This is a genomic window from Azospirillum halopraeferens DSM 3675 (assembly GCF_000429625.1).
GTDB lineage: Bacteria > Pseudomonadota > Alphaproteobacteria > Azospirillales > Azospirillaceae > Azospirillum > Azospirillum halopraeferens.
Genome location: NZ_AUCF01000037.1, coordinates 1 through 50327, shown reverse-complemented (window position 1 = coordinate 50327; position 50327 = coordinate 1). Strand labels below are relative to the sequence as shown.

Genomic DNA, 50327 nt, shown 5'->3' with positions numbered 1-50327 from the left:
TCCACCGCGATCTCGTCGAAGGGGTTCATGGACATCTTGACGCCGGCGGTCTCAACGCCCGTGCCGTCCGCCTTCACCCGGACCTTCACGTTGTAGTCGACCACCCGCTTCACGGACACGAGGATCTTCACGATCACAGCTCCTTCACGACCTGGCGCAGGACGTACTTCTGGATCTTGCCGGTGGAGGTCTTGGGCAGGGCCCGGAAGACCACCGTGCGCGGCGCCTTGAAGTGGGCGAGGTGCAGGCGGCAGAAGGCGATGATGTCCGCCTCGGTGGTGGTGGCGCCCTCCTTCAGGGTGACGAAGGCGCAGGGCGTCTCGCCCCACTTCTCGTCGGGCCGCGCCACCACGGCCGCTTCCAGCACGTCGGGATGGCGGTAGAGCACGTCCTCCACCTCGATGGTGGAGATGTTCTCGCCGCCGGAGATGACGATGTCCTTCGAGCGGTCCTTGATCTCCAGGTAGCCGTCGGGATGCCACACCGCCAGGTCGCCGGTGTGGAACCAGCCGCCGGCGAACGCCGCCTCGGTGGCCGCCGGGTTCTTCAGGTAGCCCTTCATGACGTTGTTGCCGCGCATGAACACCTCGCCCATGGTCCGGCCGTCGCGGGGCACCGGCTCCAGGGTCGCGGGGTCGGCGACCATCACCGCCTCCAGCATGGGGCCGCGCACGCCCTGGCGCGCCTTCAGCGCCGCCTTGTCGTCCAGCGGCAGGCCGTTCCAGCGGTCGTGCCAGACGCACAGGGTCACCGGCCCGTACACCTCGGTCAGGCCGTAGACGTGGGTGACCTCCCAGCCCATGCGCTCCATGCCCGCGATCACCGCGGCGGGCGGGGCGGCGCCGGCGGTCATCACCTTGACCGGGTGGTCGATGCCCGCCCGCAGTTCGGCCGGCGCGTTGTTGATCATGTTCAGCACGATCGGCGCGCCGCAGAAATGGGTGACCCTCTCGTCGCGGATGGCGGCCAGCACGGATTCGGCGCGCACGGCGCGCAGGCACACCGAGGTGCCGGCGACCACCGCCAGCGTCCACGGGAAGCACCAGCCGTTGCAGTGGAACATGGGCAGCGTCCACAGGTACACCGGCCCGTCGCCCATGCTCCACGACAGGGCGTTGGACACCGCGTTCAGGTAGGCGCCGCGGTGGTGGTAGACGACGCCCTTGGGGTTGCCCGTGGTGCCCGAGGTGTAGTTGAGGGTGATGGCCTCCCACTCGTCGGCCGGCATGGTCCACGGGAAGTCGGGATCGCCGGAGGCCACCAGCGCCTCGTAATCGCACTCCCCGAACCGCTCGCCGGGGCCGGTGAACTGCGGGTCGTCGATGTCGATAACCGGGATCGGGCTGGCCATGGCGGCCACCGCCGGCTTGCCGATGCGGGCGAACTCGCGGTCGCAGATCAGGAGCTTCGCCTCGCTGTGCTCCAGAATGAAGGTGATGGCGGCAGCGTCCAGGCGGGTGTTCATGGCGTTCAGCACGGCACCGGCCAGTGGCACGCCGAAATGCGCCTCGAACAGTTCGGGCGTGTTGGCGGCCAGCACGGCCACCGTGTCACCCCTGGCGATGCCGCGCGCCGCCAGGGCGGAGGCCAGCTTGCGCACGCGCACGAAGGTTTCGCCCCAGGTGCGGCGGGTGGAGCCGTGCACCACGGCGACCCGGTCCGGCCAGACGGCGGCGGCGCGTTCCAGGAAGGTCAGCGGCGTGAGCGCCACATGGTTGGCGGCGTTCTTGTCGAGATGCAGGCTGTATGGGTTGGCACCCATGGCTTCGTTCCCCCGGGGCTCGATCGTCGGCGCGTTGATCGCGGCGTTGCGGCGGAACCTAGCGGGGCGCCTTTTCTCAACTGTCTCCGAAATGTTGCGAATTGTGATCGGCGCGCTCCGGCGGCGCCTCGGTCCATGCGACGTCGCATGCCAGCAGATAGCCGGCGCCGTAGACGGTGCGGATCAATTGCGGCGCGCGCGGGTCGGGCTCGATCTTCTTGCGGATGCGCGAGATGCGCACGTCCACCGCCCGTTCGAAGGGCAGGTCGCCGCGCTCGGTGTCGGCGCTCTGCAACTGTTCGCGCGACAGCACCCGGCGCGGCGCCTTCAGCAGCATGCCCAGCAGCGCCGCCTCCGCCGCCGTCAGCGTCTCCTGCCGGCCGTCTTCGGCGGTCAGCGTCAGGTCGCCGAAGTCGATGGTCCAGCCGGCGAATCGCGCCCTGGCCCCCTCCGACCGGCGCCCGGCCGCCATCAACTGCCGCCGCCGGCGGATCACCGTGTTGACCCGCGCCACCAGCTCGCGCGGCTCGAAGGGTTTGACGATGTAGTCGTCGGCCCCCAGCTCCAGCCCCAGCACCCGGTCGGACACGTCGCCGCGCCCGGTCAGCACGATGACGCCGAAGCGCACGTCCTCCCACAGCTCGCGCACCAGGGTCAGGCCGTCCATGTCGGGCAGGCCGAGATCGACGATGGCGACATCCGGCGGGTCGCGGCGGATCGCCGCCTTCACCGCTTTGCCCGATCCGAAGACGCTGACGGCATAGCCGAAGCCCCCCAGCACCGTGCGCAGCAGATCGCGGACATCGGGGTCGTCGTCGACGACGTATACGAGCTTCCTGGCACCCATGCGATTGTTCGTCTTCTTCGAGGCGTTTCCCCGTCAGCCGGTCGTGCAGGAATGAATGGCGCCGGCCAACTCGCTTTTCTCCCACGGTTTGCGGAGAATGACCAGCCCCTCCCCTTCGTCCGGCACCTCGGTGGCGAAGCCGCTGACCAGGACCACCTTCACCTCCGGCCGGGTGGCGCGCAGGTGGCGGGCCAGGGCCGGGCCGGTCACGCCGGGCATGACCACGTCCGACACCACGAGGCTGAGGTCGTCCAGGTGCTCCACCAGCTCCATGGCCTCGTCGCCGCTCTGCGCCTCGATCACCGACAGGCCCAGGTCGATCAGTTGCCGCCGCATGACCAGGCGGACGTCGGCGTCGTCCTCCACCACCAGCGCCAGCTTGCCCCGCCAGCCGCCGGCAAGCGCGTCGCCGGGCGCCGGTTCGGCCGGGGCGGCGGCGGCGGGAGCCACCGCCTCGTCCGCCGGGCCGGCTTCGGGCAGCAGCAGGGTGACCGTGGTGCCGGCGCCGGGGGCGCTGTCGATGGCGATGAAGCCGCCCGACTGCTTGACGAAGCCGTAGACCATGGACAGGCCGAGGCCGGAGCCCAGCGCCTTGGTGGTGTAGAACGGCTCGAACGCCCGCTCCGCCGCGCCGGCGGCGAAGCCGCAGCCGGTGTCGCGGACACGGATGGCGATCCGGCGGCCGGGGGCCGGCGGCTCGTCGAACCCTTCCGCCGCCGTCCCGTCCAGGGGGCCCGCGGTGATGGTCAGGGTGCCGCCCTCGGGCATGGCGTCGCGGGCGTTGAGCGCCAGGTTGACCAGCGCGTTCTCAAGCTGCGTGGGGTCGGCCATCGCCCGGGCCGTCTCCTGCGGTCCCGGCGTGACGATGGCGATGCCGGCGGGCAGGGAGCGGCTGAGCAGCACCGCCAGCTCCCGCACCAGGCCGCACACCTCCACCGGCTGGGGCTTCAGCGGCTGGCGGCGGGAGAAGGCGAGGAGGCGCGCGGTGATGTCGGCGCCGCGCCGGCTGGCCCGCTGCGCCGGCTCCAGATGGGCGTCGAGGTCGCCGTGGCCGGCGAAGCGTTCCCGGGCGACCGCCAGGTTGCCCAGGATGATGGTCAGCAGGTTGTTGAAGTCGTGGGCCAGCCCGCCGGCGAGCTGCCCCACCGCCTTCAGCCGCTCCGCCTCGTCCAGGTGGCGCCGGCGTTCCACCTCCGCGGTCACGTCGGGGGCCAGCACGAAGAAGCCGACCGTGGCGCCCCGCGCGTCCAGGTGGGGGATCAGGGTGAAGCGGGTGATCACCGCCCGCCCGTGGCCGTCGGTGGCGGCGTAGTCGGCCCCGGCGCTCTCGCCCGCACGGGCCCGGTCCAGCAGGGGGGCGAGGTGGCGGTAGGCGTCGGCGTCCACCGCGTCGCGCAGGCGGCGGCCCAGCACCCGCCCGGCGCGGGCGTGCGGCTGGTCGGCCCAGCGGCGGTTGACGAAGCGCAGGCGTTCGTTGCCGTCGAGATAGGCGATGGCCGCGGGGATGGCGTCGAGGATCAGGCGCTGGCGCGCCTCCGCCTCCTCCAGGGCGGCGGTGCGCTCCCTGACGCGGCTGTCCAGGGTGGCGATGTCGTCCTTCACCCGCTGCACCATGCCGTCGAAGGTGGCGGCGAGGTCGCCGATCTCGTCGTTGCGCCGGATGCCGCTGCGGGCGTCCAGGTTGCCGGCGCGGACCTGTGCGGCGGTGTCGGCCAGCCGGCGCAGCGGCCGCGTCAGCCGGTGGGCGCCCAGATAGCCCATCCCGCCCCCCAGCACCATCACGCCCAGCGACACCGCGAACAGCCGGTTGCCCAGCGCCACGGAGGAGCTGCGCAGCTCCTCCTCGTAGACGCTGGACGCGATGTACCAGTCCAGCCCCTCCACATGGCGGACCCAGCTTATCTTCTCGTAGACGTAATTGCCGGGGTCGCTGGGCTTGTCCCACAGGTAGCGCAGGGTGCGGCCGTCGTGGGCCGCCCCCTTCAGCGCCTCGCCGATCAGCGCGCCGGTGGCGGGATCGCGCAGGTTGCCGAAGGCCGTGCGGTCGATGTTGGTGTTGGGGTGGATGATCATGCGGCTGGAGGAGTCGAAGATGTAGACGTAGCCGGTGCGCGCGATGCGGATGCCGAGCACCGCCTGGCGCAGTTCCTCCACCGCCGCGTTCAGGCGGTTTTCCACCACCGTGTCGATGTCATCCATGTAGGCGCCGGCGCCGATCACCAGCCCGTGCCGGGGCAGGTGGCGGAAGTAGGACATCTTGCGCACCGGCGGGTCGCCGCCGGGCCGGCGCCAGGGATAGACGTGGTAGCCCTCGCCCTCGTTGCGGGCGCGGGCGATCATGTCCGGCACGATCAGCCCGCCCCGCGGGTCCTGCACCTCGGCGGCGCTGCGGCCGGTCCAGTCTGGGTCGGGGTGGGAGAGCAGGACGGCGTCGTAGTTGGTCAGCCAGATGTAGTCGTCCTTGCCGTAGCGGAACGCCTTCAGCCCGTCGTAGATCAGCCGCTCCGCCTCGTCGCGGGAGATCTCGCCGCGGTCGGCGCGGTCGAAGACGTAGTCGATGTAGCCGGCGGCCAGCGCCACCTTGGTGCGCATCTCCGCCCGGAAGGTGTCGATCACGTAGGCGCGCTGTTCGTCCAGGCCGGCGCGCAGCCTGGCGACCATCTCGTGCACGTTGTCCAGGATGGTGCGGCTGGCGTCCAGCTCGATCCGGTAGACCGACTCCTTCACCAGCGGCACCGACAGCAGATAGTAGGAGCCGGAGAACAGGACGACCCCCAGCAGGACGCCGGAGAACAGCCGCAGGAAGAGACGGGAGCGGACCATCGCAACTCGCACGCGGAAGGCGGGATCGGCCCCGACCATGGCGCCAACCGCCCCGCCGGGGCAAGCCCCTCCGGCGTCCGCGGTCCGGACACATTTCGTCACAATTTCGGGAAAATCGGGAAACAATCGGGTGATAGGACAGCGCCCCACGATAACCAAGTTGTCCGGGGGAAACATGTCCGATCCTGTCTACCGGCGGGTCCGCGAAAACCCGAAGTTCAGGGAACTGGTCAGAAGGCGCGGGCGGCTGGCGCTGACGCTGTCGCTGATCGTGCTGGTATCCTATTACGCGCTGATGATGGCGGTGGCCTTCGCGCCCGACGCGCTGCGGACGCCCATCGCGCAGGGGTCGGCGATCTCCATCGGCTTTCCGCTGAGCGCCGTCGTCATCATCGTGTCGTGGCTGCTGACCGGGGTCTATTCCTACTTCGCCAACGGCGCGTTCGAGGACCTCAACAACGAGATCGTCGCGGAGAGCGGGCAATGAGGACGGCGTTCGCCGCGGCCCCCGCCGCCCTTCTCGCCACCCTTCTCGCCACCCTTCTCGCCGCCGGCCCGGCGCTGGCGGCCGGCGACATGGGCGCCGCCGACAAGCAGGCGGTCAACCCCATCGCCATCGCCATGTTCCTGGCCTTCGTCGGCGCCACGCTGGGCATCACCTACTGGGCGGCCAGGCGCACCCGCTCCGCGTCGGACTTCTACACGGCGGGCGGCGGCATCTCCGGCTTCCAGAACGGGCTGGCCATCGCCGGCGACTACATGTCGGCGGCCACGCTGCTGGGCCTGTCCAGCCTGGTCTACCTCACCGGCTTCGACGGCATGGCCTACACGGTCAGCTTCTTCGTGGGCTGGCCGATCATCCTGTTCCTGATGGCGGAGCGGCTGCGCAACCTGGGCCGCTTCACCTTCGCCGATATCGCCTCCTACCGCCTGGACCAGTCCAAGGTGCGCACCTTCGCGGCGATGGGATCGCTGACGGTGGTGTGCTGCTATCTGGTGGTGCAGATGGTGGGCGCCGGCCAGTTGATCAAACTGCTGTTCGGGCTGGATTATGCGGTGGCCGTGGTGCTGGTCGGCGTGCTGATGGTGATCTACGTCACCTTCGGCGGCATGATCGCCACCACCTGGGTGCAGATCATCAAGGCGTGCCTGATGCTGGGCGGCGGCCTGCTGCTGCTGTTCCTGGTGATGCTGCACTTTGGCTTCAGCCTGGAGGCGGTGGCCGCCGGCGCGCTGGAGTCCCATAAGAACGGCGCCGGCATCCTCGGCCCGGGGTCGCTGCTGGCCGATCCGGTGTCGACCGTGTCCCTGTCGCTGGGCCTGGTGTTCGGCACCGCCGCCCTGCCCCACATCATGATGCGCTTCTTCACCGTCCCCAACGCCCGGGAAGCGCGCAAGAGCGTGTTCGTCGCCTCGGGCCTGATCGGGATGTTCTTCCTGGTGGTGTGCATCCTGGGCATGGCGGCGATCTCCATCGTCGGCACCGATCCCCGCTTCTTCGAGGGCGGCGTGGTCGGCGGCAAGCTGGTGGGCGGCAACAACATGCCGCTGATGCACCTGGCGCAGGCCATGGGCGGCGACCTGCTGCTGGGCTTCATGTCGGCGGTGGCCTTCGCCACCATCCTGGCGGTGGTGGCCGGCCTGGCGCTGGCCGGCGCCTCGGCCATCGCCCACGACCTGTACGCCCGCGTCATCCGCAAGGGCAAGGCGACCGAGGCGGAGGAGATGCGCGTCTCCCGCCTGTCGTCCCTGGCGCTGGGCGTGGTCGGCGTGGTGCTGGGCATCCTGTTCGAGAAGCAGAACGTCGCCTTCCTGGTCGGCCTGACCTTCGGCATCGCCGCCTCGGCCAACTTCCCGGTGCTGATCCTGTCCATGTACTGGAAGGGCCTGACCACCCGGGGCGCCCTGTGGGGCGGGCTGGCCGGCCTGGTCTCGGCGGTGACGCTGGTGGTGCTGTCGAAGACGGTGTGGGTGGCGGTGATCGGCTATGACGCGCCGATCTTCCCGTACGAGCACCCGGCCCTGTTCTCCATGACGCTGGCCTTCCTGGTGACCATCGTCGTCTCCCGCCTGGACACCAGCGCCCGGGCGAAGGCGGAAATCGCCGCCTACGACGACCAGTACGTCCGCTCGCAGACCGGCATCGGCGCCGCGGCCGCCTCGGCCCACTGATACCGGCGGCATCTGAAGGATGCCGCCGGTATCACCCTCTCGATCAATGCTAACGCATTGATCTGCCGGGCTTTACGGTCGGCCATTGATGGAAGTGATCAATTGCCGACCGTATGACACGGCCGCTTCCCCACCCGGTCCGTGCGCCGGCCCGGATCGGGTGGGGGTGGCGCCATGACCTGCGGGGTTATGGCGTCTCCGCCCGCCCCCTGTCAGGGTGGGTCCATCGCGCCGGCAGCGCCGGCGCCGGGATGGACGGAGAAGCATCATGCCCACGCTCGCCATGGCGCTCCTGAAGGGCGCCGCATCGGGTCCGGAGGTCGTCGAGTACCTGACGCGCATCGACGCGACGCTGGCGCCGTTCGGCGGTCGCTATCTGGTGCACGGCGGCCCGATCGAACGGGTCGAGGGGGACTGGTCGGGGGACCCGGTGATCATCGCCTTCCCCGACCGCGCCAGCGCGCGCGGCTGGTACGATTCCCCCGCCTACCGGGCGATCCGGCCCCTGCGCACCGGCACCATCACCGGCGACGTGATCTTCGTCGACACGGTGCCGGAGGATCACCGCGCCACCGACATCCTCGCCGCGGCGGGGCACCCGCCCGGCGGCGGCGCCTGAGCTTTCGAAGGCCCCGCCGGTCCCGTCAGCCGGCGCCCGCTCCGGGCGTGCCGTGCCACCGCTCCAACCGGTCCACCGCGAAGCGGACCAGGTCCGGTGCCTCGAACAGGCGGCAGGGCGCGTCGCCCACCCTGCCCGACCGGTGCGGGCGTTCGGCGACGTAGGCGCGCATGACGGTTTCCACCGCATCCGGCTGCCCCGGTACCGCGTATTGATCGAGGATGCCGTTGGAGTCGTAGTCCTCGGCGCGGACCCAGACCTTGCGGCCGTCGGCGTCGAGGACCGGCATCGCGTACGTGACCCGCCGCTTGCCGGGAACTGCGGCAACGGCCTCTGCGTAATGCAGCACGGTGACCGCATCCAGCGGCGCGCCCAGCAGCAGCACCCGGCCGCCGACGGCGACGAACCGGTCCAAGGGTGAGCCGGGGCCGAACGCATTGCCCGGCGCATGGCCGGCCACGAGACCTTCTGCCAGCGGGCCGATGGCGGCCATGGAGGCATCGGGATGGTCACTGCGGCGCGCATCCGGATGGCGCACGATGAAGGCATTGAGTGCGCCGAAGCCCGGATAGGTCCCCGCGGTCGCCGGATCGAACGCGGGCCAGGCGTCGCGTTCCTGCACGGTCAGGGTGCGGCTGTTGAGCGTTTCCTCATAAGGAGACCGGTCCCACGAGACGTAGGCGAGAAGCGTGCCCTGTGGCGCTATGGCGTCGAGAAGCGCCCCCACCACCGCATCCGGCCCGCCCTCCACCGAGCCGACCGCCCGAAGCGATGCGTGCACCATGACCACGTCGCCCGGACGCAGCCCCAGGCCCCACAGATCACGCATCAGCCCGGCACGCGTTCGGGCACCGGCCTCTCCCGTCATGGGCGCCCCGGTGGCGGCGCCCCCGGATGCCCCCCTTCGGCGGCAGTGAGGGCGGCCGTGGCCATGGCGTCGACGTAGGCTTCGGGCAGATCCACCGCGCTGTCGTCGTCGACGCGGCCGGCCGCGGCCAGCACCTCGTCGGCGCGGCCGGGGCTGAAGCCGGCGGCGACCATCGCCTGTTTCAGCACCTCGGTCGCCGCCCGGGCACCGGCCGGCCCGACGACGGGCGCCGGGGGCAAAGGCGACCCGCCGGCGGACAGACCGTAGGCGTAGCCGAACCAGGCGTTGCGCACGAAACGCTCCAGCACGCCGGCGTCGTCCACTCCGACCAGCACGCCGGCCAGATAGCCGGCGGCACCCTCGGGCACGTCGCCGCGCACGCCGCAGGCGTACATGAGGTGGGAGGTGGTGACGTACCCCGCCGCGGCCAGGGCCATCAGGGCGGTTTCGGGCAGCGTCAGCAGCAGGTCCTCGTATTCGGCCGGGTCCAGGTCGCCGATGGCGAGGTGGAACGCCTGCGCCATCTCCGCGTCGCTGCGGCCGTCCCCGGGGGTCTCGTCACCGAACAGGCCGCGGGCGACGTCCGCCACCACCCTGTCCATCGCCTGCCGCGCGTCCATGCCCGCCTCCGTCCGTGACCGGCCGCCCGCAACGGGGGCCTGCCGGTCGAAATGGGGGCGGCGGAGCGGCGGGCCAAGGCCGCAGCGGGACCTACCCCGCGGTGATCGGGCACACGGTGGCGCGGGTGGCGCGGGCGAGGTCGCCGGGGGCGAGCGCGATCTGCAGGCCGCGGCGGCCGCCGTTGACGACGATCTCCGGCAGGGCAGCGGCGGCGTCGTCGAGGAAGGTGGGCAGGGGCCGGCGCTGGCCCAGCGGGCTGATGCCGCCGACCAGGAAGCCGCTGCTGCGCTCCGCCGCGGCGGGGTCGGCGAGGTCGGCCCGCTTGCCGCCGGCGCGCGCCGCCAGCGCCTTCAGGTCGAGGCGGGCCGCCGCGGGGATCACGGCGCAGACCAGCCGCTTGCCGTCGATCTCCGCGATCAGCGTCTTGTAGACCACGGCCGGGTCCAGCCCCAGCGCCGCCGCCGCGTGCAGGCCGATGGCGTCGGCCGACGGATCGTAATCATATTCGAGCAGACGGAAGGACAGCCCCGCCGCCTTCGCCGCGTTCACCGCCGGTGTCACCTTCGCCGCCATGCCCCGTCCACCCCGTCGCGCCGGCGCCCGCTTACGACACCCGCTCGCCGGCCCCGTCGAGGAACTCGGCCAGGCGGAGATCGTCGCGCCGCCGGTGCTCGTACACCAGATGGATCAGGAACGGAACCTCCCGGCGGGCCAGATCCCCGTCGCAGCGCAGCGCGCTGTCGGTCAGCTTGTGCAGGACACGGCGGATCAGCGCGTGGTCGGCCGCGTGGCGGGTGGCGTCGGGATAGCCGCGGTCGGCCATCAATCGGTTCTCCCGGTCGAAATGGCAGTCCAGCGCCTCGCTCAGCCGCTGCAACCCGTCGGCCAGGGCCGCGTCGGACGGGTGGTCGAGGCTGTCCTGGTACACCTGCCCCAAATGGTCGAGAATCACCCCGTAGCCGGCGTGCAGGCCGTGGTGATCGAGGCTGCCCATGACACGGTCTCCCGTCCCGCAACACCCGGCCCGTTCCGCCGGGGTCGCCCTTGAGCCCTCAATGGTGCAGAAGAATCGACGGCACTTCAATCGGCCGTGTACATGGTATCGCTGAGACCGGTTGTCGCAGATGCAACGAATACGATTTGCGCTGTATTCGGCGCGTGTTTTGCCAATATTGCGCGGGTTACCGGCGGGCGAAGAACATGCGCGTCAGCATGCCGGTCATGGTCACCGGGCGCCGCGGCATGAGATCGAAATCATAGCCGCCGCCGCCCACGGAATCCGCGGCCTTGTCGTGGGTGTCGCGGTCGCGCAGCGGGAAGGCCAGCACCTCGGCGCAGGCGAGCGGGATGGCGTCGACCGTGGCGACGGTGTCGCCGTCCTCGGGAACGTCCTCGTCCTCGGCGCTCACCGCCGGCGGCAGAGTCACCACGGTGGCGGCGGGGCGTGCGGCATCGCTGCGGGCATTGGCGGGCGCGGACGCCGGGGCGGGCGCAGCCGGTGCCGCCGGGCGGGGCGCCATCATGCCCGCGGCGAACCGGGCGAACAGCACCGCGGGGTGGCGGGTGCGCTCCCCGGCGGGGCCGGTGCCGGAGTCGAACGCGGCATGCGGCCCGTGCGTGCCGGTGCGGGCCAGAGCCTCGTTGATGCGGGCGAAAGCCTCGATGTCCTTGATGTGCAGCATATGCCCGTGTCCCTCGCAAGCGGGTGCCCGGCGGCCTGACGATCCGCCATTGTGCACCGCAGCATAGGTCGTGTCCAGACATATGTGACCTGAGGTGCGCGGCCCCCTGTCTAGCGCGCCTGTGTTACGGTTTGACGGTCGGTTCGCGCACCGTCAGCATCAAAATGAAACCCAGCGCGAAGAAGACGAGGATGGAGGCCATGCCGGCCCGCTGGCTGGCGAATGCTTCGGTGGCCAGCCCGAGGGCGAGCGGACCGAAGATTCCGACGACCCGGCCCGACAGGTTGTACAGACCGAACATTTCCGCCTGCATGGTCGGCGGGGAAAGGCGCGCCATCAGCGACCGGCCGGCCGCCTGGGCCGGCCCGAAGAAGAAACCCAGACCCAGCGCCAGCACCCAGAACGACGCGGTCTCGGTGACCAGCAGCAGCGGCACCCCCGTCACCATCAGCCCGGCGACGCTGATCAGGATCGTCCGCTTCGAACCGATCCAATCGTCGATCCAGGCGAAGCCGATGGCGCCTGCACCGGCCACCACGTTCAGGGCGATGGCGAAGATCACGATCTCCTGGAAGCTCATGCCGAAGGTGCCGGCGGCGTAGAGGCCGCCGAAGGCGGTGATGGTGTTGATGCCGTCGCGGTAGAAGGCGCTGGCGATGAGGAACCGCAGGATCTGGCCGTACCGGCGCACCTCCGCCACGGTGCGGCGCAGGGTCGCCAGTCCCTCGCGCACCGACGCGCCGAGGCCGAGGCCGGACGCCGGCGTGTCGGGAACGCGCAGGAACAGCGGCAGGGCGAACAGCCCGTACCACACCGCCACCAGCAGGGCGGTGGCCCGCACGTTGGCCTGGTCGTCGGCGGGGATCAGGCCGAACAGTGGCGCCTCCGCCTGCACCAGGCCGAACAGCGACACCACCAGACAGGCCAGCCCGCCGAAATAGCCGACCCCCCAGCCCCAGCCGGAGACGCGGCCGATCATGGCGGGCGGTGCTATGGCCGGCAGCATGGCGTTGTAGAAGACGTTGGCCAGTTCGAACGCGATGGTGGCCACGGCGACCAGCACCAGCGCCATGAGGGCGTAGGAAGGGTCGGGGCGCACCCACCACAGGGCCACGGTGCAGGCGATGCACATCAGCGTCAGCACCCCCAGCCACGGCTTGCGCCGGCCGGCGCGGTCGGCGATGGCGCCCAGCACGGGGCTGAGCACGGCGATGGTGATGCCGGCGGCCGCCATGGCGCGGCTCCACTGGGCGGTGCCGGCAACCTCGTCGGCCGCCACCGCGCGCATGAAATAGACGCTGAAGACGAAGGTGGAGATCACCGTGTTGAACGCCGACATGGCCCAGTCGTACAGGCACCAGGCGGCGATGGCGGAGCGGCTGCGGGCATCCATGGCCGGCCCCCCGCTCACCGCCGGAACCCCAGGCCGGCCAGCAGCGCCCCCACCTCCGGGTCCTCCAGCGCGGCCAGGAAGCGGTGCACGGCCGGGCGGCCCATGCGCTCGCGCGGGATGACGAAGTCGTAGTGTTCCTCAAGAAGGGGCAGGAAGCCCAGGCCGTACAGGCGGGCGACGCTGTCGATGGCGACGCCCCAGTCGGCCCGCCCCTGCGCCACCGCCGCGGCGACGGCGTTGTGGGACTTGGCCTGCGTCCAATAGCCGGCGGGGCGGGCCGCCCCCAGCAGCCGGTCGGTGAGGATGCGCGTGCCGCTGCCGACGTTGCGGTTGATCATCAGGCGGTCCGGGTCGGCCGCGGCGGCGGCTGCCGCCGCGGCGCCATCGGACCCGGCGAAGCGGGCGTCGCCGGGGCGGAACACCAGGCCCTGCATGCGGCGATAGCCCTGCACCAGCTCCAGCCCCGGCTTCAGGAACGGCGTGTTGTACGCCCCGGTTTCGGCGTCCATCAGGTGGACGGGGGCGACGTCGCACTCGCCGCGCCGCGCCGCACCCAGCCCGCCCATGGAGCCGACGTTGAGCGCCTTGACGCTGAGCCCGTCGCGCACCAGCCGGCCCAGCACGCCGTCCAGGCCGGGGCAGTGGCTGCCGATGACGATGAGGTCGGCGGGCTCGGCGTTGCGGCCGATGAGTTGGACATCCACCGGGCTGCCCGCGTCCACCGCCTCGGCGTCGGCCGGCACGGCGATGAAGCCGTCGGCGTGGCTGAAGGCGGTGACGGAGCCCGACCCCTTGCTGAGGGGATAGGCGGCCAGCCCCCCTTCGTTGGTCCGCACCAGCGCGACCATGACATACTCCGTGCGCCCGCGCTCCGACCCGATGCGTACGGGCAGGGTCGCCGGCACCGTCTCGCGCTCTGCCGGCGGCCGGCCGGCGAAGGCGCGCAGCACGGGGGCCACGAACTCGTGGAAGGTGAAGGTGGCGGAGGTGGGAAAGCCCGGCAGGATCACCACCGGCTTGCCGCCGGTCACCGCCAGGCACAGGGGCTTGCCCGGCTTCAGCGCCACCCCGTGGGCGACCACGCCGGGGTCGGTCAGGCGGCTGACGATGCGGAAGGACAGGTCGCCCGCCCCCTTCGACGTGCCCCCCGACAGGATCAGCGCGTCGTGGCGCAGCCCCTCCTCCACCAGGCGGGTCAGCGCCGCCTCGTCGTCGGGCGCCACGCCCAGGCGTACGGGCTCGCCCCCCAGCTCGCGCACGGCGGCGGCGAGGATGGCGCCGTTGCTGTCGTACACCGCCGCCGGCCGGATCGCCTCGCCGGGCGGCACGATCTCGTTGCCGGTGGACAGGATGGCGACGCGCGGGCGGCGCCACACCGCCACCGCCGCCACGCCGATGGCGGCCAGCACGCCGATCTCCCGCGAACTCAGCGCCTGGCCGGCGCGCAGCACCGTCTCGCCGCGGCCGATGTCGGACCCGGTGGCGGCGATGAACCGGCCGGGCACCGCGGGCTTGCGGATCTCCACCCGCACGGCACCGTCGCCGGCGTCCTCGCGCAGTTCGGTCTGTTCCACCATGACCACGGCGTCGGCCCCGCGCGGGACCATGCCGCCGGTGGCGATGACCGTGGCGGTGCCCGTGCCCACCGCCAGCGCCGGCACCGTGCCGGCGGCCAGCACCTCGCCGTTCAGGTCGAGCACGCGGGGGCGGTCCTCGGTGGCCCCCTCCGTGTCGGCGGCGCGCACGGCGAAGCCGTCGACCGAGGAGCGGTCGAAGCCCGGCACATCCACCGCCGCCACCACGTCGCGCGCCAGGATGCGGCCGAGCGCGTCGTCCAGCGGCACCGTCTCCTCCCCCAGCGGGGCCAGGCGCAGGTGGGCGGCGAACCGCCGCCACGCCTCGTCGCGGCCCGGCACGGTGAGGAACTGCTCCTGCCGGGCGGCCTGGTTCACGAACCGCCGGACCTCGTCGTTGGACACTCTGATTCTCCGTTGACCGTGTGGCGCCGCCGCCGTCGAACGCGGGTCACCATAACCCGGCGGCGGACCCGTCATAAAGCCGGACGGTCGTCTCATCCCCGGGGGCCACCCCCTCGCTTTGCGCGGGGATGAGCACGAAGCCGTCGGCGCGGGCCAGCGCCGCCGCACCCGGCACGGCGGCCGAGGCCAGCGGCTCCACCCCGTCGTCGCCGGCCAGCCGCACCCGGTAGAACTCGGCCACCCCGATCTCCGACACCAGCTTGCGGCGGGCGCGCCGGCGCACCGCGGGGTGCGGCAGACCGGCCGGCCGGCCAGCCAGCCGGCGCACGGCGCGCCCGCCCAGCGCCTCGTACACCGCCCAGCACGCGGCGGGGTCGCCCGGCAGCAGCACCACGGGCACACCCCCGGCGTGACCGAGCCCGCCGGACCCGCCGGGCCGCAGGGCCAGCCCGTGCAGGGCCAGCCCGCCGGCGTCGGCCAGCGCCAGCGGCGCCACATCGTCGGGGCCGACGCCGCTGCGCCCGGCCAGCAGGATCAGGTCGGCGCCCGGCCGGCGCAGTTCGGCGGCCAGGGCGGCACGGTCGGCCGGCAGCGGCCCGGCACACTCCGCCACCCCGCCGTCGCGGGCCACCAGGGCGGCCAGCAGCGGCGTGTCGGCGTCCGCCGCCCCGCCGCGCGGGCCGCCGGCGATGAGGATGCGCACGCGCGGCGCCGGCACCGCCGCCACCCGCGCCACCCCCAGCGCAGCCAGCAGCGCCACGTCCTGCGGCCGCAGGATGCGGCCGGCGGGCAGCAGCTCCGCCCCCGCCGCCGCCATCTCGCCGCGGCCGAGCACGCCGTGGCCGGGGGCCACCGCCTCCGCCACCTCGATCCCCGGGGGCGACGCCACCGCCGACTCGACGGGCACCACCGCGTCCGTGCCGGGCGGCAGGGACTCCCCCGCGGCCACCGCGACGGCGGCGCCGGGAAACAGCGACAGGGGGTTGTAGGTGTCGGCCCCCAGGGTGTCCGCGGCGCGTACGGCGTAGCCGTCCCACAGGGCCACCGGCCCGGGCGGGTGATCGGCCGCCGCGACCACCGCCTGCGCCAGCACCCCGCCGGCGGCCGGGGCGGCGGGGCGCGCCGGCAGCGCCGCGGTGGCGGCGTCGACCCGCGCCAGCGCCTCGGCCAGCGTGGCGCGGCGGCGGAAGCCCCGGCCGCGCACGTCGTCCGGGGGGTGGGTGTCGGCCATGGCGTGCGTGCTCCTCAGATGCGGCCCTCGGCGGCGGCCCGCTCGAAGGCGGCCAGAGCCCGTTCCAGGCGCCACTGTACCCGCGCCTTGTCGCTGGCGTCGAGCAGCGCGGCGCAGGCCGCCGGCAGGGCGCCGGAAGCGGGGTCGACGGCGGGGTCGGCGGCGGGGTCGGCGGCGGCGCAGGCGGGGGTGCGGGTGGCGGCGCGCGGATCGGCCCACAGGCTGGCGCCGGGCAGGAAGCTGTACTCCAGCCCGTTGCGGGCGTTCTCCACCAGGGCGGCGTAGTCCAGCCCGTGGGTCTGCACCGCCCGCTGCAGCTCGTGGGTGAGGTCGGAGCGCGCCACCCCCTCGTCGTCGGTGGTGATGACCGTGGGAACCCCGGCGGCGCGGTACAGCGGGAACGGGTGGTCCTTGCCGCGGATGCCCAGGATGACGTCGTTGCTGGTCAGGTTGATCTCCACCGCCACCTTGCCCTCGGCCATGGTGCGCAGCAGGCCGTAGGGGTCGTCCTCGTACATGACGGAGACGCCGTGGCCGATGCGCCGGGCGTGGCCGGTGGTCACCGCCTCGCGGATGTGGAAGCGCAGCTCCTCCGGCGGCACCAGGCCCAGCGTCAGTTCGCCGGCGTGCAGGGCGACGTTCATGGACGGCTGCCCGCCCCGGAGGTGATCGATCATCGCCATGTGCAGGCGGTAGTCGGCCAGGGCGGTGGGGTGGTCCTCCGGCGCCACCAGGTTCATGCCGACCACCCGCGGGTCGGCGGCGGACAGGGCGAACGCGTACACCATCTGCGCATACACCTGCGACGGGGCCGCCGTACGCGACACCTGCTGGAGATAGCGCACGGACACCCCGCAGCCCGGTGCAGCCTGCGGCGTGCCGCAGCGCTGAAGCCCCGTGCGCCGCGCCTCCAGGGCGTCGATGTCGCGCCGGCCGGCCTCCACCTCGGCGGGCAGGCCGTTGGCCATCAGCCACGCGCGCATGGCCGCGAAGTCGCCGGTCCACGGCAGGGCGCGGCCCAGCGCGCGCACCCGGTCGCCGCGTGCGGTCGACATCAGCTCGATGTGATGGACGCCCTGGCGCCCGGCGCGGTCCACCACCTCGGCGGCGAGCGCCGCGGCATCGTCGTTCGCGGCGGAGAAGCGGCCGAAGGTGGCGAAGAACTGGTCGTGGCCGCTGGTCCCGTCGGTGGCCACGAAGGACCGCATGGACAGGGCGTTGACGATGCGCGTGTGCAGGCCGTAATCGGTCAGTGCGGCGGCGGCCGGCGGACGCCCCCTGGCGGCATCACAGGGCGGCGTCGGCGCGGTGAGGGTGAGGGTGCCCCGGTCGAAACAGAGGCCGGCGGCCGCGGCGGCACGCACGTAGGTTTCGGCGTAGACCGCTCCCGACAGGTGGGTGTGCAGGTCGGCCCCCTTGGGCATGGCCTGCAGGAAGGCGCGCAGGGCCGGCGGCTCCTCGCGCACGGCGGCGAAGCGGCGGGCGGCGGCCCCGTCCATGGCATCGGGGACGGCACCGGGGGTGCCGGCGCCGGGCAGGCCGGCGCAGCCGACGGCCAGGAACAGGGTGAGGGCGACGGGCATCAGGCCCGAACGGTTGCGCGGCATGGGTTTCGGTTCCCCCTTTTCGGTTCGTTCGGCGCTACAGTGGGACAGGCAATTGAGGCGGGGCAACGCCCCCGCGCGGGGGTTGCGGAGGCGGCAGCATGGAAACGGGAGCGCGCGCGCTGTTCGATGCGGCGGAGGTGCGGGCGGAGCGCACGGTGGCCGGCCTGCGCATCGCCGTGGCGGTGCTGCTGTTCCTCGCCTTCGCGGCGGCGGTGCTGTCGAACGCTCCGCACGACCGCACGGAGCTGACGCGCCAGATCGCCGTCGCGCTCGGGTCGCTGGCGGCCTATTTCACCTTCGGCGTGATGACGCTGCGGCTGGCGGGGTCCGCCGCCTACCGGCCCTGGATGGGATGGGCCTTCGCTACGCTCGACCTTGTGTTCGTCGCGGTCAACGTGATGATCTCAGTCGATAACACCGGGGTGCCGTCCAACTACGCCGCGGCGTTCCCGGCGGTGTGGCTGATGCCCCTGGTGCTGGCCTTCGGGGCGCTGCGCTACAACCCGTATCTCCAGGCCTATCTGGTGGTGCTGACGGGGCTGGGCGTCGCCGCGACGATCGGTTTCGGGGCGCTGCCGGGGGGCGCCGACCGGCCGCCGCCGGCCGCACTCTCCCTGTTCTTCGGCGCGCCGCCCAACGTGATGCGCGGCGTCATGGTGGTGCTGGCCGGGGCGGTGCTGGTGCTGGCGGCGCACCGCGCCCGCACGCTGCTGCGCCGGGCCATCGCCGAAACGCGGCGGCGCGCCAACCTGACGCGGTTCCTGCCGCCGCAGATCGCCGACCGCCTGGCCGACGGCAGCGAGGCGGAGCTGCGGCGGGGCCGGCGGCAGACCGCGGCGGTGCTGTTCACCGACGTGCGCGGCTTCACCGAACGGGCGGAAGTGCTGGACCCCGAAGCCCTCGGCGCCTTCGTCAACGGCCTGCGCGCCTGCGTCGCCCGTGCCGCCGGGCGCACCGGCGGCGTCATCGACAAGTTCGTCGGCGATTCGGCCATGGTGGTGTTCGGCGTGCCCGCCCCCGGCCCGGACGACGCCGGCCGGGCGCTGGCCTGCGCCCGCGCCCTGCTGGCGGAGGTGGAGGCGTGGAACGCTCTGCGCGCGGCGGCGGGGGAGGACGCGGTGCGCATCGGCATCGGCGTCCATTGGGGCGAGGTCTTCTGCGGCGCGGTCGGCGACGACACCCGGCTGGAGTTCACCGTGCTGGGCGATACGGTCAACGTGGCGGCGCGGGTGGAGCAGACGACCAAGACCGCCGGCCATGCCCTGATCGTGACGCGGGAGCTGCTGGACGCCGCCGGCGAGGACCCGGCGGGCGGCGGCTGGACCGCCCTGCCCGCAGCTCCCCTGCGCGGCCGCCACAGCGCCTCCCGGCTCTACGGAGCGGTCGGCGCACCGGCGCCGGTCCCGGGGTAAACGCCGGCGCCGCAGAGGATTGCGCATGGAAGCCGACGGGCTTTTACTCAATCTTTACCCGCCCGGACCTGACGGGATCGCGGCAACGGCGCGATACGACTTGACAGAGCGTGCGGAATGTCTACCAACAACCGTACGGGGCCAACATCCGTACGGGGTATGTCGCGATGCCGCGTCCGGGCCATGGTGCATCCCGTCCACGCGCCCGAGACGGAGCCAGACCGCGATGACCGACGCCACCCCCACGATCAACGACGCCATCCGCGCCTTCCGGGCCGGTGACCTCGCCGCGGCCGAGCGGGCGTGCCGGGCGATCCTGGCCGCCGACGCACGCGACGGCGGCGCCCTGCACGTGCTGGCCCTGATCGCCGCCAGCGCCGGCCACGCCGCCGACGCCATGGACCTGCTGGACCGCGCGGCCGAGGCGGCGCCGACCGACCCGTCCGTCTTCAACAGCCGCGGCAGCCTGTATTACCAGATGGAGCGCTACGGCGAGGCGGAGGCGGCCTTCCGCCGGGTGCTCGCCCTGCGCGAGGACCTGCCGGAGGCGCACGGCAACCTGGGCAACGCGCTGAAGGCGCAGGGGCGCGCCGCCGAAGCCGAGGCCTGCTACCGCCGCGCCCTGGAACTGCGGCCCGATGCGCCGGAGATGCACAACTTCCTGGGCGGGGCGTTGCGCGACCTGGGCCGGTTGGAAGAGGCGGAGGGCAGCTTCCGCGCCGCCCTGGAGCGCGCGCCCGACTATCCCGACGCCCGCTACGGCCTGGCCGAGGTGCTGGCCACGCTCGGCCGGCCGGAGGCGGCGGCAGAGGCGTTCCGCGCCGTGATCGATGCCGTTCCCGCCTTCATCCAGGCGCGGGTCGGACTGGCCCACGCGCTGCACAGCCTGGACCGCGCCGACGAGGCCATCGCGGCGATCGACGAGGCCCGCGCCCTGGCGCCCGACCACCCCCTGGTGGCCTTCACCCGCCGCCTGATCCATTCCAACGCGGTGCCCGGCTGGCATCTGCCGATGATCAACGACACGGAGCGCAACGACGCCTACCGCCGCGCCGTGGAACGCGCCGTCGGCCCCGACAGCCTGGTGCTGGAGATCGGCACGGGGTCGGGCATCGTCGCCATGATGGCGGCGCGCGCCGGGGCGCGCCGGGTGGTGACCTGCGAGGTCAACCCGGTGCTGGCCCGCGTCGCCGCCGAGACGGTGGCGCGCAACGGCTACGCCGACCGCATCACCGTGGTGCCCAAGCTCTCCACCCGCCTGGAGATGGGCACCGACCTGCCGGAGAAGGCGGACGTCTTCGTCTCCGAACTCATCAACATCGGCATGCTGGCGCCGCGCATGCTGTCGGTGCTCCAGCACGCCCGCACCCATCTGGTGAAGCCCGGCGGCGCCATCATCCCGCGGGCCTCCACCGTGTACGCCATGCTGGTGGACGCGCCGGAGCTGGCGCGCATCAACCCGGTGGGCACGATCGACGGCTTCGACATGTCGGCGATGGACGTCTTCCGCTCCCCCGGCTACGCCCAGATCGACCTGGGCGCCGACGTCCACACGCCGCTTTCGGACCCCTTCACCGCGCTGGAGTTCGACTTCACCCGCAACATGCCCGAGGAGGGCCGGCGCCAGATCGCGGTGCCCGTCACCGCCGCCGGCACCTGCCACGGCGTCGCCTTCTGGTTCGACCTGTTCATGGACGAGGAGGTCGTCTACCACTCCGCGAGCCGCGCGCGCACCAACCACTGGAAGCAGGCCATCGCCTTCTTCGATCCGCCGCTGGCGGTGCAGCCCGGCGACACCGTGCGGGTGGTCGCCCGCTACGATGCCAATCAGATCACGTTCGACCGGGCGGAGTGAACCCGTTCTGGTTGTATATTGCCGAAAAACCCGGCGCTGCTTCTCCTGCGCACCGATGATGCTTATGCCGGAGCGCCGTTTTGCGCCGATTGCCGGACGCAAGCGGTCTGTGCTAACGTGCCGATGAATGGTTGAAATTCCAAATTATCTTGGAGCCATCGGCATCGTGACTTGCGGGACGGTATGAAATACTCGCGCCGGGCTATCGTTTTGCAACGAACGGCGTCCTTCGACTGGTTCGGTGTGGTGCGGACGGGGATCGCGTTGCGGGTTGCCGCACTCCGCACCCTGGGATGGAACACCCGGGTGGTCGATCCGTCGGCCCTCGGCGGTGACGCCGGCTTCGCCGGCGCAGACCTGGTGCTGGCCGACAACGGAATTGCCGCGGCGCCGGACGCCTTCGCCGCCGCCTGCCGGAACCTGGCGCCGGGCCGGCTGGTGATGCGGATCAACAACCCCGCCTATTTCGCCCACAGCCGTCTGGCCATGGCCGTCGCGCGGCGCGCCGATCCCCGGGCGTTGCTCGGCTTCATCGACATGGACGGGCCGGACTACGCCGCCGGGGCGCTGGGGTCGCCGGCCCGGACCTGCGCGGCGCTTCCCCTGCTGGTGCCGCCGCGCGACCCGCCGGTGCCCTGGCGGCAGCGGACGGAGGCGGTGACCTATGTGACCGGCTACCCGATCTTCGTGCCCGAACGCGACGACTGGCGCATCCGGATGCCGCAGCACGCGGCCACGGCCGACGCCCTGGCGGAGCGGATGGAAGCCTGTCCCGACACACCGCTCTGGCGTCACGCCGCGGCTGTGTTCCGGCAGCGCGGCGGTGCGCTCGTTCCCTGGACGGGGGATGGCGCCGTGCTGATGGAATGCGTGGGGCGTTTCGTCATCGCCCGGGCCAAGCGGCGCCTGCTGGCTTTCCTGGCGCGTTTTCCCTGCCGCTTCGTGACGCCGGGCTGGCCGGCCGGCCTTGACCGCCACCCGGGGGCGACGGTCGACGGACCGATGCCGTTTCCGGATCTGGTCGAGGCGGCCGGGCGCAGCCGTGCCGTCGTCAGCCACGCGCCCAACCTGATGGGGGGCGGGCTGAGCGAGCGGATCCTGAATGCCCTCGCGCGCGGCTCCGTCGGTGTCGCCGGCCGGACGCGGGCGACCGCCGGCCTGTTCCGGGAGGGCACGGACCTGCTGACCTTCACCGCGGATACCGACACCCTCGGCGCCCACCTGGAACGGGTGTTCACCGGCGACCCCGACCTGGAGAGCGTCGCCGAGACCGGCCGCCGCAGTGTCGAACGGTTCGCCCCGGTGCCGATGATGAGTGCCCTGCTGGACGCGGCGTTTGCCGCGCCGGAGGCGTGATGCTGCCCGTCCTGGTTCCGGACATGCCGCCGCCCGAGGCGCTGATGCCGCTGCTGGAAGCCATCGCCCGGTCCGGCCGGTTCACCAATTTCGGCCCGATGGTCGGCCGTTTCGAGCGGGACCTGGCGGATCTGCTCGGTCCCGGAGCGGCGGTGTGCACCACCTCCTCCTGCACCGCCGCGCTGGAGGCGGCGCTGGGCGTGCTCGACCTCGCCCCGGGAACGGCGGTCCTGCTGCCGTCCTTCACCTTCCCGGCGACGGCGCTGGCGGTGTGCCGGGCCGGGCTGCGCCCGGTGTTCTGCGACGTCGACCCGCAGACCTGGACGCTGACGCCGGCCATCGCCCGCGATGCCCTGCCCCGCGCCGGCGCCGGCACCGGCGCCGTGGTTCCGGTGGCGGCGTTCGGTTGCCCGGTGCCGGCCGACGAATGGTCGGCCTTCAGCCGCGACACCGGCGCGGCCGTGGTCGTCGACGCCGCGGCGGCGCTCGGCCGGCAGGGGTTGGCGGACGGCCTGCTCGTCGCCTTCAGCCTGCACGCGACCAAGCCGCTGGGGATCGGCGAAGGGGGGCTGGTGGCCGGCCGCGACGCCGACCGCATTGCGCGCGTCCGCCGCGCCATCAACTTCGGCCTGGAGAACGGCACGGTGACGGCCGGCGGCTTCAACGGAAAGCTGAGCGAGATGGCCGCGGCGGTCGGCGTGTTGCAGCTCGCCCGCCGTGAGGACGTCGCGCGGCGCCGGCTCGCGGTCCGGCAGGCGTACCGCGCCGCCCTGGCGCGGCTGCCGGGCGTCCGGCTGCAACGGGACGACGGGGACGCCGCCGCCGTCCTGGTGGTGCAGACCGGGGTGCCGGCGGAGACCGTCGCCGCCGCCCTGGCCGATGCGGGCATCGAGACGCGGCGCTGGTACGCGCCCCCCCTGCACCGCCAGCCGCGGTTCGCCGGATGCCGTCGCATCGGCCCCGACGGCGGGCCGGACCTGCCGGTCACCGACGGTCTGGCCGACCGCGCCATCGGGCTGCCGTTCCACGGTTTCCTGACCCCGGACGACGTGGGCCGCGTGGTCGGTGCCCTGGCCGCGGCGCCGGACCGGCACCGCCCGCCCGCCGGGGGCCGGGCATGACCGGCGCCCGGCTGCCGTCCTGCGCCGAAGCGGTCGCATCCTGGCTGGCACGGCTCGGCTGCGAACGCGTCTTCCTGGTGCCGGGGGCGCGGATCGACCCGCTCGTCGCCGCGGTCGCCGACGGCCCCGTCCTTCCCGTGGTCGCCCAGAGCGAACTGGGCGCCGCCTTCATGGCCGACGGCCACGCCCGCCGCACCGGCCGGCCCGGCGCATGCCTGATGACCGGCGGTCCCGGCACCGCCTATGCCGCAGCGGGCGCGATCACCGCCCGGCTGGAAGGGGTGCCGGTGGCCTTCGTCAGCGGGTCCCCGGCGGCGGACGAGGGCGACGGTGCCTTCCAGGACACGGGGTGCGACGGCTGGCGCGACGCCGCGGTGATGGAACGGGCGGTGGACCTCAGCCTGGAGGCGGGGGCGCCGGCGGCGCTGCCCGCCGTCCTGGCCGACGCCGCCGCCCGACTGGCCGGGCGCCCCGCCGGTCCGGTCCACATCGTCCTGCCCCTGGACGTCCAGGACGCGCCGGCACCGGCCATCGCTCCGCCCGCCGCCGCCCCGCCGTCGGCAGCACCGTTCGACGCCGGCGCCCTCGACGGCATGGCGTCGCTGCGGCACCCGGCGCTGGTCGCGGGACCGGCGGCGCTGGCGGGCGGCACGCCGGAGCTGCTGCGGGCGGTGGCCGAAACCTACGTCCTGCCCGTCGTCACCACCTTCGCCGCCAAGGGGGCGATCGACGAGGACCACCCGCTGTGCCTCGGCCCGATCGGCTACGGTGAGGGACTGCACGCGACCCGCCTGCTGCGCCGGGGCGATCTCGGCGGGCTGCTGGCGCTGGGCGCGGACCTGAGCGAGCGCGATCCCAACGGCCGGCGCCCCGGCCCCCTGCCCGACCTCGTGCTGCACGCCACCGATCCCGCGGCGGCGCTGGCCTGGATGCTGGAGAACCGGGACGGCCGCCTGCGGGCCCTGGCCGCCGGCGCGTCCGCCCGCCGCGCCTGGATCGCCGGGCTGCGGGCCGGACCGGGCCGCCGCCCGTGCCGGCCGCCGGAACCGGGGGAGGCCATGGCGGTGGACACGCTGGTGACGGCCCTGCGTGCCGCGGCACCGCGCGACACCGTCCTGTTCTGCGACGCCGGCCTGTTCCGGCCGTTCGTCGGCCATCACTGGACGACGCCCTTCGCCGGGGGATTCCACGCCGCCCCGCGGACCGCACCCATGGGGTGGGCCATCGCCGCCGGCATCGGGGCCAGCCTGGCACACCCGCACACGCCCGTGCTGGTGGTCACCGGGGACGGCTGCATGCGCATGCTGGGTCCGGAGCTTGCGACGGCGGTGCGGTACGGCGCCCCGGTCACCGTGGTGGTGAGCGACAACGCCATGCTCGGCAACGTCCATCTGCGCGCCCGCGCCCGCACGCCCGGCGCGGCGGCCCTGTCGCTCCTGCCCCGCATCGACTGGGTCGCTTTCGCCCGCTCGCTGGGCGCCGCGGCGGTCGCCGCCGACACGCCGGCCGCGGTTGCCGATGCCCTCGCCGCCGCACGGCGGATCGCGGGGCCGTTCGTCATCGCCGTTCCCACCCGCGCCGATCCGTTCGGTGCGGATGGAGTCACGGCACCACCGCCACCATGAAGAAGCCCATGCGAATCCTCCTTCTGAGCGCCGGGAGCCTGTGCGCCCGCAACGTCATCGACGCCCTTGCCCCGCACCGGCGGGGGCTCACGCTGATCGGAACCAACAGCCTGGCGGCGGCGGGGGTGTTCGACTGCGATGCCGCCCACCGGGTGCCGCCGGCGGCCGATCCGGACTATGAACCGGTGCTGGCCGCTCTCATCGACCGCGAGGAGCCGGACCTGGTCATCCCCACCCGCGACGACGACGTCCTGGCGCTCGCCCGGCTGAAGGCGGCGCGGTCCGGGTCCACCCGGCCGGTGCTGCCGGTGGGCAGCACGGCGGCGGCCGCGATCATGGACGACAAGCTGGCCAGCCATCGCTTCGCGGTGGCCGAGGGCCTTCCCTTTGCCGCCACCGTCGCCACGCCGGAGGAGGCGCTGGCCCTGGGCGAGGCCCACGGCTACCCGCTGATCGGCAAGCCGGCGCGCGGGAACGGGTCGCGCGGCGTGGTGCTGCTGCTCTCCCCCGACCACGTCCGGCGGGCCTTCGCCGACAGCGGCATGGTGGTGCAGCCGTACCTGGACCCCTCGCCCGACCTCACGGCGGCCCTTCCCGACCTGTCCGCCGGTGTCCCCTTCTTCTTCTCCCTGCCGGAAACCGGGCAATATTCGGTGCAGGTGGTCATCGGACCCGACGGCGACGTCTCGCCGCTCTTCGCGTCCCGCAACACCATGGTCTGCGGGCGGTGCGAATGGTCGCAGCGGACGACCGACCCGGCGCTCGCGCGGGCCGGCATGGACTTTGCGCACAGCATCCGGCAGGCCGGCTGGGTCGGACCGTTCAACGTGCAGTTCAAGCGCACGCCGGACGGGCGCTACGTGGCGTTCGAGATGAACGGCCGCTTCACCGGCACCACCTCCGCCCGCAGCCATCTGGGTTTCGACGAGGTGGCGGAGGTGCTGCGGCGCTTCACCGGGTGGAGCGGCGACGACTCCTGTCCGGCGGCACCGGTCGCCGCGGTGCAGAAGATCCTCACCGACCATCCGCTCCCGGCGGCGGACGCCGAGCGGTTCCGGGAGGACGGGCGGTGGCGCAGATCCTGCTGACCGGGGGGAGCGGCTATCTCGGCGCCTGCGTCGCCGACGCGCTGGCCCGGCGGGGTCTGCCCTTCGCCGGCCTTCCCGGCCGGTTGGAGGCGGTTGCCCCGCACTCCCTGCGCGCCGACGTGGTCATCCACGCCGCCGGCGCCCTGCGCCACCGCATGGATGAGGCCGACCGGTCGAACCGCGCGGGCATGGCGGCCCTGATCGCCGGACTGGACCGGCCGACGCCGGTGGTGTTCGTCTCCAGCCGGTCGGTCTACGGTCCGCACGGCGGTGACCGGCCGCTGACCGAATCCGACCCGGTGGGGCCCATCGACGCCTACGGGCGAAGCAAGCTGGAGGCCGAACGGCGGCTGGCGGCCAGCGGCCACCCCTTCGTCATCGTGCGGGCGACGACGCTGATCGGCCGGGGCCCCGGCGGGGCGGGACGGTCGTTCCTGACCGCGGCCGCGCGCACCTGGATCGCCGGCGGCACGGTGACGCAGTACACCCCCGACCGGCCGCACGACCACCTGGATGTGCGGACGCTGGCGGACGCGCTGGTGCGGATCGCCGCTGCACCCGGTGCGATCGACGGCCGGATCGTCAACGCCGCCGGTCCGATCCGCAGCGTGCACGCGACCATGGACGCGCTGGCCGCGGCGGTGCGGCAGCACTGCGGGCGCGCGCCGGCGCTGCGGCGCTGCCCCGAGCCGGCTCCGCCGGCCCCGCTCCTGGACGGCGGGGCGTTCGCGCGGCTGTGCGGACCGCCGGAGCCGCCGGACGACCGGGTGCTGTGCGCCGACCTCGTGGCATTCCTGGCGGCGCAGACCGCCCGGCCGGGCTGACCTCACCCCTTCTCGCTGTCCAGGTGGGCGAGCAGGGCGGCCGGGTAGCGCTCCCCCGCGGCCGCACCGGGCGGCAGCGCCTCGGCCAGGGCGGCGCGGTCGGCGGCGGACAGGGTGAGGTCGAGGGCGCCCAGCGCCTCGGCCAGCCGGTCGCGCCGGCGCGCGCCCACCAGGGGGACGATGTCGGTCCCCTGCCCCAGCACCCAGGCGATGGCCACCTGCGCCACCGTGGCGCCGATCCGCTCCGCCACGGCGCGCAGGCGCTCCACGAGGGCCAGGTTGTGCTCCAGGTTGGCGCCACGGAAGCGCGGACCCATGGCGCGGAAGTCCCGTTGCGCCCCGTCGGCGGCGCGGTCCTTCGTCCAGTGGCCGCTGATCAGGCCGCGGGACAGCACGCCGTAGGCGGTGATGCCGATGCCCAGGTCGCGGCACGTCGGCAGGATGGCCGCCTCGATGCCCCGGGAGATCAGCGAGTATTCGATCTGCAGATCGGCGACGGGGTGCACGGCGTGGGCGCGGCGGATGGTGTCGGGACCGACCTCCGACAGGCCGATGTGGCGGACCAGCCCGGCCGTCACCAGGTCGGCGATGGCGCCCACCGTGTCCTCGATGGGCACCGCCGGGTCGAGGCGGCTGGGGCGGTAGATGTCGATGTGGTCGACGCCCAGCCGCTTGAGGGAATAGGCCACGAAGGTCTTCACCGCCGCGGGGCGGGCGTCGTAGCCCAGCCAGGCGCCGTCGGGTCCGCGCAGGGCGCCGAACTTGACGCTGATGACGGCGCGGTCGCGGTCGCGGCCGCGCAGCGCCTCGCGGATCAGCATTTCGTTGTCGCCCATCCCATAGAAGTCACCGGTGTCCAGCAGTGTGATGCCGGCGTCGAGGGCGGCGTGGATGGTGGCGATGCTCTCGCTCCGGTCGGCCGGGCCATAGAGGTCCGACATGCCCATGCAGCCGAGCCCGAGCGCCGAAACCGCCGGGCCGCGGGTGCCGAGGGTGCGCTGTTCCATGTCCATGGTCCTTGCGTGATTCCGGCGCACCGACGGGTGCGCCCCTGTCCGCCGGCACCATAGGCGGACGCGCCGCTGTGCGATAAGATGGACAATATCGAAAGCCCTGTCTTCCGGAGCGGACAATGACAGCGCCCGACCTGCGCGACCTCGCCGCCTTCGCCGCCGTGGCCCGCCACCGCAGCTTCCGCCGCGCCGCGCGGGAGCTGGGGGTGCCGGTGTCGAGCCTGAGCCAGCGGCTGCGCGACCTGGAGGAGCGGCTGGGCGTGCGCCTGCTCAACCGCACCACCCGCAGCGTGGCACCGACCCAGGCGGGGGAAACCCTGATGGAGAGCATCACGCCGGCCCTGCGTGCGGTGGAGGAGGCGCTGGACGCCGTGCGCAGCCTGGACGGGGAAGCCTCGGGGCGGCTGCGCATCAACGCGCCGGCCCCGGCGGCGGAACTGGTGCTCGCTCCCATGGTGGCGCCCTTCCTGGCGCGCCATCCCCGCGTGACCCTGGAGATCGTCGTCGAGGCCGAGCTGGTGGACATCGTCGCCGACGGCTATGACGCCGGCGTGCGGTATGAGGAAAACCTGGCCCGCGACATGATCGCGGTCCCGCTGGGCCCGCCGGAGCGCTACCGGATCGTCGCCACCCCGGCGGTGCTGGAGCGGTTCGGCACCCCGCGCGAGCCGCGCGACCTGATGGACCGTCCCTGCATCGGCATCCTGTTCCCCGGGCGCAGCCGCAAGGACTGGGAGTTCGAGAAGGACGGGCATACGTTCCGTCTCCCCCTGCCCTACGTCTTCGCCACCAGCCACGTCCACCTGCAGCTCCGGGCCGCGCTGGACGGGGCGGGTTTCGTCATGACGTTCGAGGGGTATGTCCGCGAGGCGCTGGCCGACGGGCGCCTGGTCAGCGTGCTGGACGACTGGTGCCCGCCCTTCTCCGGCCCCTTCCTCTACTATCCCAGCCGCCACCGGCAACCGCCGGCACTGGCCGCCTTCGTGGCCTTCGTCGCGGCGTGGCGCGCGCGGGAGCGGGAGCGGGGCGACCGGCTCATGCCGGCCGGACCATGACGGGGGTGATCATGGTCCGGCCGGATCACGCCTCCTCGTCGATTCGCGGTTCGCAGGTCACCGGGAAGGAGACGGAATTGGCGATGAAGCACTTGCGGTGGGCCTCGTGATGCAGGCGTTCGGCGAGCGCCCGGTCGACGCCGCGGGCGATGGTGACCGCCGGGCGCAGCACCACGCCGGTGAAGCGGCCGCCGCCGTCGGCGTCCTCGGCCATGATCCCGGCGGCGGTGTCGGCATAGGCGACGACGCGCACGCCGGCGGTGGCGCACAGGTGCAGGTACCACAGCATGTGGCAGGCCGACAGGGAGGCGACCAGCAGATCCTCGGGGTTGTAGCGGCCGGGGTCGCCGCGGAAGGCCGGGTCGGCGGAACCCGCCAGCACCGGCCGGCCGGGGGCGGTGATGTCGTGGTCGCGGCCGTAGGCCCGGTAGGATTCGGTGCCGGCACCGCGGTTGCCCGTCCAGGTCACCGTGGTCTCGTACCGGTGGGTGCGGTCTGCGCTCATGCTGTCCTCGCGGCGGGCTGTCGTCGGATGGGGAGAGCGTGGCGCGGGTGCGTCCGCGCCGGCAAACGAATTCCCGTCACCCGCGGGTGAGCGGCGGTCACCGCCGGCGGCATTACTCCGCGGCGTCCGGCTCCCCGGCCAGTTCGCGGCTCAGCCAGTCGCGGAAGGCGCGCACCTCCGGCCGGGCCAGCGACGCCGGCGCGCACACCAACCAATAGGCGGTGGCGGCGCGCACCGGGGGCCCGAGCACCGGCACCAGCACACCCGATTCCAGGTCCGCGTCGACCACCGGCCGGCGCCCCATCGCCACGCCCAGCCCGCCGGCCGCGGCGTTCAGGGCGTACTGGATGGTGTCGAAGCGCAGGCCGCGCCCGAGGTCCAGCCCGGTGACGCCGCGCCGCTCGGCCCAGTGGGCCCAGTCGGTGGTGGCCCTGGTGACGTGCAGCAGCGTCTGGCCCATCAGGTCCTGCGGCCGGCGGATGCGCGGCGCCAGGTCGGGGGCGCAGACGGGCACCAGCTCCTCCGTCACCAGGTGCATCACCTCCAGGCCCGGCCAGGGGCCGGTGCCCATGCGGATGGCCATGTCGACGCCGTCGCGGGGAAACTCCACGGGGCGATGCGCGGTGTCAACGCTCAGGTCGATGCCGGGGTGGGCGTCCTTGAAGCGGCCCAGCCGCGGCACCAGCCAGCGCAGCCCGAAGGTGGGGGCGGCGCTGATCGACACGATGCGGCGCGGGATGCGGCCCGGCACCGTCTCGGTCGCCCGCGCCAGCACGTCCAGCGCGGCGCGCACCTGCCCCACGTAGGCCGCCCCCGCCTCGGTCAGGGTGACGGTGCGGTTGCCGCGGGTGAACAGGGGCGTGCCGATCCAGTCCTCCAGCACCTGCACGCTGCGGCTGACGGCGCTGGGGGTCAGCCCCAGCTCCTCCGACGCCTCCTTGAAGCTGAGGTGGCGGGCCGCCGCCTCGAACACGCGCAGGGTGGACAGGGGCGGGAGCCGGTATGCCATGGGACCCCTCCGCCGCGGTCAGTCCGGACGCCGCGCCCGCATGGCCGCGGCCACCCGGCGCTCGCCCTCGCCACCCCCGGACAGGCCGTCGATCACCCCGTCGACGTCCGCCGCCGGGCGGTTCTGGCTGAGCTTCCACTTGCCCTCCAGCCGGTCGATGCGCAGGCGCACGCCGACGATGCCCGCCAGCAGCGCATCGACGAAATCGGCCGGCGCGTCGGCGACCGCCCAGGGCTCGGCGCGGCCGGCCTCGTACCGGTCGGTCAGGGCGGTGACCACCGCCAGCAGGCTGTCGCGGTCCTCGAACACCTCCAGCGGGCCGTACGCGTGCACCGCCACGTAATTCCAGGTGGGCACGACCTTCCCGGTCTCCCGCTTGGTGGCGTACCAGGAGGGGCTGACGTACGCCTCCGGCCCCATGAACACGGCCAGCGCCGGCACGCCCGCCGCGGCGGTGCGCCACTGCGGGTTGGCCCGCGCCAGATGGCCGATCAGCGTGCCCCGGGGGCCGTCGCGCTCGTCCAGCAGCAGGGGCACGGGCGTCGCCACCGGCCCGTCGGGGCCCACGGTCACCAGATTGGCCAGCCCGATGGCGCGGATGGCGTCATGGAGCACGGGCGTGCGGTCTTCGCGGAAGGCGGCGGGCAGGTGCACGGGGGCGGGTCTCCGCTGGGGTCGGCCGTCCCGTCACTGTCGCCGCACCGCGGCCCGGACGGAAGTTCCGGATTCGGAACGCTGCCATGCCGAAACGGTGCCGTGGCGCCGGGTGACCGGGGCTCCCCCTCAGGGCGGCTCCCCGGCCCCCTGCGGTGGCGGTGGCGGTGGCGGTGATGGTGGCGCGGCGGCGGGCTGCCACCACGGCGTCAGCAGGCCCAGCCCGGCGAACCGGACCACATGGTGGGTGGCGACGAAGGCAACGTCCAGTCCCAGGGCGAAGGCGACGATGGTCATCGCCTCCACCCCGCCCGGCGCGTAGGCCAGCCAGAGCTGCCCGAAGGGCAGGCCCAGCAGCGCGCTGCCGGCTGCCGCGAACGCCGCCGTCAGCGCCAGCGCCAGCCCGACGCTCTCCAGCGACGGGCGCAACGCCCCCAGCAAGGCGCGCGGCGTCACGCCGCGAAAGCGCACGCCGATGACGGCGCCGGTCACCACGAAGCTGACGGTCAGCAGCCAGTCCGGCAGGCGGTGGCTGGCGATGCCGGAGCCGTAGAGCACCGCGCTGGCCAGCATCGCCCCCATCATCACGCCGCCGGGAGCCCGCAGCCGGTGGAATACCGCCGCCGTCGCGGTGCAGGCCGCACCGACCAGCACCAGCTCCAGCGGTTCGCTGCCGGCGTCGGCGACGGCCGGGACACCGCCGGCGGGGGCGGCGGCCAGCGCTTCGAGAACCCGGGGCATGACGGCGACCAGGGTGAAGAGGCGCAGGCTCTGCGCCAGGGCCACCCGCATCAGATCGGCCCGGCTTTCGGCCGCCAGCACCAGAACCGGTCCCAGCGCCCCCGGAATGGCCGCGAAGCGGGCGGTGGCGCGGTCCCAGCCGTGCACCCGCTCCAGCCAGAGCGAGCACAGCACGAGGCATCCCACCATCGACGCGGCCAGCAGCACCATGCTCAGCGGCCAGGTGGCCATCCGGTGCAGCGTGTCCGGCGTCACGCCGGTGCCCATGGTCAGCCCCAGCATGATGAAGGCCGCGGTGCTCAACGGGTTGGGCAGGTGCAGCGGCAGGCCGGCCAGAGCCGCGCCCGCCACCGCCACCATGGCCCCCGTCAGCAGCGCCGCCGGCAGCCCCGCCGCCTGGAACAGCCCGCCGCCGAGGACGGCGAGCGCCAGGGTGAGGGCGGTGCGGCCCGCCGTCACTGGTCGACGACGCTGCCGTCGCGGTGGCGGCGCATCGACACCTTGCGGGAGATCGCGGGGCGGATGCGCTCGGCGTCCTCCACCACGTTCAGGCCCAGGCCGGGGCGGTCGGAGGGTGCCATGAAGCCCTGCTCGACGGAGAACGAACCGTCGACGATGTTGGCGCCCAGCAGCGTCGGTGTGGACTCCATGACGTAGTTCTCGTGGCCGGTGGGATACTCGACGATGGCGACGTTGGCCCGGGCGAAGCCGACGGCCGCGCACGCCGCCAGCCCGATGGGGGAGATCGGGTTGTGCGGCGCCACCTGGACGTCGTTGGCCTCGGCGATGGCGGCGATCTTCAGGGCGGCGGTGATGCCGCCGCACACGCCGAGCGACACCCGGGCGAAGGACAGGGCCCGCCGCTCGATCGCCATCTTGAACTGGTAGATGTTGAAGTAGCGTTCGCCGGTGGCGACGGGGATGCGCACCTTGCGCGCCACCTCGGCCATGCCGTCGATGTTCTCCGGCCGGATCGGGTCCTCGATCCAGTAGGGGTCGTACTCCACCGCCTTGTCGGCGAAGGCGATGGCCTCGGCGGGGGTGAGCCGGCGGTGCAGTTCCAGCAGCAGGTCGACCTCGCTGCCCACCGCCTCACGCACCGCCCGCACGGTCTTCACGCCCTCGTCGACCAGGCCGGCGTGGGTCATGAACAGGGGCCGGTCCTCCGGCTCGTCGAGGAACGGGTTGAAATGGCCGATGGCGGTGAAGCCCTCGCGGTGCTTGGCGACGGCGTGGGCGGTCACCTCCTCGCGCGTGGCGGAATAGACGTGGGCGTAGACCCGCATGCGGTCGCGCACCTTGCCGCCGAGAAGCTCGTAGAGGGGAACACCCAGCGCCTTGGCCTTGAGATCCCACAACGCGATGTCGACGGCCGAGATGGCGCCCCCCACGGCGGCGCCGTTGAAGTGGGCGAAGCGGTGCATCATGTTCCAGTGATACTCGATGCGGCGCGGGTCCTTGCCGACCAGGTACTCGCAGAACTTGGCCAGCGCCGCTTCGGACGCTTCCAGATGGCCCCAGGCCCCGCTTTCGCCGTAGCCGGTCACGCCGCCGGTGGCGGTGATCTCGGCGAACAGGAATTGTCCGACGCGGCGGGGGCGGGCTCGTTCGATGATCATGGGTCGCGGTTTCCTTGGTTACCGAAGACCGAACGCGTGCGGCAGGGCCAGCACGAGTTCCGGGAAGAGGATCAGCAGGCAGGTGGCGCCGAAGGCGATGGCCACGTACGGCAGGGCCACCCGGAACAGCACCGCCAGCGGCACGAAGGCGATCTTGTTCAGGGCGTAGAGCACCATGCCCACGGGCGGCGTCAGCAGCCCGATGGTCAGGGCCAGGGCCATGACGACACCGAAGTGCACGGGGTCGATGCCGACCCGTTCGGCGATGGGCAGCAGCATGGGCGTCAGGATGATGATGGCCGGCGTCTGCGCCATGAAGCAGCCGACCACCGTCCAGATCACCAGGAAGAGGAACATCACCACCGTCGGGTTCTCGGAAATGCCGATCACCAGCGCCGCCAGGGCCTGCGGCAGATCCAGGCGCAGCATCACCACGCCGAACGCCGAGGTCAGGGCGATGATGAACATCAAGGTGGCGGTGTCGAGCGCGGTGCCGCGGATCTGTTCGAGGAACTGTCTCCAGGTCAGTTCGCGGTAGATGAACTTGGTCAGCACGAAGGCGTAGAGCACGGCGATGGCGGCCGCCTCGGTGGGGGTGGCGACGCCGGTGTAGATGCCGGCCAGGATGATGCCCGGCGTCAGCAGCGGCAGCAGGGCCCGCACGCCGGCCCGGGCGACCTCGCCCGCCCGCGGGACGGAACCCCGGGGAAGGCCGCTGCGCGCCGCCACGTAGGCGACCCATGCCATGTAGCACAGGGCGATCAGGATGCCCGGCCCGATGGTCGCCAGGAACAGGGTGGCCACCGACTGTTCCGCCTGCACGGCGTAAGCCACCAGCACGATGGACGGCGGCAGGATCGGTCCCAGCAGGGACGATGCCGCGGTGACGCCGGCGCTGAACGGCACGGGATAGCCGTTCTGCTTCATCGCCCGCATCTCCACCGCGCCCAGCCCCACCACGTCGGCGGTGGCGGAACCGGACATGCCGGCGAAGATGAAGGACGCGAGCACGTTGGCGTGCCCGAGGCCGCCGCGCACCGGCTGCACCAGCAGCGCCACGAAGGAGAACAGGCGCTCGGTGATGCCGCCGGTGTTCATCAGCCGGCCGGCCAGGATGAAGAAGGGGATGGCCAGCAGAAGGAAGTTGTCGATGCGGTCGATGGCCAGACGGCTCAGCATCGTCGGGATGCGCGGGTCGAACAGGTCACCGAACAGGATGGTGGCGCCGACGATGGCGGCCAGACCGGCCGCCGCGGCGACCATCAGGCCCGCCATGATGAGGATGACGAGCCCGACGGCGAGAAGGACGGGGATCATTGGTCCGGTGCCTGTCCGGTGGCGGAGAGATAGACACCCTCGTCGCGCCAGGTGACGAGCACCGCCGCGCAGAGGGAGGCGAGCGCCGCGAACTGCAGGGCGTAGATCATGCCCATGGTCAGTTCCGGCACGGCGATCAGGGACATGGTCCAGCTCCGGCCGATCTGCAGATAGGCGCCCCAGGCGAGGTAGGCGAAGACGAACAGCGACAGCAGCTTCATGGCGCCGACCCCCGCCGCCGCCAACGCTCCCGGCAGCTTGCGCAGGAAGAAATCGACGACGATGTGCTCACCGCGCAGGTAGGCCGGCGTCACCGCGGCGTAGACGGCGCACACCAGGGCCATGCGCGAGATTTCCTCCGTCCAGGCGAGCGGCAGCTCGAAGACGTAGCGGAAAAGGACCTGGGCGAGAGTCGCCGCCACGGTGACGAGCACCAGCAGGACGGCGACCCCGATCCAGACCCCGTCGAGGGCTCGACGGATCATGGCACCCCTCAGCGAGCAGCCGCCTTGTCGACGTCGGCCAGCAGGCCCGGCCGGCAGTTCTCCTCGGCGTATTTCGCCAGCACCGGGCGTGCCGCGGCGCGGAAAGCGGCGCGATCGGGCTCGATGAAGGTGACTCCGCCCGCCTTCTCGATCTCGGAGCGGATGCGCTCATCCTCCCGGGTGGCCTCGTCGTTGAGCCAGGTGATGGTCTGCGCCAGAGTTTCGTCGAAGGCCTTGCGCTCCTCGGCGTTCAGCGACTCCAGGAACCGGCTGCCGGCCAGGACGATGTTGTAGGTCCACACGTGCCCGGTCAGCACGATGTGGCTCTGCACCTCGTGGAAGCGGTTGGCGTAGATGGTGGCCAGCGGGTTCTCCTGGGCGTCGAACACCCGCTGGCGCAGGCCGCCGTAGAGTTCCGACAGCGGCAGCGGCGCCGGCAGCGCGCCGTAGGCGCCGAAGACCGCGGCCCGCAGGTTGTTGGTAACGCGCATCTTCAGACCCTTCAGGTCCGCCGGGGCGTTCACCGGGCGGTTGGCCGTGAGGTGGCGCGCACCGCGGCGGCCGATGCCGACGATCTCGATGCCGTACTGCTCCCGGATGCGCTGCGACACCTCCCGGCCGACGTCGCCCTGCCAGACGCGGAAGCCGTGATCCTCGTCCTCGTAGACGTACTCGGCCTCCAGGCACTGGTACTGGGGCGCCACGTGCTGCAGGGCGACGGGCGAGGAGAGATTGATGTCGATCTCGCCGCTGGACAGCTGCTGCAGGTGCTCCCGGTCACCGCCCAGCGTGCCGCCGGGAATGACGTTCATGGTGAGACCGCCGTCGGTGCGTTCCTTCAGCAGGCCCGCCCAGTGCTCCAGGGCCCGGGTGCTGACGTCCTTGGAACTCAGCGTGGTGGCGGCGGTGATGCGGCGGGCGTCGGCGGTCTGGGCGTAGGTCATGGTGCCGAGCGCGACGGCGATGGCCAGCCAGGAAGCGGCCGGCCTGCGGAAGCGATGCATGGTGGTCCCTCTCGTTGGCAACAGGGGGGTGTCCGACCGCCCGGGGGGCGGCCGCTGGTCTTCCCGACCACCCTCCGGAGAGCGGTCGGACCGGTGCGGGATCGCGTCAGCCGGTCGGCGGAATCGGGCCGCCGGACAGGGATTGCGGCTGCATGTGCTCGAACATCAGGGTCCGCGCCCGCCGGGCGTCGCGCGCGGCGATGGCTTCGAAGATGCCCCAGTGCTGGGCGCTGCGGTCATCGGCCGGGCGGGGGATGAAGCCGCAGCTTTCCCAGGCGGAGCGGAAGTACCGGTGGGCGTCCCGCTGCACGGCCGCGAGATAGGGATTGCCGGCGGCCGCCCCGATCATCGCCTCGAAGTTGAGGTCGATGGCGAAGGCCAGGCGGGTGCGCATGGGTTCGGAGTCCGCCTCGGTCAGGTAGCGGCGGATGCCCTCCAGCTCGTCGTCGGTGATGATGCGGGCGGCCAGTTCCGCCGCCTCGCAGTCGATCAGGCTGCGCACGGCGGTGGCCTGAACCAGCATGCGCCGCCGCTCCTCCGAGCCGAGCGACGAGGGATCGAGCAGGACCAGGCGTTGCGGTTCCCTGACGAAGATGCCGACGTTGGGTCGCACCTCCACCACCCCGTAACCGGCCAGCAGCTTCAGGCCCTCGCGCACGGCGGCGCGGCTGACCTGGAGCGCCTCCGCCAGATCGCGCTCCGTCGCCAGGCGGTCGCCGGTCGCCAGACTCTGCCGGGCGATGAGCTGCTGGATCTGGCGCGCGACCATTTCCGGCACCTGCTGCCGGGCGATGGGAGTAAGGCCGGAGGCGGTCGGGACGTCGCGGGACGGGAATTCGGGTGGCATGGCGGCACTCGGGTCTACCGGTGCTCAGGTGGCCTTGTAGTCTTGTGGTCAGACCACCGGAGCGGTGAAGACGAACCTAACCCCGAGGTGCAGCCTTTTGCAAGCGAATAGTTTGCTCGGTAAACAGGCTGTGGAAAAGGCGTGCGTTGCGCTGATCGGCCCGCCTATGGCGGCGGCGTGGCCGGCGCCGGGGGTTGCCGCCATGGCCGCGGTCGTCCGGGCGCGTGGCGTGATTCGACGCTGCAAGATCGACGATGCACCACGTCTGATCTTCCGGCTGAGCGATCAGGTGTGGATCCGGAAGAGCGGGGCGTTGGCGACGCAGTCGAGAGCCTGGTCGAGAGGGATAGTGGCGACGCCGAAAGGGCCTGCGTCACATGTTCGTGAAAAAAATGAAAACAGCCAAGGGTACGGCCTTAACAACACGGCGTCTCACCAAGACTATACGTTTATTTATTCTTTCATAATTGGAATCAACGTCTTACGATTTCCGTCCGCTGCCGGTTCAGTGTGACCCCGCCTCGTCGAACACCGCCTCCAGGGTCGGGGCGTCCAGCGCCCGATCGAACCACCGGTCGAGTGCATCAAGGTCGGCAGCATTCACCCTTGCGCGCACCGTATCGGACACCGGACCAAAGCGCCGGTTCAACAGACGCAGCAGCGTCCGCGCCTGCCCCTCGTGCAACCCCTCGGCCTTGCCCTTGGCCATGCCCTTGGCCTCGCCCTCGGCGATCCATTCCCGTGCGGCCAATGACACCATGCTTCCCTCCCCCTCCGGCTTGGCCTGATGGATGGCCCGGATCAGCATCGGGCGGTCAACGCCCTCGTACACCGACAAAATGTACACCAGAAGCGGCCGGACCAGGGGGTCGTTTTCCGGCAGCGCCTCCAGGATCGACACCAGCACCGGCCACGGGTCGGTCTCCCGCAGGGCATACTTGAGCGCCAACAGCCCCGCCCGCAAGGTCGCCAGGTCCGACAGGCGCGCATCGTCGATACGGCCGAGGTCGGTCAGGGCGTAGGCGAAATCCAGATGATGGCGGCGGACGGACTCGTCAGCGGCGATCAGCTCGCGGAACGCCGTCGGTACCGTCCATGCCCGGGCTCCGTGGTACACCACCAGCGGGATGATCGCCGGCAGGGCCCGCAGCCGCGCCGGATCGCGCCCGGCGTGACGCTGCCAGATGCGCAGCATGTAGCCCAGCAACTGCAGCGGCAATCCCGGATCGGGCACGGATTTGTGCTCGACCAGCGCGTACAGGAACGCCTCGCCGCCGCCGCGCGTGCGCACCCTGAACAGCCGGTCGCTCCGGCTGCCGCGCAGGTCTTCGTCGATGAAGCTGCCCTCCACCGGCTCCGGCGGATCGTCCGACAGCAGCGCCGCAATGCCGCCCGGCAGGCGTTCGCGGATCAGCGCGCCGGCCACCCGCGGGTCGTCGGTCAGCGCCTTGAACAGCTTGTCGTGCGGCTGGGACGGCTCGGACATGAGGGCTTCCGCGAGAGTTCCGATCCGGTGGTGAGTGACCCGGCGTCCGATGTCAAGCCGGCGGTCAGCTTGTGGATCGGGCGCCACCCCACATCCCGACCGCTTCGTGCCAGCCGGCGCTCCGGGTGGCCGGCCGACACGGATGCGATCCGGCCCGTCACCCTCGCGGACGCCCGCCGTCCGGCAGGAACCACGCGGCGGCGTTGCGGTAGCAGACGTCGGCCACGAGGTCGGCGGCGAGGTCGTGATCGGGGGGGATCATGCCGCGGTCCATCCAGTCGCCGACCATGGCGCAGAACAGCCGGCGGAAATACTCGTGCCGCGGAAACGACAGGAACGAGCGGCTGTCCGTCAGCATGCCGACGAAGGTCGAGATCAGCCCCATCTGGGCCAACTGGGTCATCTGGCGCCGCATGCCGTCGAGCTGGTCGTTGTACCACCAGCCCGATCCCGCCTGGATCTTGCCCGGCAGGGAACCGTCCTGGAAATTGCCGGCGGTGGTGACGATGATCTCGTTGCGCGACGGGTCCAGGGAATAGAGGATGGTGCGCGGCAGCTCCCCCGTCCGGTCGAGCCGGTCGAGCAGCGCGTTGAGCGGCGCCGCGATGGCGCGGTCGCCGATGGAATCGCCGCCGCAGTCCGGCCCCACCCGTTGGAACAGCGCGGTCCTGGTGTTGCGGATCGGCCCGATGTGAAGCTGCATCACCAGGTTGCGGCGGGCGTAGGCGCGGCCCAGGGCGACCAGCACGGCCCCCTGGAAGTCGGCGATCTCCGATTCCTCCGGGGCGGTGCCGGCGCGGCCCTTGCGCAGGATGGCGCTCAGCTCCCGCTCGGTCCGCTCGGCGCCGTGGCGCAGCACCTCGATGCCGTGGTCGGTGGCCACGCACCCCGCCGCTACGAAGTGGTCAAGCCGGCGCTCCAGGGCCGCCACCAGATCCTCGAAGCCGGCGATGGTCAGGCCGGACGCTTCCTCCAGCCGCTCCATATAGGCGGGGAAATCGTCGCGCTCGATCTTGAAGGCGCGGTCGGGGCGGAAGCTGGGCACCACCCGGACGCCGGGGTCGGCCTCGCCGCGCAGGGCCAGATGATGGCGCAGATCGTCGCAGGGATCGTCGGTGGTCCCCACGAGGACCACGTTCATCCGCCGCAACAGCCCGCGCGCGCCGAACTCCGGCCCGGCGAGCTGCGCGTTCGCCGCCTCCCACACCCGGTCGGCGGTGCGCGGTGACAGGATCGTGCCGTCCAGGCCGAAGTAGCGGTAAAGCTCCAGGTGGCTCCAGTGATGCAGCGGGTTGCCGAGGGCCCGCGGCAGGGTCGCCGCGAAAGCGTCGAACTTCTCGCGGAAGGTGGCGTCGCCGGTGACGCGCCGTTCGTCGATGCCGGCCCAGCGCATGGCCCGCCATTTGTAGTGGTCGGCCTCCAGCCACAGGCGGCCGATGGTGTCCCACCGGGTGTCCGCGGCGATCTGCTCCGGCGGCAGGTGGTTGTGGTAGTCGACGATGGGCAGCGGCGCGGCGACCTCATGGTAGAGCCGGCGGGCCGTCTCGCTCTCCAGGAGGAAGTCGGGTCCGAGATAGGGCATCATGGGGGCGTCCTTGCGGTCCGGAAACGGGATGACGGCGGGGCGGTGCCTCACGCGAAGGGCACGCGGGTGCCGGGGGCGGTCGGGCGGCCGTTGACCGACAACGGGCGCCCTTCCCCGGCGGGCAGCCACACGGTGGCGCCGTCGTGGGCGGGCCGGTACGGGCCCGACGCCGTCCAGACCAGCCGCAGGGCGGCCCCGTCGCCGTCCAGCGTGAAGCGGGTCAGCCGGTGGTCGCCGGCCAGGGCCGCGGCGGACACGCCGTCGTCGGCGTATTCCAGGGACTCCGTCACGGCCTGTCCGGGGGCGGGGAACAGGGCCCACGTCCGCTGCACGTCGCGGGCGGAATCGGCGCGGGTCAGCCCCTCGGCCAGGGGGAGGACGGCGCCGGCCCGCACGAACAGCGGGATGGTGGCCAGGTCCACCGGCAGCACCAGCTCGGTCCCGCCGGGATGCCAGGTGCCGGCGTGGAAGTCCCACCAGCCCGTGGCGTTGCGCGGCAGCCGCACCCGCCGCTCCGCCGCACCCGGCTCCACCACCGTGGCGACCAGCAGGTCGGTGCCGATCATGAAGTCGTCGGTGTCCTCCAGGCACGCGGCGTCGTCGCCGTGGTCGAGGAAGGTGGGGCGCAGCATCGGCTCGTCCTCGACCACGCAGCGGTAGAGGGTGGTGTAGAGGTAGGGCATCAGGCGGTAGCGCAGGCGGATGGCGTCGCGCACCAGCGGCGTCACCTCCGGGTACATCCACGGCTCGTTCACCGTGCCGTCGTCGTTCCAGGAATGGATGGTGAAGCGGGGATGGAACACCCCGTTCTGCACCCAGCGGACGAACAGCTCCGCATCCGGCCGCGGGCCGGAGAAGCCGCCGACGTCGTGGCCGACGTTGAACAGGCCGGACAGCGACATGCCCAGGCCCATGCGGATGTTGTAGCGCAGGGTGTCCCAGCCCGTGCGGTTGTCGCCCGACCAGGTCTGGGCGTAACGCTGCAGGCCGGGGGCGCCGGAGCGCGAGATCAGATAGGGGCGCCGGTCCGGGGCGAAGGCGGTCTGCGCGGCGTAGGAGGCGCGGGTCATCAGCACCGGCATCAACGGCCGGATCAGGCCGATGTCGATGGGGTCGCCGAAGCCCTCGCAGCGGGCGGTGGAGTCCCACACCTCGAACTCGTTGTTGTCGTTCCAGGTGGAGCCGATGCCGAGTTCCAGCAGCGTCTCGGTGACGTTGCGCCGCCACCAGGCCACGGTCGCGGGGTTGGTGAAGTCGAGGTGCGAGCCCTCGTCGTCCCAGAAGGCGGACCGCTCCGGCTGCCCGGTGTCGCGGTCGCGCACGAACAGCCCCTCCCCGGCCACGCGGTCGTATTCGGGATGGTCGCGCAGCAGGCACGGCTTGATGTTGGCGGCGAGGTGGATGCCCGCGTCGGCGAACCGGCGGGCCATCCCCCGGGGGTCCGGCACCTTGTCGCGGTTCCAGTGGAACACGTAGCGCTTGGTGCCGATGGAGGTGTAGCCCGACGACAGCTGGAAGCTGTCGCAGGGGATGCCGTGCTGCGCCACCAGATCGACGAAGCCCTCCAGCCGCTTCTGGGCATCGGGAGCGTCGGTGTAATGCATGGTGGAGCCGGAGTAGCCGAGGCTCCACAGCGGCGGGAAGGCGGTGCCGCCGGTCAGGCGCACATGGGACTTGACCACCTCCAGCACCGTCGGCGCCCAGCGCACGTAGAGGTCCAGGTCGCCGTCTTCCGCCCGGTAGGCGCGGAAGGGCTTGTGGTAGTTGTCCAGCTCGTTCCCCAGGTCGAACCGGCAGCCGGCCAGGTTGTCGTAGAACAGCCCGTAGGCGCCGGCCGATCCGGTGCGGGTGACGGTGAAGGGGATGTGCTTGTAGAGGGGATCGGTGGAGCGGGCGTCATAGCCCATGGCGTCGAGGTTGCGCATCTCGTAGCGGCGGCCCGTGCGTTCCAGCGGGCCGGCCTTCTCGCCCAGGCCGTAGACGCGGTCGTCGGGGCGGCGCAGCAGGAAATGGGCGTGGGCGTGGCTGCGCGCGCCCACCATGTAGGCGCCGGTGGGCCGGTCGGCGGCGAACGGCACGAAGCTGCCGTCCTCCCGCCTCGCCTCCCACGACAGGGCCAGCGGCGTCGTCACCGTCAGGCGCAGCGCGGCGGTGGTGAGGACCAGCCGGCCGTCCGACACCTCCGTTGCGAAGGGCGGGCAAGGAAAGCCCGACAGGTCGGTCCGCGACCGCCCCTCGAGGGGGACGTCGCCGGCCGCGGCACCGCCGGGGGCGGCGGCGGGGGCGATGCTCCACGTCCGGTCCAGGCGCAGCGCCCCGTCGCGGCGCAGAAGCACCCGCACCAGGGTGTCGTCGAGCACCCGGATCGACAGGCGATGGCGGCCCTCCACCAGAAGGTCGACGCCGGTGTCGGTCGTGCGCTCCGGCTGCCAGCTCCGCAGGGTCTTCATGGTGTCCTCAGTAGTTCAGCAGGAGCCGGGGCAGCGCCAGGCTCAGGGACGGCGTGTAGGTGATGACCATGAGAAGGACGATCAGCACCGCGTAGAAGGGCAGGAGCGGCTTCAGCACGCTGCCGATGGAGACCTTGCCCACCGAGCAGCCGACGAACAGGGCCGAGCCGACCGGCGGCGTGCAGATGCCGATGCACAGGTTCATGGTGATCATGACGCCGAAATGGACGGGGTCCATGCCCAGGTCCTGCGCCACCGGCAGGAAGATCGGCGTGAAGATCAGCAGGGCCGGCGTCATGTCCATGAAGATGCCGACGACCAGCAGGATGATGTTGATGGTCAGCAGCAGCACCACCGGATTCTCCGACAGGGCGAGCAGCGCCTCGGAAATGGTGTAGGGGATGTCGGTGAAGGCCATCACCTTGGACATGGCGATGGAGCAGCCGATCAGCAGCAGCACGATGGAGGTGGTGACCGCCGATTCCAGGATGATCCCCGGCAGGTCGCGGATGCCGATCTCGCGGTACCAGAACAGGGCCAGGAACAGGGAATAGAGCACCGCGGCGGCCGACGCCTCGGTGGCGGTGAAGACGCCGCCGACGATGCCGCCCATGACGACGACGATCAGGCCCAGCGGCAGCATGGCGTCGAGGGTGCGGCGCAGCACCTCCGCCCCGCTCGGCCGCGGCTCCACGGGGTAGCCGCGCCGCTTGGCGATGATGCCCGCCACCACCATCAGGCTGAGCCCCATGAGGATGCCGGGGATGTATCCCGCCAGAAACAGGGCGGCAATCGAGGTCCCGCCGCTGATGAGGGAGTAGACGATGAAGGTGGTGCTGGGCGGGATCAGCAGCCCGGTGGGGCAGGACGCGATGTTGACCGCGGCGGAGAACGCGGGGTCGTACCGCTCCCGCTTCTGCAACGGCGCCATGACGCCGCCCACCGCGGCGGCGGCGGCCACCGCCGACCCGGAGATCGCCCCGAACAGCATGTTGGCCAGTACGTTGCAGTGGGCGAGCGAGCCCGGCAGCCGCCCCCCCAGGACCTTGGCGAAGGCGATCAGCCGAAGGGCGATGCCGCCCCGGTTCATGATGTTGCCGGCCAGGATGAAGAAGGGGATGGCCAGCAGCGTGAAGCTGTCGAGGCCCGACGCCATCTGCTGGGCGGTGATGTACACCGCCTGGTCGAAGGACATCAGCACCAGGAAGGTCACCACCGTGGCGATGCCGATGGCGAAGGCAATCGGCACCCCCAGCATCATGAGGGCGCCGAAGACCCCGAAGAGCGCCAGCGTGCTTTGCAGTTCCATCACCGGGTGCTCCCCTGTTTGGTGGCGTGACCGGCCGCGCGAGTCCCGGCGGCGGTGTCTTCGGTTGTCCTGCCGGCCGCCGTGGCGGCGGGCGCGGCGGCGGTGGTGCCGGCGGGGGCGGCCGGGAGTTCGTTGTCCTTCTCCGCCCCGTCGTCGCCGTGCATGTGCGCGGCCAGGCGGGGATCGGCGAGGAAGGCGGCGGCGTAGAACAGGATCAGCACGCCCGCCGCGGGAATGGCGCCGTAAACGTAGCCCATGGGCAGGCGCAGCACCGGCGTCACCTGCCCGCTGGCCAGCGTGCGCATGGTGAGCTCATAGCCGCCGTAGACCATGACCACGGCGGCAAAGCCGGCCACGAACAGGGTGATGACGGCGCGCAGGATGCGGCGGCGCGGCGGCGACAGCCCGGCCGCGACGATGTCGATCGCCAGATGCCGCGCCTGGCCGAAGGTGTAGGCGGCACCGAACAGGGCCGCCCACATGAACAGGAAACGGGCGATCTCGTCGGTGACCGTGGTCGGCGCGCCGAGCACGTAGCGGGAGAACACCTGCCAGAAGACGCAGGCGACCAGCAGGACGAAGATGGTGACGATCAGGCTGCCGAGGACGGCGTCGACGGCGCGCGTCGCCGTGCGGATGGCCCCGCCGAGGGGCGGCGGCTGGTCCACGGAAGGGGGATGGTTCGGCAAGGTCTCCTCCCGGAGGCGCGGACGGGGACGGTTCGGCCGTCCGCTGGCGTTGTCGGCCCGGCCGCACCATGGCGGGAACCCGGCCTCTGCGCCCGACTGTCCTCCCTTTCCCGAAATTGGTCAACCAATTTTCGGATTCTGGTTGACTGCTGATTTGAATTGGCCAACCATGAGGCCCCGACAGTGAGAGGGGTCCGGCCGCACCATGGTGCGCCGCCCCGGTGATCGGCCGGTTGCGACCGGATACGCAAAAACCAGGAGGAATCGACATGGAGATGCGGATTTGCGCGGGTGCGCTGGCCGGCGCCGCGCTGCTGCTGGCGGGCGGTGCGGCGGACGCGCGCACGCTGAAGCTCAATCACAACAACCCCACCGACCACCCCGTGCACATCGCCGCGGAGGACATGGCCAAGCGGGTGAACGAGCTGACCAACGGCGCGCTGAAGATCCGCGTCTACGCCAACGCCCAGCTCGGCACGCAGCGTGAATCCATGGAGCTGATGCAGAACGGCTCCCTGGACATGGCCCGTTCCAACGCCAGCGAGCTGGAGGCGTTCGAGGAGTCCTACAGCGCCCTCAACCTGCCCTTCATCTTCGCCAATGAGCAGCACTATTACGACGTGCTGAGCGGCGAGGTCGGCGACGACATCCTCATGGCGTCCAGGGACAAGGGCTTCATCGGCCTGGCCTATTACGTCGAAGGCGCCCGCTCCTTCTACGCCAACAAGGAGATCCGCTCGCCCGACGACCTGAAGGGCATGAAGATCCGCGTGCAGCCCAGCCCCACCGCCATCCGCATGGTGGAGCTGCTGGGCGGCACCCCGACGCCGATCGCCTATGGCGAGCTGTACAGCGCCCTGCAGCTCGGCGTCGTGGACGGTGCGGAGAACAACCCGCTGGCCCTCACCTCGGCCCGCCACGGCGAGGTCGCCAAGGTCTATTCCAACAACGAGCACACCATGATCCCGTCGGTGGTGATGATCTCCACCAGGGTCTGGGACAAGCTGCCGGAGGACCAGCAGAAGGCCCTGAAGCAGGCGGCCCGCGAGTCCATGGACAAGCACCGCGAGTCCTGGAACGACCAGGTCGCCAAGGGCATCGAGAAGGCCAAGGCGGAGATGGGTGTGCGGTTCATCGAGGTGGACAAGGCGCCCTTCATCGACGCCGTGAAGCCCATGTACGACGAGGCCGCCGCCAAGTCGCCGCGCACCGCCGACCTGATCACGCGCATCCGCGCCCTGGCGAAGTAAGCCCGGCCGGCCCGTCCTCCCGCCCGACCATCCCCATTGGAGTGAACGCCCGTGCTTGAGCGGTCCGACCTGGCGGAAAACGCCCTTCAGGCTCTGCACGACGAAGCCTACGGCGTTCCCTTCGATCCGCGGAACCTGAATCACCGCACCATGGTGTTCACGGGCGGGCGGGACGGCCGGTCGCTGAACGGCGACTGGACCTTCTGCGTCGATCTGCTGGACACCGGCCTGCGCCAGAAATGGTACGCCATGCAGCCCATGGCGCCGGAGGAGCGGACCGAGCCGTGGGATTACGATCCCTACGACGGCGAGACCGTGCCGGTCCCGTCGTGCTGGCAGATGCTCAAGGAAAAGTGGTATTTCTTCGAAGGCAGCGCCTGGTACACGCGCCCGCTGGACATGGACGCGGCGGATGCGGAGGACGCGGACCGGCGGTGGTTCCTGCGGGTGGGTGCCGCCCAGTACGATTGCAAGGTGTTCCTCAACGGCGTGTTCCTGGGCAACCACGTCGGCGGCTCCACCCCCTTCTTCGCCGAACTGACCGGGCACCTGAAGGCCGGCCGCAACTGGCTGATGCTGATGGTCAACAACACGCGCACCGCGGACCGGGTGCCCATGCGCAACACGGACTGGTTCAACTACGGCGGCGTCTACCGCGAGGTGGAGCTGTTCGCGATGCCGCGGACGGTGATCCGGGACCTGTTCGTGCACCTCGCCGCCGATGACGGCTACGACCGCATCCGCGCCGCCGTCGAGGTGGACGGCCCCGCCGCCGCGGCGCGCCTGGAGATCCCGGCGCTGGGCATCGACGTGGCGGTTCCCCTGGACGCCGACGGGCGCGGTGCGGTGGAGGTGGACGCGCGGCCCGACCTGTGGTCGCCGGAAAGCCCGACCCTGTACGACGTGGTGCTGAGCGCCGGCGGCGACCGGGTGTCCGACCGGGTGGGGTTCCGCCGGATCGAGCGGGTCGGCGACGAGATCCGGCTGAACGGCCGCCCGCTGTTCCTGCGCGGCATCTCGGTGCACGAGGACGACGAGGCCACGGGCAAGGTCACCGGCGAGGAGGACCTGCGCCGCCGCTTCGCCCACGCCCGCGAGCTGAACTGCAATTTCCTGCGCCTGGCCCACTACCCCCATCACGAGCGGGCCGCCCGTCTGGCCGACGAGCTGGGGTTCCTGCTGTGGGAGGAGATCCCCGTGTACTGGGCGATCGCCTTCGACGACCCGCGCACCTACGCCGATGCGGAGAACCAACTGCTGGAGCTGATCCGGCGGGACCGCAACCGGGCCAGCGTGATCATCTGGTCGGTGGGCAACGAGAACCCGGACACCGACGCCCGCCTCGCCTTCATGAGCGGCCTTGCGCGCACGGCCAAGTCGGCCGACCCCACGCGCCTGACCTCCGCCGCCTGCCTGGTGAACCACGCGCGCAAGCGCATCGAGGACCGGCTGGCCGAGCACATCGACGTCATCGGCATCAACGAGTATTACGGCTGGTACGAGGAGAACTTCGAGGATCTCGTCGACATCGGCCGCAATTCGGCGCCGGGAAAACCCGTGGTGATCTCCGAGACCGGGGCCGACGGCGTCCGGGCACCGCAGGGCCCGGCGCGGGGTCTGTTCAGCGAATCCTACATGCGCGAGGTCTACGAGAAGCAGATCGCCATCCTGCGCAATCTGTCCTACGTCAAAGGCATGTCGCCGTGGATCCTGTACGACTTCCGGGTCGAGCGGCGGCAGAACGTCTTCCAGCGCGGATTCAACCGCAAGGGCCTGATCGCCGCCGACAAAGCGACGAAAAAAGAGGCGTTCCACGTGCTGTCCGCGTATTACGCGCAGCGGCGGGCCGCAGCGGAGTCGGAAGCGGAGGACGGGCGATGACGGACACGACGGGCAAGCGCCGCTATCAGGACGTGGCCGAGGCGCTGAAGCGCGAGATCGTCGCGAAGGGCTACCGGATCGGCGACCGCATGCGCACGGAACGGCAGATCTCGGCCGAACTGGACGTCAGCCGCTCGCTGGTGCGCGAAGCCGTGCTGATGCTGGAGATCGAGGGGCTGGTGGAGGTCCGCAAGGGCTCGGGCATCTACGTCGCCCGCCTTCCCGAGGAGGGGGGGACCAGTGCCCGCGGCGACATCGGACCGTTCGAGCTTCTCCAGGCCCGCCAGGTGCTGGAGAGCAGCATCGCCGCCTGCGCCGCGACCACCGTGACCAAGGCGGACATCGTGCGCATGCGCGAGGCGCTGGACATGGAGCGCCGCGGCATCGAGGAGGGGCGCGACGACTACTCCGGCGACGCCCTGTTCCACCGCCTCATCGCCGAGGCGACCCAGAACGGCGCCCTGGTGGACGTGCTCGACGATCTCTGGCGCAAGCGCGAGAACAGCCCCATGTGGGCCCGCCTGCACGACCGCATCTTCGACGCCGGCTACCGGCGCCAGTGGCTCGACGACCACCAGGCGATCCTCAGCGCGCTCCAGTGCCGGAACCCCGCCCTGGCGCGCCAGGCCATGTGGAACCACCTGGCCAACGTGCGCCGGACCCTGCTGACCCTGTCGGACGTCGAGGACCCGGATTTCGACGGGTACCTGTTCGACGCCGATCCCTCCATCGCCCGGGCCGGCTGACGGCCCCGGCCCCTTTCCCGCCGGATTCCCCGTGCGCATTCCTGACGACAAGGCGTTGACATCATGAAGCAGACGTGGCGCTGGTTCGGACCGAACGACCCCGTTTCCCTGGCCGACATCCGGCAGGCCGGTGCCACCGGCGTGGTCACCGCGCTGCACGACCAGCCCAACGGCGCGGTCTGGCCGCCCGAGGCGATCGCCGCCCGCAAGGCCGAGATCGAGGCGGCCGGCCTGACCTGGGACGTGGTCGAGAGCATTCCCGTCCACGAGGACATCAAGGCCGGCGTCCCCGGCTGGGAAACCCACGCCCGGGCCTGGGCGCAGACGGTGCGCAACCTGGCGGCGGCGGACATCCGGCTGGTCTGCTACAACTTCATGCCGGTGATCGACTGGACGCGCACCGATCTTGCCTATGAGCTGCCCAACGGCGCCCGCTGCCTGCGTTTCGACCAGATCCGCTACGTCGCGTTCGACGTGTTCGTCCTGGAACGCCCCGGCGCCGCGGACTCCTACCCGCCGGAGATGGTGGAGGCGGCGCGGGCCGCCCACGCGGCGATGACGCCCGACGACATCGCCACCCTGACCCGCACCATCATCGCCGGCCTGCCGGGGGCGGAAGAGAGCTACACCCTCGACGCCTTCCGCCGACGGCTGGCGGCGTACGACGGGATCGACGCCGACACCCTGCGCGGCCGCCTCAAGGCGTTCCTGGACATCGTCGTCCCGGTGGCCGAGGAGGTGAGGGTGCGGCTGGCCATCCACCCCGACGACCCGCCGCGTCCCCTGTTCGGCCTGCCCCGCATCGTCTCGTGCATCGACGACATGGCGGCGATCACCGCCATGCGGGACAGCGTGGCCAACGGCTTCACCCTGTGCACCGGGTCCTACGGCGTGCGCGCCGACAACGACCTGGTCGACATGGTGCGCACCCACGGCGACCGCATCCATTTCGTCCACGTCCGCTCCACGCGGCGCGACGGCGACGACGGCCTCAGCTTCCACGAAGCGGCCCACCTGGACGGCGACATCGACGTGGTGGCCATCGTGCGCGCCCTGGTGGAGGAGGAGCGCCGGCGCGGCGGCGGCGACGTCATTCCCTTCCGCCCCGATCACGGCCACCAGATCCTGGACGACCTGCGCCGCGTGTCGACCCCCGGCTACCCGGCCATCGGCCGCCTCAAGGGCCTGGCCGAGGTGCGCGGCGTCGAACTGGCGGTGAAGCGCCTGCTGCCGTAGGGTGTCCCGCGGCACGCTCTGCCGATCAATCCAAGGCATTGATCTGTCAGAGCTTGTTCGTGGCAGGGGCGTCCCGGCTCGCGGCGGTCGGGATGCTACTTTAAGGAGAACAGGGGTGTTGCGGCGGGCGGACGGGCTGGCAGAGCTATGGCCATCGTCAACAGCGCCCGGGCCAGCATTCTATGGGCACCGCCACCGCCGTTCGTCCCGCAAGCACCACTCCGGCATCCCGGGACGCGTTTTCGGACGTTGACTCCTTCGTCGACGAGGTGCTGGTCGAGTTGACGGCCATGGCGGCGAAGGGCACGCGGCCGACCCGGTCCGGACCGAAGCCGGCGCTGACCGGGGCCGCCCTGCGCAAGGCGATCATGGCCGTGTGGTGCGTGTGCTTCTGCGGCATGCAATGGCGCGCCATCGGCCAGCTCTCGGGCATTTCCTTCGGCACGCTGTATACGCTGTTCGCCCGCTGGGCCCGGCTCGGGCTCTGGCGCCGCTTGCTCGACCGACTGCGCCGGACGTGGCGCTTGGCCTGCGGCGACACGGCGGAGCCGAGCACCGTCG

The 50327-nt window shown here is 72.0% G+C and carries 42 protein-coding genes and 2 pseudogenes; 16 read left to right on the top strand and 28 right to left on the bottom strand.

Annotated elements, in window-relative coordinates:
- The 4 genes and pseudogenes from G472_RS40355 to G472_RS0122930 all read right to left on the bottom strand — a co-directional run.
- Nucleotides 1-131: pseudogene (locus tag G472_RS40355) on the bottom strand (electron transfer flavoprotein subunit beta/FixA family protein); the annotation flags it as partial.
- A 2-nt stretch (nt 132-133) separates the two neighbouring features.
- Nucleotides 134-1762 (bottom strand): acyl-CoA synthetase, encoded by a 1629-nt coding sequence (locus G472_RS0122940; RefSeq protein ID WP_029010244.1) that lies wholly within the window; start codon nt 1760-1762, stop codon nt 134-136.
- A gap of 76 nt (nt 1763-1838) precedes the next feature.
- Entirely contained in the window at nt 1839-2609 is a 771-nt protein-coding gene (locus G472_RS35110) for a response regulator transcription factor (RefSeq protein ID WP_051341169.1), read from the bottom strand.
- Nucleotides 2610-2642: 33 nt separating this feature from the next.
- Nucleotides 2643-5432 carry a cache domain-containing protein gene (locus tag G472_RS0122930; RefSeq protein WP_029010243.1) on the bottom strand — a complete coding sequence of 930 codons (2790 nt, stop codon included), beginning with the start codon at nt 5430-5432 and terminating at the stop codon, nt 2643-2645.
- A 175-nt stretch (nt 5433-5607) separates the two neighbouring features.
- Between G472_RS0122930 and G472_RS0122925 the strand changes: the two genes are divergently transcribed.
- The 3 genes from G472_RS0122925 (at nt 5608) to G472_RS0122915 (ending at nt 8223) form a co-directional block, all read left to right on the top strand.
- Nucleotides 5608-5919: a DUF485 domain-containing protein gene (locus G472_RS0122925; RefSeq protein ID WP_029010242.1), complete on the top strand. Its 312-nt coding sequence runs from the start codon at nt 5608-5610 to the stop codon at nt 5917-5919.
- A complete protein-coding gene (gene actP, locus G472_RS0122920) occupies nt 5916-7604 on the top strand; it encodes a cation/acetate symporter ActP (protein ID WP_029010241.1) in 1689 nt (562 codons plus the stop codon). Before G472_RS0122925 ends, actP begins: the two co-directional genes overlap by 4 nt.
- Nucleotides 7605-7872: 268 nt before the next feature.
- Nucleotides 7873-8223 (top strand): DUF1330 domain-containing protein, encoded by a 351-nt coding sequence (locus G472_RS0122915; protein ID WP_029010240.1) that lies wholly within the window; start codon nt 7873-7875, stop codon nt 8221-8223.
- A gap of 25 nt (nt 8224-8248) precedes the next feature.
- Here the strand turns inward: G472_RS0122915 and aac(3) are convergent, their stop codons facing one another.
- From aac(3) to G472_RS35100, 9 genes are all read right to left on the bottom strand, one after another.
- Entirely contained in the window at nt 8249-9091 is an 843-nt protein-coding gene (gene aac(3) / locus G472_RS0122910; RefSeq protein WP_051341168.1) for an aminoglycoside 3-N-acetyltransferase, read from the bottom strand.
- Nucleotides 9088-9711 carry a hypothetical protein gene (locus G472_RS0122905; RefSeq protein WP_029010238.1) on the bottom strand — a complete coding sequence of 208 codons (624 nt, stop codon included), beginning with the start codon at nt 9709-9711 and terminating at the stop codon, nt 9088-9090. Before G472_RS0122905 ends, aac(3) begins: the two co-directional genes overlap by 4 nt.
- A 91-nt stretch (nt 9712-9802) precedes the next feature.
- Nucleotides 9803-10285 (bottom strand): Cys-tRNA(Pro) deacylase, encoded by a 483-nt coding sequence (gene ybaK / locus G472_RS0122900; RefSeq protein ID WP_029010237.1) that lies wholly within the window; start codon nt 10283-10285, stop codon nt 9803-9805.
- A gap of 31 nt (nt 10286-10316) precedes the next feature.
- On the bottom strand, nt 10317-10706 hold the full coding sequence (locus G472_RS0122895; protein WP_029010236.1) for a hemerythrin family protein: 390 nt from the start codon (nt 10704-10706) through the stop codon (nt 10317-10319).
- 187 nt (nt 10707-10893) lie between these two features.
- Nucleotides 10894-11394, bottom strand: a complete 501-nt coding sequence (locus G472_RS0122890) for a hypothetical protein (RefSeq protein ID WP_029010235.1) — start codon at nt 11392-11394, stop codon at nt 10894-10896.
- 124 nt (nt 11395-11518) lie between these two features.
- Nucleotides 11519-12787, bottom strand: a complete 1269-nt coding sequence (locus tag G472_RS0122885; protein ID WP_035693480.1) for an MFS transporter — start codon at nt 12785-12787, stop codon at nt 11519-11521.
- 14 nt (nt 12788-12801) lie between these two features.
- Nucleotides 12802-14766, bottom strand: coding sequence for a molybdopterin biosynthesis protein (locus tag G472_RS0122880; protein WP_029010233.1), 1965 nt, complete (start codon nt 14764-14766; stop codon nt 12802-12804).
- A gap of 46 nt (nt 14767-14812) precedes the next feature.
- Nucleotides 14813-15997, bottom strand: a complete 1185-nt coding sequence (locus G472_RS35105; protein WP_051341167.1) for a molybdopterin-binding protein — start codon at nt 15995-15997, stop codon at nt 14813-14815.
- A gap of 14 nt (nt 15998-16011) precedes the next feature.
- Nucleotides 16012-17604, bottom strand: a complete 1593-nt coding sequence (locus G472_RS35100; RefSeq protein ID WP_051341166.1) for an adenosine deaminase family protein — start codon at nt 17602-17604, stop codon at nt 16012-16014.
- 98 nt (nt 17605-17702) lie between these two features.
- Between G472_RS35100 and G472_RS0122865 the strand changes: the two genes are divergently transcribed.
- From G472_RS0122865 to G472_RS37540, 7 genes are all read left to right on the top strand, one after another.
- A complete protein-coding gene (locus tag G472_RS0122865; RefSeq protein ID WP_029010232.1) occupies nt 17703-19016 on the top strand; it encodes an adenylate/guanylate cyclase domain-containing protein in 1314 nt (437 codons plus the stop codon).
- Between the two features lie 226 nt (nt 19017-19242).
- Nucleotides 19243-20871 carry a tetratricopeptide repeat protein gene (locus G472_RS0122860; RefSeq protein ID WP_029010231.1) on the top strand — a complete coding sequence of 543 codons (1629 nt, stop codon included), beginning with the start codon at nt 19243-19245 and terminating at the stop codon, nt 20869-20871.
- A 210-nt stretch (nt 20872-21081) separates the two neighbouring features.
- Entirely contained in the window at nt 21082-22227 is a 1146-nt protein-coding gene (locus G472_RS0122855; RefSeq protein WP_156927226.1) for a glycosyltransferase family protein, read from the top strand.
- Nucleotides 22227-23348 carry a DegT/DnrJ/EryC1/StrS family aminotransferase gene (locus G472_RS35095; RefSeq protein WP_051341165.1) on the top strand — a complete coding sequence of 374 codons (1122 nt, stop codon included), beginning with the start codon at nt 22227-22229 and terminating at the stop codon, nt 23346-23348. Before G472_RS0122855 ends, G472_RS35095 begins: the two co-directional genes overlap by 1 nt.
- Nucleotides 23345-24973 carry a thiamine pyrophosphate-binding protein gene (locus G472_RS0122845; protein WP_029010229.1) on the top strand — a complete coding sequence of 543 codons (1629 nt, stop codon included), beginning with the start codon at nt 23345-23347 and terminating at the stop codon, nt 24971-24973. The genes G472_RS35095 and G472_RS0122845 overlap by 4 nt, the downstream gene beginning before the upstream one ends.
- 8 nt (nt 24974-24981) lie before the next feature.
- Entirely contained in the window at nt 24982-26061 is a 1080-nt protein-coding gene (locus G472_RS39550) for an ATP-grasp domain-containing protein (RefSeq protein ID WP_169732848.1), read from the top strand.
- Nucleotides 26043-26885, top strand: coding sequence for an NAD-dependent epimerase/dehydratase family protein (locus G472_RS37540; protein WP_029010228.1), 843 nt, complete (start codon nt 26043-26045; stop codon nt 26883-26885). Before G472_RS39550 ends, G472_RS37540 begins: the two co-directional genes overlap by 19 nt.
- A 2-nt stretch (nt 26886-26887) precedes the next feature.
- On the opposite strand, the gene G472_RS0122830 is transcribed toward G472_RS37540, so the two are convergent.
- The gene (locus G472_RS0122830) at nt 26888-27892 is read right to left on the bottom strand and encodes an aldo/keto reductase (protein ID WP_029010227.1); all 1005 of its coding nucleotides are present in this window, start codon (nt 27890-27892) and stop codon (nt 26888-26890) included.
- Between the two features lie 125 nt (nt 27893-28017).
- On the opposite strand from G472_RS0122830, the gene G472_RS0122825 reads away from it, so the two are divergent.
- Nucleotides 28018-28953, top strand: coding sequence for a LysR family transcriptional regulator (locus G472_RS0122825; RefSeq protein ID WP_029010226.1), 936 nt, complete (start codon nt 28018-28020; stop codon nt 28951-28953).
- 25 nt (nt 28954-28978) lie between these two features.
- On the opposite strand, the gene G472_RS0122820 is transcribed toward G472_RS0122825, so the two are convergent.
- The 14 genes from G472_RS0122820 to G472_RS35075 form a co-directional block, all read right to left on the bottom strand.
- Entirely contained in the window at nt 28979-29458 is a 480-nt protein-coding gene (locus tag G472_RS0122820; RefSeq protein ID WP_029010225.1) for an OsmC family protein, read from the bottom strand.
- 112 nt (nt 29459-29570) lie between these two features.
- Complete coding sequence (gene gcvA, locus G472_RS0122815; RefSeq protein WP_029010224.1) at nt 29571-30467, bottom strand: transcriptional regulator GcvA; 897 nt, start codon at nt 30465-30467, stop codon at nt 29571-29573.
- Between the two features lie 18 nt (nt 30468-30485).
- Nucleotides 30486-31121 (bottom strand): FMN-binding negative transcriptional regulator, encoded by a 636-nt coding sequence (locus G472_RS0122810; RefSeq protein WP_029010223.1) that lies wholly within the window; start codon nt 31119-31121, stop codon nt 30486-30488.
- Nucleotides 31122-31250: 129 nt separating this feature from the next.
- On the bottom strand, nt 31251-32321 hold the full coding sequence (locus G472_RS35080; protein WP_051341164.1) for an AbrB family transcriptional regulator: 1071 nt from the start codon (nt 32319-32321) through the stop codon (nt 31251-31253).
- Complete coding sequence (locus tag G472_RS0122800; protein WP_029010222.1) at nt 32318-33481, bottom strand: mandelate racemase/muconate lactonizing enzyme family protein; 1164 nt, start codon at nt 33479-33481, stop codon at nt 32318-32320. Before G472_RS0122800 ends, G472_RS35080 begins: the two co-directional genes overlap by 4 nt.
- An 18-nt stretch (nt 33482-33499) precedes the next feature.
- On the bottom strand, nt 33500-34798 hold the full coding sequence (locus G472_RS0122795; protein ID WP_029010221.1) for a TRAP transporter large permease: 1299 nt from the start codon (nt 34796-34798) through the stop codon (nt 33500-33502).
- Nucleotides 34795-35283, bottom strand: coding sequence for a TRAP transporter small permease (locus tag G472_RS0122790; protein WP_029010220.1), 489 nt, complete (start codon nt 35281-35283; stop codon nt 34795-34797). The genes G472_RS0122795 and G472_RS0122790 overlap by 4 nt, the downstream gene beginning before the upstream one ends.
- Before the next feature lie 8 nt (nt 35284-35291).
- Nucleotides 35292-36287 carry a TRAP transporter substrate-binding protein gene (locus G472_RS0122785; protein ID WP_051341163.1) on the bottom strand — a complete coding sequence of 332 codons (996 nt, stop codon included), beginning with the start codon at nt 36285-36287 and terminating at the stop codon, nt 35292-35294.
- Between the two features lie 106 nt (nt 36288-36393).
- Complete coding sequence (locus G472_RS0122780; protein ID WP_029010218.1) at nt 36394-37134, bottom strand: FadR/GntR family transcriptional regulator; 741 nt, start codon at nt 37132-37134, stop codon at nt 36394-36396.
- A 505-nt stretch (nt 37135-37639) separates the two neighbouring features.
- The gene (locus tag G472_RS0122775; protein WP_029010217.1) at nt 37640-38620 is read right to left on the bottom strand and encodes an Rpn family recombination-promoting nuclease/putative transposase; all 981 of its coding nucleotides are present in this window, start codon (nt 38618-38620) and stop codon (nt 37640-37642) included.
- A gap of 157 nt (nt 38621-38777) precedes the next feature.
- Entirely contained in the window at nt 38778-40205 is a 1428-nt protein-coding gene (gene uxaC / locus G472_RS0122770; RefSeq protein WP_029010216.1) for a glucuronate isomerase, read from the bottom strand.
- Between the two features lie 47 nt (nt 40206-40252).
- The gene (locus G472_RS0122765; protein ID WP_029010215.1) at nt 40253-42655 is read right to left on the bottom strand and encodes a glycoside hydrolase family 31 protein; all 2403 of its coding nucleotides are present in this window, start codon (nt 42653-42655) and stop codon (nt 40253-40255) included.
- A 7-nt stretch (nt 42656-42662) separates the two neighbouring features.
- Nucleotides 42663-43964, bottom strand: coding sequence for a TRAP transporter large permease (locus G472_RS0122760; RefSeq protein ID WP_029010214.1), 1302 nt, complete (start codon nt 43962-43964; stop codon nt 42663-42665).
- The gene (locus G472_RS35075; protein WP_211100241.1) at nt 43964-44653 is read right to left on the bottom strand and encodes a TRAP transporter small permease; all 690 of its coding nucleotides are present in this window, start codon (nt 44651-44653) and stop codon (nt 43964-43966) included. Before G472_RS35075 ends, G472_RS0122760 begins: the two co-directional genes overlap by 1 nt.
- A gap of 269 nt (nt 44654-44922) precedes the next feature.
- On the opposite strand from G472_RS35075, the gene G472_RS0122750 reads away from it, so the two are divergent.
- From G472_RS0122750 to G472_RS35070, 5 genes and pseudogenes are all read left to right on the top strand, one after another.
- Complete coding sequence (locus G472_RS0122750) at nt 44923-45903, top strand: TRAP transporter substrate-binding protein (protein WP_211100240.1); 981 nt, start codon at nt 44923-44925, stop codon at nt 45901-45903.
- A 51-nt stretch (nt 45904-45954) separates the two neighbouring features.
- A complete protein-coding gene (locus G472_RS0122745; protein ID WP_029010212.1) occupies nt 45955-47784 on the top strand; it encodes a glycoside hydrolase family 2 protein in 1830 nt (609 codons plus the stop codon).
- Nucleotides 47781-48530, top strand: a complete 750-nt coding sequence (locus G472_RS0122740; RefSeq protein WP_029010211.1) for an FCD domain-containing protein — start codon at nt 47781-47783, stop codon at nt 48528-48530. The genes G472_RS0122745 and G472_RS0122740 overlap by 4 nt, the downstream gene beginning before the upstream one ends.
- Before the next feature lie 63 nt (nt 48531-48593).
- A complete protein-coding gene (gene uxuA, locus G472_RS0122735; protein WP_029010210.1) occupies nt 48594-49766 on the top strand; it encodes a mannonate dehydratase in 1173 nt (390 codons plus the stop codon).
- Nucleotides 49767-49948: 182 nt separating this feature from the next.
- Nucleotides 49949-50327 (top strand): annotated as a pseudogene (locus G472_RS35070) (hypothetical protein); the annotation flags it as partial.

Coding starts and splice junctions, on each gene's coding strand:
- uxuA (WP_029010210.1), top strand. CDS start 48,594: ATGAAGCAGACGTGGCGCTGGTTCGGACCGAACGACCCCGTTTCCCTG.
- G472_RS0122785 (WP_051341163.1), bottom strand. CDS start 36,287: ATGCATCGCTTCCGCAGGCCGGCCGCTTCCTGGCTGGCCATCGCCGTC.
- G472_RS0122775 (WP_029010217.1), bottom strand. CDS start 38,620: ATGTCCGAGCCGTCCCAGCCGCACGACAAGCTGTTCAAGGCGCTGACC.
- G472_RS0122825 (WP_029010226.1), top strand. CDS start 28,018: ATGACAGCGCCCGACCTGCGCGACCTCGCCGCCTTCGCCGCCGTGGCC.
- G472_RS35110 (WP_051341169.1), bottom strand. CDS start 2,609: ATGGGTGCCAGGAAGCTCGTATACGTCGTCGACGACGACCCCGATGTC.
- G472_RS35105 (WP_051341167.1), bottom strand. CDS start 15,997: ATGGCCGACACCCACCCCCCGGACGACGTGCGCGGCCGGGGCTTCCGC.
- G472_RS39550 (WP_169732848.1), top strand. CDS start 24,982: ATGCGAATCCTCCTTCTGAGCGCCGGGAGCCTGTGCGCCCGCAACGTC.
- G472_RS0122750 (WP_211100240.1), top strand. CDS start 44,923: ATGGAGATGCGGATTTGCGCGGGTGCGCTGGCCGGCGCCGCGCTGCTG.
- G472_RS0122860 (WP_029010231.1), top strand. CDS start 19,243: ATGACCGACGCCACCCCCACGATCAACGACGCCATCCGCGCCTTCCGG.
- G472_RS0122765 (WP_029010215.1), bottom strand. CDS start 42,655: ATGAAGACCCTGCGGAGCTGGCAGCCGGAGCGCACGACCGACACCGGC.
- ybaK (WP_029010237.1), bottom strand. CDS start 10,285: ATGGCGGCGAAGGTGACACCGGCGGTGAACGCGGCGAAGGCGGCGGGG.
- G472_RS0122940 (WP_029010244.1), bottom strand. CDS start 1,762: ATGGGTGCCAACCCATACAGCCTGCATCTCGACAAGAACGCCGCCAAC.
- G472_RS0122890 (WP_029010235.1), bottom strand. CDS start 11,394: ATGCTGCACATCAAGGACATCGAGGCTTTCGCCCGCATCAACGAGGCT.
- G472_RS0122930 (WP_029010243.1), bottom strand. CDS start 5,432: ATGGTCCGCTCCCGTCTCTTCCTGCGGCTGTTCTCCGGCGTCCTGCTG.
- G472_RS0122905 (WP_029010238.1), bottom strand. CDS start 9,711: ATGGACGCGCGGCAGGCGATGGACAGGGTGGTGGCGGACGTCGCCCGC.
- G472_RS0122795 (WP_029010221.1), bottom strand. CDS start 34,798: ATGATCCCCGTCCTTCTCGCCGTCGGGCTCGTCATCCTCATCATGGCG.
- G472_RS35095 (WP_051341165.1), top strand. CDS start 22,227: ATGCTGCCCGTCCTGGTTCCGGACATGCCGCCGCCCGAGGCGCTGATG.
- G472_RS0122760 (WP_029010214.1), bottom strand. CDS start 43,964: ATGGAACTGCAAAGCACGCTGGCGCTCTTCGGGGTCTTCGGCGCCCTC.
- G472_RS0122800 (WP_029010222.1), bottom strand. CDS start 33,481: ATGATCATCGAACGAGCCCGCCCCCGCCGCGTCGGACAATTCCTGTTC.
- actP (WP_029010241.1), top strand. CDS start 5,916: ATGAGGACGGCGTTCGCCGCGGCCCCCGCCGCCCTTCTCGCCACCCTT.
- G472_RS0122915 (WP_029010240.1), top strand. CDS start 7,873: ATGCCCACGCTCGCCATGGCGCTCCTGAAGGGCGCCGCATCGGGTCCG.
- G472_RS0122885 (WP_035693480.1), bottom strand. CDS start 12,787: ATGGATGCCCGCAGCCGCTCCGCCATCGCCGCCTGGTGCCTGTACGAC.
- G472_RS0122790 (WP_029010220.1), bottom strand. CDS start 35,283: ATGATCCGTCGAGCCCTCGACGGGGTCTGGATCGGGGTCGCCGTCCTG.
- G472_RS35100 (WP_051341166.1), bottom strand. CDS start 17,604: ATGCCGCGCAACCGTTCGGGCCTGATGCCCGTCGCCCTCACCCTGTTC.
- gcvA (WP_029010224.1), bottom strand. CDS start 30,467: ATGGCATACCGGCTCCCGCCCCTGTCCACCCTGCGCGTGTTCGAGGCG.
- G472_RS0122820 (WP_029010225.1), bottom strand. CDS start 29,458: ATGAGCGCAGACCGCACCCACCGGTACGAGACCACGGTGACCTGGACG.
- G472_RS0122865 (WP_029010232.1), top strand. CDS start 17,703: ATGGAAACGGGAGCGCGCGCGCTGTTCGATGCGGCGGAGGTGCGGGCG.
- uxaC (WP_029010216.1), bottom strand. CDS start 40,205: ATGATGCCCTATCTCGGACCCGACTTCCTCCTGGAGAGCGAGACGGCC.
- G472_RS0122740 (WP_029010211.1), top strand. CDS start 47,781: ATGACGGACACGACGGGCAAGCGCCGCTATCAGGACGTGGCCGAGGCG.
- G472_RS0122895 (WP_029010236.1), bottom strand. CDS start 10,706: ATGGGCAGCCTCGATCACCACGGCCTGCACGCCGGCTACGGGGTGATT.
- G472_RS0122830 (WP_029010227.1), bottom strand. CDS start 27,892: ATGGAACAGCGCACCCTCGGCACCCGCGGCCCGGCGGTTTCGGCGCTC.
- G472_RS0122780 (WP_029010218.1), bottom strand. CDS start 37,134: ATGCCACCCGAATTCCCGTCCCGCGACGTCCCGACCGCCTCCGGCCTT.
- G472_RS0122845 (WP_029010229.1), top strand. CDS start 23,345: ATGACCGGCGCCCGGCTGCCGTCCTGCGCCGAAGCGGTCGCATCCTGG.
- G472_RS0122925 (WP_029010242.1), top strand. CDS start 5,608: ATGTCCGATCCTGTCTACCGGCGGGTCCGCGAAAACCCGAAGTTCAGG.